This window comes from Stenotrophomonas sp. CASM114, assembly GCF_049384325.1.
GTDB lineage: Bacteria > Pseudomonadota > Gammaproteobacteria > Xanthomonadales > Xanthomonadaceae > Stenotrophomonas > Stenotrophomonas muris.
This window is the reverse complement of record NZ_JBMRGJ010000005.1, coordinates 114,601-170,797: the sequence shown is the minus strand read 5'-3', so window position 1 is coordinate 170,797 and position 56,197 is coordinate 114,601. Positions and strand designations below refer to the sequence as shown.

The window sequence follows — 56,197 nt, the reverse complement described above, 5'->3', positions numbered from 1 at the left end:
ACCTTCTGCGAGATGCCTTCGATCTTCCTCAGCAGCGCGCCATTGCGTTGCGGGCCCTGCGCCAGCGCCGGCAACAGCAGCATCACCCACTTGCCGGAGATCAGCGCCAGCGCATCGCGTGCCGAGCAATCGGCGGCATAGACATCGCCCGGATAGGCCATGGTTACCTCAAGGTGCGTAATTGCCGGGGCATACCGGCGCCGCGAGGATGGTCGCACACTCCTCGAACACCTCGCCCCATGCGCGCCCTGATCCTGCTTGCCCATCCCGAACCCCGCTCCTTCAACGCCCACCTGGCCGCGCAGGCCGCGGAGCAGCTGCGGCATGACGCGCTGGAGGTGGACGTGGTCGACCTGTATGCAGAGGGCTTCGATCCGCTGGAAGCGGCCCACCATCATTCAAGTCGCCTGCAGCCCGGCCGTTTCGATGCCCAGCGCGAACAACGCCACGGCGCCGAACAGGGTCGGCTGCCCGCCGATGTGCAGCGCCATCTGCAGCTGCTGCAGGCCGCGGATCTGGTCATCCTGCAGTTCCCGCTGTGGTGGTTCGCGCCGCCGGCAATCCTCAAGGGCTGGCTGGATCGCGTGCTGGTTTACGGGCCGATGTACAACAGCCGCCTGCGCCACGAGCACGGCGCGATGCGCGGCAAGCGTGCGTTGCTGAGCGTCACCGCAGGCTCATCGGCACGGGCCTGCGCCGTCGACGGCCGCGAGGGAGATACCCGGTTGTTGCTGTGGCCCTTGATGTACAGCCTGCGCTACGTCGGCTTCGACGTGCTGGAGCCGCATCTGGTGCATGGCGTGCGTTCCGGGCTGGCAGCGGAGCACGTGCAGGCACACGACGAGGCATTGGCTGCAGCAACCCACTACTACCGCGAACGCCTGGCGCAATGGCCGCGGTGGCCCTCCGTGCCCTTCAACGACAGCGGCGATTTCGAGGATGGCGTGGCGCTGCGCGCGGAGGCCACTGCCTACAGCCCCTTCATCCGCCATCGCAACACCGGATGAATCCACGCCTGCGCGCTGGGTCGGGACGCGCCATACTACGCGCTCTTTGCAAGCACCTTGGTGAACCCATGACCACCCTCCGTCCCTCGCGCGCCGACGACGGCGCCGCCCTCGTCGACCTCTGGCGCCGCGCCGTCGACGCCACCCACAACTTCCTCAGCGCCGACGACCGCCAGGCCATCGATGCCGAAGTCGCCGGCTTCCTGCCGCAGGCTCCGATGACCGTGGCCGTCGACGCTCAGGACCGCCCCCTTGGCTTCATGCTGATCGACGGCACGCACATGGAAGCGCTGTTCATCGATCCGGACGTACGCGGCACCGGTATCGGCCGGCAGTTGCTGCAGCACGCGCTGGCCCTGCATCCGCAGCTGAGTACCGACGTCAACGAACAGAACGCGCAGGCCGTTGGCTTCTACCTGCGCATGGGCTTCGTCGAAAGCGGCCGCTCACCGCTCGATTCGCAAGGCCGTCCGTATCCCCTGATCCATCTCCGGTACAACGGCTGACATTCGACGGATGTTCGAGGCCCGCCCCGATCATCAGGCCGTGGCCTCGAATGCCGGCGAGTACTGCACCTCTCCCTGCGCCATCGGTGGCCGCAGGCACAGCGCCTGGAAGTACTCTGGCGGCACACCCGGCAGCACCAGGCCCGGCTCGGCGCGGAACCCGAATCGTCCGTAATAGGCGGGCTCCCCCAGCAATACACAGCCCTGCGCGTTCTGCTCACGCAACGCGTCGAGCGCCGCGTGCATCAGCGCCGCACCGATGCCCTGCCCCTGCCAGTCCGGCAGCACCGAGATTGGCCCGAGGCCGAACCAGCCGGTGCTGCCATCGCTGATCGTCACCGGCGACAGCGCGATGTGCCCGACGACCTGTCCGTCCTTCTCGGCGACCAGCGAAAGACTCAGCTCTCCACGCGAACGCAGCGCATCCACAATGAACTGCTCGGTGTGGCTGCTGTGCGGGGCTTCGCGGAAGGCCGCCTCGGTGAGTGCATGGATGACCGCGTGGTCTTCGCGGGTTTCAGGGCGGATCGTGCAGTTCAAGGACAACACCTTTGATGAAGTGATGGACATGTGAATGATCGATTCCGGTCACGGATTCAGCTGCGAACCTGCGTCCGGCAGCAACGCCAACGCCACGATCGAATGCCCTGTGCGGCAAGCGATCCGCTTGGGCAGTGCGCCCCGGGGGCGTCAAAAATCCGTCTCCAAGGGTGGCACAGGGCTCCCGACACGCTCCATAATCGAGAAACCTGCCACCCAGGAAGGATAGATGGACATGGACGCACGATGCAGGATCCCGCCATGGGTGTAGCTCGCCCCCAACCCACGGGACGGCCGCTGCTGGCAGTGCTCGCCCTCGTCCTGCTGGCGGCATGCTCGCCCTACGCCGATGCCGAGCGTGACGTCGCCGCGGGTGGACGCGGCCTGGCCAAGCTCAACCCGGCGCCGAAGCAGGCCTATGAACTGGTGCTGACAGTGAAGGATGCACCGGGCCCGTTCGCGGTTGTTGAGGGCGTGGCCCAGTACGACGCCAGCAACTACGCAGACTGTGGACGGATCGTGCCTGCAACAGGCACTGCAGGCCGAATCACCAGCCAGGAGCCCGTCACCCTGCACAAGGTCGGCGAGAACGAGTACCGCGGTACGTTTTATCTGGACCGCATGCTGGATGAGGACTACTACGGGCGTGGCGTCTGCCATTGGACGCTGACGGGTGTCGGTGCGATGTTGCGCGCCACGACCAGCAAGGCGGATACGCGATTCCTGACGTTCGTCGACAAGAAGCGCATGGAGAACGACTCGCCTCTGACGCTTCATTACCCGAACCTTATCTATCCGCGCGCCGCCACTGTCGCCAACTTTGGTGCCAGTGGCGAGGAAGCTCCGTCGGGGTACAGCGAAGATCTGCGCGACGCGCTGTTCTCGACCACAACCACTGTGCGGACGCTCGCGCCATGAGCTGCCAGTGCCACATTTCCCCCTACACACCAGGAGGCCGACATTGCGCCACAAGATGATTCCGTGCCTTGCTCTGCTTCTGTTGACCGCCTGCCATCCGGAGACCGCCATGAACCAGGAACGTGCCGCTGCTGAAGCCGATGTCGCCCAGGGTGGGCGCGGCCTCGCCAAGCTCAACCCCAGCCCGCGCAAGGCCTATGAACTGGTGCTGCGCCTGAAGGACGCCCCGGGCGATTTCGCGGTGGTCGAAGGTGTCGCGCAGTACGACGTCACCAACGAAGACCAGTGTGGCTATATCGAGCCGGCCACCGGCACGGCTGCACGGATTACCAGCCAGGAACCGGTGGAACTGCGCAAGGTCGCTGATGGCGAGTACCGGGGCACTGTATACATCGACCGCATGCTGGATGAGGATTACTACGGTCGCGGTGTCTGCAAGTGGGAGTTCACCGGTGCAGGCGCGATGCTGAAGGCGACGGGGGCCGAGGGCGAGACGCGTTTCCTTTCATTTATTGAAGCAGCGCCATTCGTGAAAGGCGAGACCGAGACTCGCCACTATCCTCGTTCGGACTATCCGCGCGTGAACGAGATTCCTGACTACGGCGCAAGCGGCCAAGAAGACCCCACCAAGTTCCGCCCTGAGCTGCAGAATTCGCTGTTCTCGGCTTCACTTGAAGCCAATGAGGTCCGCCAATGAGCCTCAGCAGCCAAGACTATGCGGGTATTTCCGACGACGTGTACAAGGACCGTGCGGTCGGTCGACGCGCTCCCGGCAAGGAAGAGCTCGTAGCGATCAACGGGCATGAGTACAAGATCCTCGAGCACGTTGATAATCGATTGAACGGTTATCAGGGAACGATCTACCAGCGAGTCGACACCAATGAAATTGTCGTCGCACATCGCGGCACCGAACAGATCGCCCGCGATGCGATCCTGACCGATGGTGGCATGGTTGTCGCCCGCACCAACGTCCAGGCACCGGACGCCATCGCGCTGACCCAACGCGCCCTGGCCTACGCCAAGAAGGAGGGGCAGGATCTCGGACAGCGCCCACCCGAAGTCACCGTCACCGGCCACTCTCTCGGTGGCGCGCTGGCCCAGATCACCTCGCACCATTTCAACGTCAAGGGCGAGACCTTCAACGCCTATGGCGCGGTCAGCCTCAGCTACCGCATCCCGGAAGGCGGCAACACCATGATCAACCATGTCATGGCCTCCGATCCGGTCAGCGCGGCGTCGCCGCACTTCGGCCAGGTGCGCATCTACGCCCGGCCAAATGAAATCAGCACGCTTGCCGCGAACGGCTTCAGCAATCACTCGTTGCGCGCCCTGATCCCCGACCGGCCGATCATCGCCGCAGGCAGCTCGTTCGGTGCGCACAAGCTGGGCAACTTCCTCGGTGACGGCTCGGTGCTGCAACACCCGGAAACGCAGAAGCTGGCAAAAGACAACGCCAGGATGATCGAGGAGTACCGCGACGACGTTGAATCACTGCGCCGTGGTGTCACCCGCGCGGCGCGGGGCATTCCGGGCGGCGCCGTCGATCTGTACGACCACATCCGCGGCCCGCTGCAGCCCGGTGAGCCGGCACGCCGCGAAGCGGAGAAGAACGGCCATCACACCAGCATGCTGCGCATGGACGACGCCAACCATGTGGGCAACCCACTGTTCAACGACGCGATCCGTGGCGTGCACGCGCAGGACGTGCGCGTCGGCCGGGTACCGGACGTAATGAGCACGCAACTGGCAGGCAGCCTGGCCGCCGAAATGCACGCAGCGGGCGGCAAGCGCATCGACGAAGTGGTCATGAATGCCGATGCCTCGCGCAGCTTCGCCGTGCAGGGCCAGGGCGGCGATCCCGCCCACCTTCGCGTGTCGGTGGATACGGCAGTGGCGATGAACACCCCACTGGAACAGAGCAGCCAGCGCATCGACCAGCAGGCCGCAGGTCAGCGCCTTGCACTGGAGCGCGACCAGCAGCTGGAACAGCAGCAGAACCAGACCCGCAGCCTGCAGGCCTGATGGACAGCACGGGAGCCGGTAATTCCGGCTCCCGTTGTACATCGGCACTCTGGTTCAGGGGCTGGAGGCCGCCACCGGCAGCGATGCTCCGGCCGTCACGAACAGATCCGGCCCGGAATCCGGGAATCCACCGCAGGCGCGATCGCCGGGCGCCACCGGATCACAGGGCCACTGCGCCCGCGCGACTTTGTCGCGCAGCTCGAAGCGATCGCCGGTCCAGACCACGAACGCGATGTGCTCGCGGTTCCAGTCACCGTAGGCGCGCGGACCACCCTTCTGCGCCGACTCCGGATACTGCACGAACCAGCGCATGGCCGGGCCATACTGCAACTTGCTGTGGTCCAGGCTGATCCGTCCCTCACGCGAGAGCTGGCGCGCACGATCAGCTTCCGTCACCGGGGGCATGGCCGGCATGGCATCGGCGGTCACATCCCTCGGCGCCGCGTCCCCGCGGACCTGGTACACACGCTGGGCCACATAGGCCTCGCGGCAGTCGCCCGCTGGGACGCGCACGGGCTCCGCGCCGTACTCACCGCGGTTGGCGACCTGGTCGCTGCAGGTGAACGGCGCCGACACCAGGTAGAACGTGCTGTCGGCGTCGCGCCCTTCCAACGAGCGCACCCAGATGTCGCCCATCCGGACGATGAAGTCCGGGCGCTGGCCGTAGCCCGGCACCGCCTTGAACCAGGCCTTCTGCCGCACCTCACGCTCGCGCCAGCTGCGCGGCAGGTGGATGTCCTGCTCGGGCAGCGCGACCAGCATCGCAGCCAGATGCGCCGGCATGGTGCCCTGGCAGGCGCCGATCAACAGGTCGCCCTGGGTCGCCAGCCGCCCGGCCAGATCCACCGGGCAGCGGGCACCGAGCGCACGCTCGGTCGCCTGCTCGGGCGGCAACGGCACGATCGCCAATGCGGGCGGTGCCGGCGCTACGGCCGGGACCCCTGGCTCGACGACTGTAGGCGGTGCAGCCACAGGCGCCGCCGCTGCGGGCGGAACGGGCGCCGGCGCCGGGTCCGCAGCCGGCGCCGGCTGCGTGTCCACCACCGGTGTCGCAGGGGGTGTCACGGCAGCCGGTACTTCGGGAGCCGGCGCCGCGACAACGGCGTCGGCCGCCGCGGGCGCTGCAACGGGCGCCGCCCCTGCAGGCGCCTCAACGGTAGCCTCGGCAGCGGGGCGCGTCTCCACGACGGGCGCCGCTGCCTCCTGAGCCTGTGCCGACGCTGCGGCAAGTCCAAGTGACAGCAGCCAGAGCGGCGGCAGGCGGCGCACGGGTGCATTGCAGCGGGCAGCGGCGTGGCGGGCATTCGGGGGAACGATTCGCATGTGGTGTCCTTACGGGTGGGTTTCCATGTCGGCGCCACAGGGCGCCACGCGTCGTACGTAAAGCGCCAGCGGGCACCCTGCCCGCCGGCATCGGTGTTACAGGGATCGAGAACGCTGCTCCTGCTCGCGGGCGAGCGCAGCCGCCGGGTCCTGCTGGGCGACATTGGCAGCCAATTGCTGGCTGCTCTGCGCCAGCGGCTGCTGCGCCGCCTGTTCGCGATCGACCGATGCGCGCAGCATGGCCGGATCGCCTAGCGCGCCCTGTACAGCAAACAGCGTGCGACCGTCATTACCCGCCAGGAGATGATCGATGCGCGACATCCCCGCCTTCTGCGCGCTCAGCGCCAGTGCGCCGGCGGCATTGTCCAGTTCCTGCACGCTGCGCAGACCGCTTTGCGGCCCCATCTGCTGCAGGTGCTGGCGCGCTCCCGAGAACAGCGTGTATCCCGGCTCGCCCGGTTGCGACATGTCGCGTCCCGTTGTGGGCTGGGCAGGCGCCCCCACTTCGCCACGCTCCAGGCGCGCCATCACATCGGGGGTCAGCTTCTGTTGCCACACGTCAAAACGCTGCTGGCGGGCTTCGATGCCGTTGAGCGCGCCATTCAGGGCACGCGTCGCTTCGCGCACGTCCTCGCGCGCCGCTTCCGGCACCCGCGTCTGCCACTGCCACACGGCAATACGGCCTGCGTGCTCGGGTTGCGCGGCCAGCTCCGGCTGATTCACCAGGTCCAGGTCCAGCGCCTTGCCGGCACGCTCGTAATTCTCCTTGCCGACCAGCGGCAGATAGCCGCGGCCGTGATACTTCAGCGCGTCGCCAGGCGCGTCGTTGCCCATGCGCCCGCCGTACATCAGCTCAGCCAGGTTCTCCGGCCGCCCGCGCAGCGCCTCCTGGCGGGCGCTCTCAAGCGCGCCATTGCCATTGCGCCACGCTGCTTCCACCGGGATCTGCGAGATGCCCCGGGTGAAGTTGAAACTCTCATTGAGCCGGCTCAGGCCACGGGACTCGTGCCCGGCCTGCGCCATGAAGTTGGCCAGTTCCCGGGACGAGGTCATGCCGGCCTCCGTGGCCTGCCGCAACAGCTGCGACTCTCTATCCTGCGACACGGTGAAACTCCTGCTCGATCATCGTTGGATACTCCCGCCTCCTCACGGGCATGGCACTCAGGGCAAGCTGACGTCGGCGACGACGGACGGATCGAAATCCTCGAACCGCACCCGGCCAAGCTCGGCCGCGGAGAAATCGCGCGTGTGGGTCGCTTCGGTTTCGGTGTCCACCACCTTGCGCTGCACGCCATGCACCCAGCACGCCTGCTCGGCAGGTGCATACCGGAAGGTGTAGACGCTGCTCCAGCGTTCGCGGCTGCCGCCGTTGGTGATCACGCTGAACGCGCCGTCTTCAATCGTCACGTAGGCGAAGGGGTCACCGGCAATGCCACCGCGCGTTGAGCACGGCACCAGCTTGTCGTTGCGTGCCGCCAGCTGCCAGCGGCCCGTGGCATCGCCCAGCAGCAACAGCAGGACCCGGTTCGGTCCGTGCTCGCCGGGCAGCAAGCCCTCCGGAGGAGGTTGGTCGATCACCAGCAGCTGGTCCTGGAAACCATTACCGGTCAGATCGCCGCGTACGGCTTCCAGCAGGTTCGCGCCGGACGGAACGAACGCCAGGGCATTGTCCATGTGCGTGCCACTCCCCTTCTCCATCCCCTGCAACTCCTTCAATCCCGTCTTGCCAGTTCCCGAGCGGAGGCCGGAAACGGGGCGATGCCTCGCACGTGCCCTGCGGCCGCCATGGCGGATGATAGCCCCGAGCCCACGGCAACCGCGATGGTGGCAAGCGTCACCCGCACTGCGGGGGGACACAGTCCTCATGGACGGAAAAGCTCCTGCGTTCGATGGCACCAGCGCGTCGGGATTTTGACGCGCACGCAGCTTACTTCGAGGAGGCAGCGCTCGTCGAAGGGTGCTTGGGATGAAAAGCGCACTTGATCACATAAAATCGGGATTGGCGCTGATGGATCCCGATTCCGGATACACCATCCATACGATCAGCACTCCGCAATTGTTCGTGCGGGCCCGGCGAAGTGGGTCACGGCTCGGCGCACGCTACCATCGCCGCATGGGCTCCCAGCAGCCCACCCGCCGCGGGGCCCAAAGCGCGAGCCTCACCTGTCGCAACGCCACTCAATAGCGATCAAACACCGGCTGCGTGCAATCCGCATAGACTTCATCGCATGCGCCCGGTTGATCGTTCCTGCACAGTGACCGCGCCGTCTCAAGTGCAGCTTCCGGCGTGGGTCCCGATCCAATACCAGATTGCCCCCGTCCCGAACGGCCAGCAGGGATGGCCCATGAGACGCACTGGTTGAAGTACGTCATGTTGAGCGAGCAATCAGGAGCTCCGCTGATACCACACTTGGACAGCGCCTCCTTCTCAGCGGCTCGCCGGGATCTCATCCCGGTTGAAACACCGGCCTCGGACGTGGCCTTCGAGACCGCAATCGCGCCCCAGGTTTTCACCCATTCCCCAGCGGGCGCGGGTGCCGGCGCGGACGGAGTCATGGAAGTTCCACTAGATCCGGGAATTGGTGCACACCCCTGAACACCCTGGCCGCCAATGGGGTACATCCCTGGCGGACAGTTGCCTTCTGCGTGCGCGGAACTGATGCCTCCAACAAACCCGGCGGCAGCAGCAACCAACACCCCGGCCAGACCGCATTTCATCATCCCAACCTCCTGATTCAGTGATCCTTGCGCCTTCCCCGAGGATGGCGCCGCGGATGCGACTCCCGGATTAAAACAGGTCGCAGAAGGCTTGTAGCCCTGCTTCTTCAGCTGCCCGCCTTTTGATGGCGACAGCTATCGCCTGCCACTCACTGGACTCGTTTGATTTGGACATGTGAAATTTGGCAACGGCTCACCATCCACTCAACCCTTCGCCCAGCGGTTCCGGACGCACAGCTGAGAGGCGGCAACATCAATACGCCTTGAAGATCGGCTTTGTGCAATCTGTATAGAAAACCTCGCATGCCCCGGCTTGGTCATTTGTGCAGCCTTTCTGAGCTTCGCGCTCTGCCACGTCGAGTGTCGGTCCGCGTCCAATACCAGATCCACCCTGACCTGTCCGGCCGCTGGGAACTACCCATGCCGCACACTGATTGAAGTAGGCAAGCATAACCTTGCAATCGTTCGCACCCGCGGAAGCACACTTGCCAAGGGCTTCCTGCTCCGCTCCACTCTTCCTTCGCTGCCCTGTCGACACACCTGCATGCGACGTTCGCTTGGATGTGGCAATTGCACCCCAGGTGGTGATCCATTCTCCAGACGGTTGTGGCGGCGAGACGGGAGCGGTCAACCCGCCTTTGTTTGCTCCCGGGATAGGTGCACAGCCCTGTACTCCCTGCCCTCCGATCGGATACATAGCAGGGGGACAGTTGCCCTCCGCACTTGCGGACGAGAATACTAGCGAGAGCATTGCTGCTACGACCATTTGCATCGAACGACTAGTCATTTTCACTCACTCGCGTCCGATCCAATTTGCAACCATCTGCGAACACGTATGAAGTCTCCGGGGCACACTGGAAAAAGTCCAAGCCATATCAGACGCTGTCACGCATAGCGCCCTTTTCTGACGTGGCATGCGTACCTGTTGACAGATATCATGCGGAACTTGGCGATCAGCGATACGCCCTGAATTCCGACATGCTGCAGGCCGAGTAGGCCACTTCACACGCTCCCCCATCATTCACAGAGGCGCATTCCTTCAACGCGAGCGATTGAGCTTCGTCAAGTGTTTCAGCGCTGGCAACGATTGAATTTCCGGCAGCCTGTCCGCCCGAGCGGGGCGACGGATCGGCGATTGCGGCGCATTGATCGTGATAGCTCAAACGAATCTGACACTTGCTCCCTCCTCGCCGGACACATCTGTCGATCGCCGCCGCTTCCGCAGCTCACTTCGATTTCTGGGATACAAGGTCGGCACGGCGCTACCACCTATCTGCGAATATGCCATGAAGGTACCCAGGGTGCCCTGGAAGAACATCGCAGCCATTGGGGGCGCAGTCAGTGCGCACGATGATTCGTTCCTGCAGCTCCCTTGCGCGGCCCCCGTAGCCTCTGCGTCAGACTGGATCCATGCCAGACAGGAAGTACGTGCTTCCCCCGCTCAGGGTGATCCACAAAGCGTACCAATTGAAGAAAGTCATGCCGCCGCTGTGATCACGCGCCCAAAAGCGGCGCATTCTTACACAGCTTCCCGTTCTGGGCCCTTCTTTTAGCGGCATCTCATGGAAACGCTGGCATTCGAGGTACTGACAAGAGCGCAACCCCACTCACGCTAATCTGACGATCAATTCCCAATTTTTCTGCTGACCTATCTGAGGCCTTATCAATACTTCCGGAAGACGGGCAAGGAGCATTCGGAATAGACGACGGCGCACTTTCCGCCTCCGGTATCCCGACAATGACCAATCGCATTTCTAGCGACGGTCTCTGCGTCCACCGCCGTATCCAGGGAGCCCTGCCCCTTTCCTGAGGACGGCACAGCGAATGCAACGCATTGGTTGTAATAGGTAACCGAAGACTTGCAGTCCTTTGCACCCTCTGCGGCACACTTCTTGATCGCCGCAGCCACCGCGCGCCGCTCGCTGGACTCATTGGCTGCGGTACCGACGAGATTTGACGTAGGCGACTCAGCCACGGCTCCCCATCTCGTCAACCACTCCCCCAACGGCTGAGCAGGAGCGGGAGCAGAGGCTGAAGCCGTTCCACCAACTGCACCAGGAATTGGCGCACAACCCTGGACACCCTGCCCACCGATCGGATACGACCCCGGGGGGCAGCCACCCTCTCCTGATGCGGAGTGTACGCATAACAACAATACAACGAGAACTGTGTAGGTCAAAGTCGTTCGCATCATGGCCTCCAATTCCCGAAGAGTTACGAATTCATTGTTCCAGCATTGCCGCGCTGCCCACTCTGAATCGGAGATTCAGTGGTCGCACCTCCAAATCTAGGCGTTGCATCTTGAACCGGAACCTGACTTGAGGCCCTCGAATTGGTGGGAACCGGAGGCATATACACCCCCCCGCTCAATCCACTAGAACCCGGCGGCTGCCCATTCGGACCCGGCGAGGTCGGCACGGCGCTACCACCTATCTGCGAATATGCCATGAAGGTACCCAGGGTGCCCTGGAAGAACATCGCAGCCATTGGGGGCGCAGTCAGGATCAGCGTCGTCAGGATCAGGCCCATGCCGCCCTGCTGCAGCGCCTTGCTGCTCATGCCCTCGGTCAGGTTCGACCCCAGCAATGCACCCAGCGCAGACGCGCCCCAGAACGAAGCCGTCACGCGCGCCACCATTTCCATGTCAATGCCGGTCATCGCAGCCGGCACCGCCATTGAGAACACGGTGCCGATGCCATAGAACAACCAGCGTTGGAAGATGGACTTTGTCTGCTCAAACAGCAGGCGGAGGATGAACAGCGGACCTAAACCAATGAGCAATGACATTGCGATCTCGTACAGCAACAGCATGCGCCTGCTGTATCGGCCGGTCCACCGTTACGAAGCCGATGATCTGTCCGCGACACGCGCTGACCTCGTCTGAGTACATCTCCAACAACTTCCGCTGGCTCACCGAAGTGATTGCGAACTCAATATAGTAGAGCCTCAGCCATCAAATCATCCGCACACAAACCTGTCTTCTCCCCGAAGCACGAGATCTGACGCTTCATATGTAGAGTCCCGAGGTCCTCAGAACAGATTCAATTCTACTGTTTCAGTAAGTCCTGAATATGGGCTTTGTGCAGTCAGTGTAAAAGACCTTGCAGGCCCCAGCTTCGTCATTTGTGCAGCCCTTCTGCGCCTCCTGCTCCGCCAGCTCAAGTGTTGGCCCTCTTCCTATGCCAGATCCTCCCCGCCCCGTCTGTCCACTTGGCACCACCCACGCGGCACATTGATTGAAGTAGGCAAGCACCACTTGACAGTCCTTTGCACCCGCCGAGGAACATTTGCCAAGCGCCTCTTTTTCCGCGCCACTTTTCTTTCGCTGACCAGTGGATACACCAGCATCGGAAGTGCGCTTGGAGGTGGCAATCGCTCCCCAAGTGGTGATCCACTCACCGGAAGGTTGAGGCGGTGAAACAGGGGCGGTTGTACCACCGCCACTTGCCCCGGGAATCGGCGCACAACCCTGCACCCCTTGGCCACCTATAGGATAGAAGCCAGGCGGACAATTCCCCTCCGCCAAGGCGGAATCAATGCTCCAAGCAGTTCCAACCATCAGGACCATCAATGCAGGCAACACGGATTTCATGAGGACGGGATTCCATTGACGACAATTTTGGTCAATCAAGTGTTGCCGGAGGGAGCATTGCCCCGCAAACCTGGGCCTGAAGTAGATTGCACTTCGCCCTGACCTTGGAGCCTAGGTGTCGCACTCTGGTTGGCCAACACACCGGTACTTGAGTTCGAAGCTGGCGCCGGAGGCGTAAACATACCACCCGATCCACTAGAACCCGGCGGCTGCCCATTCGGACCCGGCGAGGTCGGCACGGCGCTACCACCTATCTGCGAATATGCCATGAAGGTACCCAGGGTGCCCTGGAAGAACATCGCAGCCATTGGGGGCGCAGTCAGGATCAGCGTCGTCAGGATCAGGCCCATGCCGCCCTGCTGCAGCGCCATGCTGCTCATGCCCTCGGTCAGGTTCGACCCCAGCAGTGCACCCAGCGCAGACGCGCCCCAGAACGAAGCCGCCACGCGCGCCACCATTTCCATGGCAATGCCGGTCATCGCAGCCAGCACCGCCATCGAGAACATGGTGCCGATGCCATAGAACAACCATCGTTGGAACAGGGACTTTGTCTGCTCAAACAGCAGGCAGAGGATGAACAGCGGACCAAAACCAATGAACAATGACATTGCGATCTGGTACAGCAATAGCATGGCGCCCGCCGTAACGGCCGGTCCGCCGGTGCCCAGCCCAATGAACCACATCGCACGGGTCTTTGCGCTATCCAGCGTTACGTCGCCGGCAACATCCAGCACACTCACCGACGTGAGCGCCAACTGCATATAACCCAGGTTCTTATCAATCAATTCCTCGGCAGTCGACTTCTTTCCGGTCACGATATAGGTGATCTGGTCCTGAACATCGCCAGTCAGGAAGTTCTGCAGCTTGGTCCCAAACATGGCCATCGACGTAGCGACCGTAACGATCAGTGCCGCCCGTGCCATGTTCGTCATCAACGCAGCCATCGAGTCACGGCTTCGCCCAGTCACGATGCGGAAGCCCTGGATGAGCACCCACAGCGTCATCAGCACCAGGGCCATCGTGCCGACCCAGGTCATCATCCGGCTCAGGATACCGTTGCCGAAATTGGTGATCTCTTCGCGCAGATATTCCAGGATCAGCCGGAAGAAGACGAAGTCGCCCACGGAGGCGAACAACGTGCCGTGCAACAGATCATTGAACACCATACCGTGCATCATTCCCTGACTCATCACATCACCCGCCCCGCGTCGGGGCCCTGCTGGAGTGCGTTGCGCACGTGATTCACTTGGTGGAGAGCGCGGCCTTCAGCGCGCCGGCCTTGATGACACTTCCAATCGGGTTGCGCTCGCCCCGCAACGCACGCTCGGCCAGATTCTTCTGCCGCCCCTGCAAGGCAGCGATCTGCTGGTCGTAGACCTTGATGGTGGTCTCCCACTTCTTGAAGGCCTTCTCAAGCTCGACCGAGGTTGCCGTATTGTTGGAGATATCCTCCTGCAGTGCGCCTTCATTCTTGAACGCGTTGCGGATCCGACGCAGCTGCTGAAGCATCTGCTCCATCGCCGGCATGGACATCTGCACGACCTCGACAGTCTCGTTGTACTTCTTGTTCTCAAGCACCTGGATGTAAGAGCAGATCGCACGCTGCTGCGCGCCGATGTCACCGCCCGGGCTCATGTTCAACACTGCCATCAGACCATTCATGCTGATCATGGAATCGCCGCCGCACTTCTCGGCCACGTTCCAGTTCTCGGGAATCTTCGTCAGCGCAGGAGTCGGCGGCATCAGGGGGGAAGCAATGATCTGGGTCCAGTTCTGGAGCTTGGACATCCAGTTGTCGATGGTCTTGGAGTACTGCTGAGCCGTTTCACTCCAACGCTGCGCAGTCTGAAGATATTCCTGACCGGCCTTCATCTCCTGCATGAAATTCATGATCCAGTTGAATGGGTCATAGACCGTCATCGCCTGCGCGGGACTGGTGCCTGTACTGATGGTCATGCCCAGGGTCAACACTGCGGCCATCATCGGCGCGAAGCGCCTGCGTCGCACCGGAGTGCGGCGGAGTTCAGTTGTCATGGGGGTTTCCTTGTTCGTCTGAGCGAGCGTCTTCATGCCGTCTCCTCCTGCTCGGCCCGCTTCCCGGACCCTTTTCGATGTTTGTAGAAGTCTTCCAGCCACTGCTCCGGCGTGAGCTCGTCCACGGTGATCCGGTTGCGGACTGCAGCGGTCTGCAACACGCGATGCATGATGTCGATGTTGTCGGTCGAGGCCGAGATCACCGACAGGATGTCGTCCATGCCACGCAGGTTGAGCTGGCAGACGCTGGACGCATGGCCCTGCTTGACCAAGAAGCAGCGCGAGCGCTCGTCGAGCGCGGTAACCACCTTGAACTCGGCCTCGGTCAGCTTCAGGCCATCCATGTAATCGCTCTTGCTGGCATTCGGGTTCGGCAGCAGGATCAGGGTGGCGGTCTGTTCGATCAGGGCGGCGGAGATATCACTCTTCAGTGCATCTTCCGGGCTCTGCGTTGCGAAGATGCCCAGACCATTCTGCTTACGGATGGTCTTCTGCTTGTTCTTCGCGAATTCCTTCAGGCCACCCTCGCCGTCCAGGATCTTCCAGAACTCGTCCATCACGTAGATCAGCGGACGACCATCGATCAACGATTCCAGGCGGTGCAGCAGGTAATTGATGACCGGCACGCGCACTTCGGGATTGTCGATGATGTCGGTGTAGTCGAAGCCGATGATATTGGCCTTGCTCAGATCAACGGTGTCGACCGGATTGTCGAATACCCAGCCCAGCGAATTGCCCGAGGTCCAGCGGCGCATGCGCGCGTAGAGCCCATCGTCGCCCATGTTGGGCAGGCTCTTCTGGAAGTTGGTCATGCTGCGCAGGTGCATCGGCGTATCAAGCATGCTTTCCACTGCGCGGTAGATGTCCTCCTCCTCGCGCGCACTGTATTCACGCTTGCCGGCCAGCACCTTGATCAGGTCGGCCAGAAACTGCACGTTGGCTTCATTGTTCTCGCATTGGAACGGGTTGAACCCGGTCGGCGCGCCGTTCTCCAGGGCCAGATAGTTACCACCGCAGGCGCGGACGAAAATCTCAGCGCCACGGTCCTTGTCGAAGAAGAAGATGGTCGGTGACGGCTCGTACTTCTGAACCTGGCTGAGCAGGAAGTTGATCAGCGCAGTCTTACCGGTACCGGACTTGCCGATCACCATGGTATTGGCGATCGCCTTCTCGCCCAGCGAATTCTCCGACGGATGGGTCGCGTGGAAATTGAAGTAGTACGGCTGGCCGTTCGTGGTCTGCAGTGTGGTGACGCAGTCGCCCCACGGGTTGTTGTGCTGCTTGCCGGTCGCGAAGTTGTGCAGCGGCGACAGGCCCAGGAAATTCAGCGAGCTGACGTTGGCGAGGCGGGTGCGGTAGCGCCAGTTGGCCGGCAATTGCGAATAGAAGGACGAGGTAACCGCCAGGTCTTCCTTGGTCGACACAAAACCGGCATTGGACAGCTCGGCGCGTGTCGTGGCCACGTTCTGCGACAGCTTGGCCTGGCTGTCGCCGTAGACCGTCATGATGAAGTGGTACTCGCCCAGCACGAAATTACCCGACGACAGCTGATCCATCGCCTGGTCCAGCTCGACGATCTGGCTGACTGCCTTGTCACCGGAGGAGATCATCATGCCCTTGGTGCGGTCGAGCACCTTGAGCGCGTCCTGACGCCCCATCGGGCTGAACGAATGGGTGATGACGTACTCGTAGTCCAGGTACTTCAGGCCGTTGAGGATGCCCGGGTAAGTTCCTTCGGCATACTCCTTGATGTTCAGGATGGCGCCGAAGTGGTTGGCACCATTAGGGGTGTTGATGACGAAGTCACCGGTTTTGGCCGAGAACATGTGCCGGCTGACCGGCAGGTAGTCCTTGATCGGTGCCGACAGCACCGGGACCGGCTCGTCGATGCGATTGATCAGGTAGCCGAACAGCTCCAGCGTTTCAGAGAACACCACGCCGTTCTTGGCCTCGTACATGCCCAGGCGATACGGTGCGTAATCGCGGATCACTGCCTCGACGTTGCCGGCCAGTTCCATCAGCTTCTCGATGGCCTGCTCCTGCTCGGCCTGCAAGCGCTCGACATTCGCCGACCTTTCCACGAAGCGTTTCCCGGCCACGACCGGGCGGTAGATCATGGTGAGGTACAGCTCGTTCTGCATGATGCGCTGGGCGGACAGCATGCCCATGTACTGGTCGGATACATCCTGATTGAAGCGCTGGCTGTAGTGGCTCTTGCCTTTCAACGTACGGCGACGGCGAATGTCGTGCACCCAGAAGGCGACATTGACGAAATCCGGTGCCCTCAGCGTCTGCAGCAGGCGGTTGAACGTATTGTGCCGGTGCTCCAGCTCCCATTCCTCGCGACCAACGAACGGCAGTCCTTCCAGGTACCACGTCAACAGGTAGTCGCCGCCCGTGGTCTTGACCACGTTCGGGGCGACATGCGTCGACAGGGGAATGAACTCACTGATGGAGGTGTCAGGGCTGAACATACGACTGCTTCCAAAGAGGTACTGCCAAGAAGTTTCAACAGACCCGACGGACGCTTGCGCCCGCGGGCCGGATCCGGACCTCAATCCATTCGGGCCGGTTTGTCGCGGTAATGGTTGGGGTTGAACACCCACATACCATCGTGTTCCTGCACGTTGCGGACTTTCAGCTTGAACAGCAGGCGCAGGCCCAACAGGCGGAAGATCATTTCGTCACGCTTAGCCATCTGCCGCATGATGAAGACCGCCACCGGAATGGTGAGCAGAAACCAGAAGTTCGTGTACATGCTGAGCAGCAGCAACCCACCTGCCACCATGAAGAATGGCAGGTAGGGAACGCCCAGGAACATTGCCGGACGTGTGCAGCCGCGGAAGACGACGTTCTTATGCACTGTAGTACTGGACAGCCTGCTGGATCAGCATGGAGGTCTTGCCCTCGCAGGTGCCATAGTCGTCACCCAGCAGCATACGTGCGATCTGGCCAGCGGCACCGATCAGTACGCCACCGATCAGGATCGGAGCCACATCACCAATGCGCTTATGCGCAAAGGCAATCTGGTAGCCAGCAAAGATGACGGCAATGGTCACCACGGCGATCGAGGCCATGTTCAGCAGACCATTGATGCTGTCGAAGAAGCCACATACCTTCTTCTCGGTGCCACCATAATTGACGCCGCCCTGATTGGCGAAGACCTCCGGAGCGAACAGCGCACCAACGAAGAGGGTGGCCATCAGGAGAGTCTTCAGCGTGCGCTGGGCCTGGACGAGGTCGAGATTGGATCGCTTCATGGATTGATTTCCTTGTTGATGGACTAACACAACTGAATCGACCAGCCGGGGGACTGGCCGCACCACGACTTCGTCAGAACACGAAGGCCGCATCCCCTGCGGGAATCTGCTGCACCGGCGCAGCCTGCACCGGTGCGTTGAATGAATTGTCGCCACCGGCGACAGGCTGGTTGCGCTCGCTCCAGGGCCGCAGCATCACTGGCCCCTCATTGCCGGCGCCAGCAGCACTTGGCAACTGCTGCGGCATGGCCATCGCCTGTGCAGCACCCTGCTGAGGCAGCTGCTGCGGCATGCCACCGGCCTGTTGCTGGGGATAGGCGGGCCCTTGGCTGGGCTGCGCCTGAGGCTGCATCATCCTGTCCACTGAACCCAGCACCACCTTGGACAGCGTCTGGTCGGCGAGATTCAGCAGGCTGCCCCGCGCCATCGCACCGGTGGACGGGTACACGACATAGGCGCGTGCGGGATCTTCCGACGGCACGTACACCGGGCCATTGGACTGCGCAACGATGCGGGCCTGCGCCGGAGAGGCCAGCTGCGGATGATGTTCGACCTTCACGCTGCGGCGCTCGCCGCGGCTGACCACGTCGATCGGTGCAACGCCATTGCTGGCAAGCATCTGCCCGCGGCGCATCGAGTCATAGACCTTCTGCACGTAGCCGTGACGGAAGCCGGTCTCGAAATTGCCCGAGTAGTAGCAGCTGAACGACTTGCCCCAATCACCACCGGAGCGCTTGTAGCACTCGGCGAGGATGCGCGAACCCGCCTGCAGGTTCGGGCACTGCTGGAAGGCCTTCTCGTAGGAATCCAGCCCGTATTTGCCCAGGTTGTAGCGATTGACCTGGGCCAGTCCGATCGAGAAGTTGTAGCCCTTCTCTTCCAGCATGCGTACCGTCGCCAGCGCTTCATCCAAGGCCTTGGGCTGGCGCACCAGTGCGCCGCCGACCACGCCGATGGCGTAGGGATTGCGCGACGATTCGACGTTGATTACATGCTGCATCACATCCATCGAGACGGCCATCTCCGGGCACGCCATCATTTCCAGTCCTGGCAGCATCCTTCAGCCCTCCTGCCCCTGGGCACGCCCAGGATTGAAGTCGATGCCGGTGATGTAGCGCGAGCCGGCATGCGCCTTGATATGCACGACGATGTCGATGGTCATCATCAACAGCCGCTTGATCACGTTGAACTCCAGGCCCGAACCCTCGGCCGAAGCCTTCACCATCAGCGCCAGCTGGTCCCAGGTCTGTTCCGGACTGCCGGCGTGGCAGCTGGTGATCGACCCCGGGTGGCCGGACGCGCAGTTACGGATGAAGTAGAACGCCTCGTCACCGCGCAGCTCGGCGAGGATGATGCGTTCGGGCTTCATGCGCAGGCAGGCTTCCATGCAGCTCTTGGCGCTGACATTGCTGGTGCTTTGTCCACCCTTGGAATACAGCAGGTGCACGACATTGGGTTGGGTCAGAAACAGTTCGCGCGCGTCCTCGATGGTGACCAGTCGCTCGTTGTCCGGGATATGATTGACCAACGCTTTCATGAAGGTGGTCTTGCCGCTACCGGTCGCACCGGATACCACGATGTTCTTGCGGTACATCACCGCACGCCGGAAGAACTCGGCGTACTCGCGCGAATGGCGCAGCTCCAGCAGCTCACGATCCTGCTCGCTGATGCTGCCATCGGTTTCCAGGATCTGATTGAAGAAGCCGTCTTCGTGATACTGGCTGAGCGACTTGGTGTGCTTGGACGGCAGACGGATGGTGATCGACACCTTGCCTGCATCACATGCCGGCGGAATCACGAACTGCGCACGCTGGCCAGTGGGGAACGTGAGCGACACGACCGGATCGGCATCGGTGATGCGCTGGCCGGTGTTGCTCTCGTTCACCACCGCCGTGCAGAACTGCCGGGCCCGCTCGAAGGTCAGGCTCGGCACGTCCACCCGCTGCCACCCCGCCCGGGTTTCCAGGTACAGCTCACCGGGACGGTTGATGCAGATTTCCGTCACTTCCGGAGACGTCATGTACTCGGCGATGCCCAGCACTTCGTACTGATAGCGCAGGAAATCGCTGGAGACGAGGGCGAGGGGTGACACTTCGGCGTCCATGATCGTTCGTTGAGTTACCGGCGGGGGTTCAGCACGTTGGTGAAGTCAACGTCCTTGGCGACGTAGACATTCACGATCGTGCCCTGGTTGATCGTGACGGTTGGCGGACGGCGCTCGCTGAGCGCCTCATTGGCAAGTCGCTCCATGGTGCGAGCGGTTGCGCTCTCGTAGGGAGAGCGCACGGCAAAGCCGTTGCTGGCGACCGTTGTCGATTCTGGACCGTGCTCGGCTGCGGCGTACTTGAAGGCGTCAGCGATGAGGCTGATCATCAGCGCCGACGCGATACGGCTACCCCAGTGCGCACTGTACTGGCCAGGATGTCCTGCCCCGCCCAGGCCGTCCGTACCAGGGCTGGACATCGCCACGTCGATGCCATTCGGCGTGGTGATGCGATCCCAGATCACTTCCACCCGCTTGCCGATCGGACCACCGCCGTAGGAGCCATAGATCTTGGAGCCCTTCGGAAGCAGCAGGCTGCGCCCATTGATCGAGTACACCGGCTCGGTCAGCAGGCACGATGTGTAGCCGGCCACGTCGGTGATGATCCGCGTTTCCAGCACGCATCTCAGGTACGTGCCACGAACCAGCAGCGCGTCAGGGCTACGGATATAGGCGGCATTGGAGACATTTTCCACGTCGGGGCCACGACGGACCTTCTGCGGCTGGGTCTGAGGATTTGCTGCCGCCTGCATGGCAGCGATCATCGCCTGGTTGTAGTCAGAGTTCTGGCTACCGGACGACGCGCCCGCGTCGCCCCCCCCTACCCCGGAACCGCCGCCCATGCGCCGGTCCATCAACGTCGGCCCGCGATCTTCTTGTGGCCTACTCGCCGACGGAAAACCGGGCATGGGCACTTCCTGCTGGGGCGCAGGCGGCAGCATCGGAATCGGATCGGCAGCAGCCACCGGCGGCGCCGGATCAGCTGCGGTACCCACGCTCGGCAGCTGTGGTGTCGTCGCACGCGCCTCTTCCCGCGGCTTGTTCTGCTCGGTCGCATCATCCTGCCCCTTGCGGAACAGCAGGAAGCCCATTGCCATCAGCAGCAGCACGATGCCACCGAGGAACAGCAGCGCCTTTCGGTTCAGCCGCTGCTCTTCGGCCGAGCGCAGCTGCGGCGCGGCCGCGTCAAGATCCGGCGCCGGCTCGGCCTGGGCCGTGCCGAAGTAGGGATTCGACGGCGCGTCCGCGGCACCCTGTGCGCCATACGGGCTCTGGCTCTCGTCGCGTCCGTTGTTCGGGTCGTTTCCGGGAGTGTTCTGCTGGCTCATTTCTTCACGTTCCTTCGCAGACCGACGACGAAGTCGCCGTGGCGGATGACCAAGTACGGGTAGGTCCCGTGCACGATCAGCGTATTGCCTTCAACCGTGGTGTTGACCACAAAGTCCTCACCGTATTCCGTTTCGCGACCAAACACCGCCGGGAAGATGCCGGTCTTGTACTCCGGCGAGTTCGGCAGTTTCAGGTAGGTGAAACGGCTATCGTCGTAGGCGTTGACCGGGATCAGCCACCCCATCTTCTTCGCCTTGCTGGTCGAATAGGAGTAGTTGAAGTTGTACTGGCGGTCCTTGGCCAGTTCAGAGCTCAACAGCGGTTTGGCCTCTTCCTCCACCGCTTCCTGGGCGACACCGAACACGGTGTCGTTGGGATAGACGAAGGCGATCTTGTACTGCACGCCTGCACGACGGGCCTGCTCCAGCTGGCGCCAGTCGGTGGCCACCACCTTCAGTTCGAAGATGTAGGAATGGGTCTCGGTGCGCACCATCATGTTGGTGTCGACGTCGACGTTCTTCGGCTTGAGGTAGAACACGTTCTCGCGACGGGTTAGTTCCCAGCCGCTGCTGAAGCCGGTGCTGTAGTCGAGGATCTTCTCGTTCGGGCTCAACTCGATCTGGGTGGTCAGGCCCAGGCCGGTGCGAACCGGGTAGATACGGTCCTTCTCGTACTCGTAGTGGTCCACCGCCTGCGCCATCGCCGCTGCTGAGAACAGCAACGACAACATCGACAGCAGCGCCAGCGCGCTTCCCCTGATATTTCGACTACTCATCGGTTGCTTGCTCCATCAGCAGTTCCGGTGGAATTGTTCTGCGCCGGCCTCATGGCCGGCTGTCCGGGCATGGCCTGCCCCGGCATTGCTTGCCCCTGCACCGGCTGACCCGGCATCAGTTGGCCCTGTACAGGCTGTCCCGGCATCGGCTGGCCCGGTACCTGACCGTTGGCTGGCACCGCGACCGGCTGGCCGGTGGCCGGGTCGATCATGGTGGCTGCGGCCGGATTGTTGGGATCGTAGACGCCCTGTGCCTGCTGCGCCGCCTGTGCGGCCTGCTGCGCCTGCGCCTGCATGGCGCCGTCATCCGGCACCGGCACGCCACGCGAATAGTCGTTGTCGACTCGGTACTCGGTGACCTGGAAGGCCAGCGGATTGAGGATGCGATCCTGTTCGGACAACGCCAGGTTCTGGTTGTACTCGAAGCGCATCGTCACCAGCTGGTTGTCAAGGTAGCTGGATGCTCCGGTCCGCTTGTCCAACAGGCTGCGCTGGATGCGCACCGACGCACCGCGGAAGCTGCCGTTCGGCTCAGCCCCCAGCGGCGTGATGCTCAGGATCTTGACCCGAATGGCCTTTTCGCGGCCGTACATTACAAACGGGTTCTGAGGGTTACTTCCTGCGTATCGCATACGCATGCTCTGAGCAACCGGGCTGCTGGACATCACGAACACCAGTTCCCAGTCACGCAGGCCCATCACCGCCGAGTCATACGATTCGCGCGCGAGTACGTACTGGGCGACGTTGCTGCGATTGATCGCTTCGTTGGTGGTGATCGTCTCGCCCTGGAAGGTGCCACTCAACCGCGCGACGGTCGCTGTGCCGGTGTAGGCATCGGCCATGACCAGGAACGGCACCTTTTCCTTCAGCGGCAGCATGTAGTAGTAGCCGCCCGCCAGTGCGAGCGACATCAGCAACGAGCCTGTGGCGACCCACCACGCACGCCGCTCGCTGCGGCGCGCCATGTCGGCCACGGTGATCTCGTAGCTGACCGCCTTGGCGACCGACTGCTCGACCTTGGGACTATTGCCGGGATCCTTCTTGCGGAACATGGATTCTTCCGTACTGCTGAAACATCAATGGGCGTGGCACCCCTGCGACAGGCGCGGGGAGCGGCACGTTCGATGATTTCGAGGTGGACTCAGGTGCCGCTGTTTGAATCAGCGCCCTGTGCCGACGCGGTCGGCGTCGAGCCAGCGCTCTGCACAACGATCTGGTTGCCAACGATGGAGACGGAGATGCCCTGCGCTGCATAGGCCGCCGTCAGATCGATCACGGCCTGCTGAGCGTTGGTGGTGTCGATGCTGGAGACCGCGCCGTACAGGGTGAAGTCCGAGCTCAGGCGGTAATCCAGCGTGCGTCCGGAATCCTTGGCCCAGCGCTCGAGCATGGCCTTGAGCGTGCCATCCATCGGCGAGGCCTGGTAGACGTAGCTGGAGTACAGCGGGATCTCGGTGGGTGCCGCAGCAAAGCGGTTGACCGGCTTCCAGCGGCCTCCGAAATCGGGAGCGGACTTGGTGGCGCAACCGGCCACCATCAACGCCGCCACTGCGGCGATGGACATTTTCGCGATAAACGCCTGATTCATACGGGCTTCACTTTGACGTACGAAAAAGCAGTCCCGAGCATTGGCCCCCTGGTCGTCCGGCGCTGCGTCGCGCACGCCGGAATCGGAGCGACGCACTGACTGGCAGCACACCTGCTCCGGCTCCCCTGCAGCCAACGGCTGCCAACCAAGTCGCGGGGCCGCCAGACACTGCCGACGACACACCCGCATACCTCACCAACGTCGAAACCATCCTTGTTTCATGGCACAAACTCCTGGCCACCCTGCTCTACAACATCTGCCATCCATCACACATTTCTGAACGACATGCACAGGGTCGCACAACCACGCGTCAATTCCATGTCAGACAAGTCTGAAAATCCATGAACAAATGCCAAATTCTTGACCGAAATCACGAATTCACATTCTTAACTACGAATGGTGATCACAAATTCAGCGACGTGAATTAGACGTTCAGCATCGGAACGTCCACCTTCGGCAGCAGCCTCGAGGTGAAGTAGCGATCCTTGTAGTACCGGATCTTGTCGCACTTCACCGGGTGAGGTATCCCCTCGTACAGGAACACCTCCATGTCCGGCCCCATCGCCTTCAGCTCCTGCGGCAGCATCAGCGCGCGCCGTTCCTCGGTGAAGTTGTGGGTCTTCTCGCGGGCATGGGTGACGTTCTTCCTGCGCACCGTGGTGTAGCCCAGCATGTCCGAGTAGTCGTTGGCATCCTGCTGTTCGCGCGGCGCGTACAGGATCTGCAGCGCGTGGTTGGTGATGATCGTGCGAGAGACTTCCCGGCCGTAGGTGGCGTCGAGCTGGGACATGCTCTGGATGATCGGCAGCAGGCGGATGTTGTAGCCGGCCATGTAGGAGACCGCCGAGGCGATGATCTCCACTTTGCCGATCGAGGTGAATTCGTCCATCAGCAGCAGGCACTGGTACTTCAGGTCCGGGTTGGACTTGGGCAGTTCCTTGGTGTTGAGGTTGATCAGCTGGCTGAAGAACAGGTTGATGATCAGCCGGCTCTCGGCCAGCTTGTTGGGCTGGATGCCGATGTAGATGGTCATCTTCTTCTTGCGGACGTCGGTCAGCAGGAAGTCGTTGCTGCTGGTGGCCTTGTCCAGCACCGGGTTGATCCAGGGATTGAGCGGCTCCTTGAAGGTGCCCAGGATCGAGGCGAAGGTCTCATCGGCCTGCGACAGCATGTTGGCGAACGCCGAACGGGCATTGGCACTGAGGAACGGTCGCTCCGACAGGGTCTTGAGGTACTTCTTCAGGTCGGTGCCGTCGCCGGAGGACAGACGGTACACCGCACCGAGCGTGGGCGTGCCGGCGCCGCCCGGGAAACCGCTGCTGCGCTCGTCGTCCCAGTTCTCGAACAGGTACAGGGTAAAGGCCATGAACGCGTTGCGTGCCTGGCTGACCCAGAACTTCTGGTCCTCGGCCCCGTCTGGGTACAGCATCGCGGCGATGCTCATCAGGTCCGACACCCGGAAGGCCGGATCGTCGGAGACGTAGCTGAGCGGGTTCCAGCGGTGCGTGCGCCGGTCCTCGGCGAAGGGGTTGAACAGGTAGATCTCCTGGCCCTGGCTGGCGCGCCAGCCGCTGGTCAGGTCGAAGTTCTCCTGCTTGATGTCCAGTACCACCAGCGATTCGCCGTACTCCAGCAGGTTCGGGATGACCACGCCCACGCCCTTGCCCGAGCGGGTGGGCGCGGCCAGGATCACGAACTGCTGGCCATCCAGGCGCACCAGCTTGCCGCCATGGCTGCCGACCACGATGCTCTGGCCGGTCTTCTTGAACATGCCGTGCTTGGCCAGGTCGGCGCCGGTGGCGAAGCGCGCGTCGCCGTGCAGCGAGCGCTTGTCCTTCTTCAGCAGCAGCACCAGGCCGGCCACCAGCAGCACCAGCAGGGGCAGGCCGAAGCCTACGTAGCCCGCCCATTTGATCTTGCCCACGAAGGGCGCGACCTGCGGTTGGCCGATGGCGTGGACGTACTGGTAGTAGGTGTTCCAGGTGAACAGCTGGGTGTCCAGCCCCAGGAACAGCAAGGTCAAATAGCCGGAGAACACGAAACCAAGCAACAGGGTCGCCAGCGTGATGATGGCGATGAGCAGATACTTCTTACTGGGCAACACCCGAATCCTCCATGATGCGCACGCGGCGCGACGGCCTAGCGGTGGCGCCAGCGCGACGCCTTCTTCCGCAGGTGGTTCTCGTTTTCCAGCCCGGGCTCCTCGCCCTCTTCACGCACCAGTTGCAGCAAGCGTTGGCGCGCTTCGGCCAGTGATATCAGGTCGGTCAGACGATCCCCATCGTCGGCGACGACCGCATGGCCGACCACATCGCCGGGAGCGTACACCGGCTCGTGGGACACCGCTACCAGCTGGTAGCGGCCACGGGTTTCCAGCACATGCCTGAATTCCTGCATCGCACTCCTCCTTGTCGGGGCAACACTGCGCCCCCTGCCCCGCCATCATGCCGGTGGCAGCGTCATGGGCGCATCCACAACCGCTGCGGCTTCTGCGCGAAACTGTGCGCGGATATCCAAGGAGACCGCAATGGACTGGGTAGCACTTGCCCGCACGCTGGCCACCGAGGCCCACGCGGGGCAGATCGACAAGGCCGGCCAGCCTTACATCGGCCATGTGGCGCGGGTGGCGGCTGCGGTGCGCGGCGACGATGACGCCGAAGTGGTGGCCTGGCTGCATGACGTGGCCGAGGACTGCCCGGCGTTTGCCGCGCGGATCGAGGTATTTCCCGCACCGCTGCGCGAGGCGGTGCAACTGCTCAACCGCGATGCAGCACCCGACGCGGACAGCTACTACGCGCGCATTGCCGCCCACCCGCTGGCACTGAAAGTGAAGCGCGCCGATCTGGATGACAACGCCGATCCGCAGCGGCTGGCGATGCTCGATGCGGCGACGGCCGCGCGCCTGCACGGAAAGTACGCTCATGCCCGGGCGGCGCTGGGCATCTGAGCCGGGCGCGACGAGGCTCGGCGGGCCGGCGTGTCACCGATCAAACGCTGATTTACCCTGAGTGCTGCTGCTCCTGCTGCAGTGCAGCAGTACAATGGGCGGCTCCCGCCCCCCATCGCGCCCCCGCATGAGCCCCAACTCTTCCCTGGCTGCGCGGCTGACGCCCCGCCAGCGCACCCTGATCATCCTCGCCCTTTCACTGGGTGGCTTCGCCATCGGCACCAGCGAGTTCGCCAGCATGGGCCTGATGCTGGAGATCAGCCGCGGCCTGTCGATTTCCGAAACCCAGGTCGGGCATCTGATCAGCGCCTATGCCATCGGCGTGGTGGTCGGCGCCCCGATCCTCGCCTTCGTCGGCGCCAGCTTCCCGCGCCGCAAGCTGCTGCTGGCACTGATGGGCTTCTACGCGGTCGGCAACCTGGCCAGCGCGCTGGCACCGAACTACGGCACGATGCTGGTGGCGCGCTTCGTCGCCGGCCTGCCGCATGGCGCCTACTTCGGCGTGGCGATGCTGGTGGCCGCCGCGATCAGTCCCGCAGGCCAGCGCGGCCAGGCGATGTCACGCGTGCTGCTGGGCCTGTCGATCGCGATCCTGGTCGGCAACCCGCTGACGACCTGGCTGGGTCAGCAGCTGAGCTGGCGCACCGCCTTTGCCCTGGTCAGCGTGCTGGCCATCGCCACCGTGGCGATGATCGCGCGCTTCCTGCTGCCGGACCCGGATGAAGTACGTACCTCGCCGATGCGCGAGCTGCGCGCCTTCAACACGTCCCAGGTGTGGCTGGCGCTGGCGATCGGCGCGGTCGGCTTCGCCGGCATGTTCTGCGTGTTCACCTACCTGGCACCGACCCTGGTGCAGGTCACCGGCGTGGCCGAATCGTGGATGCCGCTGGCGGTGGGCGTGTTCGGCATCGGCGCGATCATCGGCAACATCGCCGGTGGCTGGCTGGTGGACAAGTTCCACTTCAAGGCCGCCGCCGTGGTGCTGCTGTGGTCGATCGTGATGCTGCTGCTGTATCCGCTGGCCGCACAGTCGGTGTGGACCATCGGCCCGATGATCATCACTGTCGGCACCATGGGCGCACTGGCGGCGGTGCTGCAGACCCGCCTGATGGACGTGGCCGGTGAGGCGCAGACGCTGGCGGCGGCCTCCAACCACGCCGCTTTCAATACTGCCAACGCACTCGGCCCGTGGCTGGGCGGCATGGCAATCAGCGCCGGCTTCAGCCCGGCCAGTACCGGCTATGTCGGCGCGGCTACCGCGATCGGCGGCCTGCTGCTGTGGTGCGTGGCGGTGATGCTGGACAAGAAGCGCAGCACCGCCGTCGTCGGCAGCCACTGAACATTGCGCCGGATCGTCAGTTGCTGCCTCTGCGGCGACGGCGATCCGGTCGCAGCAACGCTGTATCGCCGGCCACCAGGGTCGGCCGCGCCAGCTCACCGCGCTTCACACGGTCCAGCACCCGCCGCGAATTGGCTGCACAGTCGATGCCGTCCGGCCGCGCCTGGATGTCCTCGATCAGGGCCAGCAGGTGCGCCCGGCTCTCTGCCAACCGCAGCTGCAACGCTTCGATGTCAGCCACCTTCTGCTGCAGCATCGCGATCAACGCCTCATGCTGCCACTGGCCCATGTCCGGTGGCAGCAGGGCGCGGATCTCTTCCAGGCTGAAGCCTGCACGCTGCGCGCCCGTGATCAATTCCAGCAACAGCACCGCCTGTTCCGGATAGTCGCGGTAGCCATTGGCCTGGCGCTGCGCCACCAGCAGCCCCGCGTCTTCATAGAAGCGAATGCGCGACGCCGCGAGGCCCGTGAGGCGGGCCAGCTCACCGATCTTCATCTGCCTGAATCCTCGCCATGGGAGCCTGTTGACCTTCAATAAAACTTGAAGGTTAGCGTAGCGCCATTCCCCTGTCCCGGAGCTGTCCGATGTCGCTGTTCTCGCCCCTGGCACTACCCTCCGGTGCCATCATCCGCAACCGCATTGCCAAGGCCGCGATGGAGGAAAACATGGCCGACGCCGACCACGCGCCGTCCGCTGCGCTGCTGCAGCTCTACCAGCGTTGGGCCGATGGCGGCGCAGGACTGATCATCACCGGCAACGTGATGGTCGATGGCCGCGCCATGACCGGCCCCGGCGGCGTGGTGCTGGAAGACGACCGCCACCTTGACCGCTTCATCGCCTGGGCCGAAACGGCACGCTCACGGGGCGCGCAGATGTGGATGCAGATCAACCATCCCGGGAGGCAGATGCCGGCCGCACTCGGCCAACCGGCACTCGCGCCGTCAGCCGTCGCCCTGGAGATGGGCGCGCTGTCCAGGCAGTTCGCACCGCCGCGGGCGATGACCGAGGCGGACATCGAAGAGGTGATCGCCCGCTTCATCCGCAGCGCCGAGCTGGCCGAGCGCGCCGGGTTCAGTGGCGTGCAGATCCATGCCGCGCACGGTTACCTGCTCAGCCAGTTCCTGTCGCCGCTGTCCAACCGCCGCGACGACCGCTGGGGCGGCAGCCTGCACAACCGTGCGCGCCTACTGCTGGAGATCGTGCAGGGGGTGCGCGCCACCGTGTCGCCCACGTTCGCGGTGGCCGTGAAGCTCAATTCCGCCGATTTCCAGCGCGGTGGCTTCTCGCCCGAGGATGCGCGCGCAGTGGTGGAAATGCTGGCGCCGCTCGGCGTGGACCTGGTCGAACTGTCCGGTGGCAGCTACGAAGCACCGGCCATGACCGGTGCCGCACGCGACCAGCGCAGCCTGGCCCGCGAGGCCTACTTCCTTGAGTTCGCGCGTGAGATCGCCACGGTGGCAACCATGCCGCTGATGGTCACCGGTGGCATCCGCCGTCGCGCCGTGGCCGATCAGGTACTTGACAGCGGTGTGGCCATGGTCGGCGTCGCAACCGCGCTGGCGATCGAGCCGGATCTGCCACACCGCTGGCAGCAGGGCCGCGACCCGGTGCCGACACTGCGCACCATCGACTGGCGCAACAAACCGTTGGCCGCCAGCGCACACATGGCCGCAGTGAAGTACCAGTTGGCGCGGCTGAGCAGGCTCCGGCCCACGGCGCCGGGTGTTTCGCCCGTCTGGGCACTGCTGCTGGCACAGGCGGCCGCAAAGTGCCGGACCCGCCGCTACCGGCGCTGGATCGGTGCACGCGCAGGAGGATACTGAGCGGGCAGGCTTCTCATCACCGAATCGATGCTTCACCATCTGCACGATCGGCGGCAGCCCGTCGCCGGTCGCAACACGCAGAAGGAACCCTCGTGGCAGCAGGACCAACCAGGAACCACGAAAAGCTGCTCGATGACCTGCTCTCACTGGGCCGCAACTGGGCGCTGGCCATTGCCATCGCGGGTGCCGGAGCTGCGGTCCATTACAGCGAGTCGGTCTACGAAGCAGGCATCTGGCGCGACCTGCTGCCCACGCTCTGCTTCCTGGTCGCCATCGTCTGGATCGTGCTCAGCATCATCCGCTTCGACCTGACCATCCAGCAGCACTTCGAGCGGAAATTGTCACGCTGGCTCAGCCGTCTGCTGTATGTCGTGCTGCTTGGCACCGGCATCACTGCCGTGTTCTTCGTCACCGAACTGGCGGAGAACAATCACATCGCGCGGATGTGCGACTCGGTGGCCAATGAACCCGGCAGCCGCATCCACAGGTCGGCCGAGTGCCAGCGCCTGTACCAGCACCGCGCGGCGTACCGGCAGCGCCTGGAATCGGCCGAGGGTGAGTTCGACTGAACGGGCTTCATCGCGGTCTTCGCGCGCGATGAACACATTTCGTGGATGTGCATTTGGGCACAGTGCAGCCGACGCCGCGCTCTCGGCCCGTACCGGACCCGCAATGCACCCCCATCGCGCACCTGCCCGCCATGATGCCATCGCCTTGCAGGCCGGCATGCTGGGCAGCGTGTTGGGCGTGGCGCTGTTCAAGGCCATCGCACTGTCTGCGTTGGCGACGGGTTCGATGATGGGTATCGGGCTATGGGTGATGGCCTGCGCGCTGCTGGCAGCGTGGGCGCTCGCAGCCTATCTGGCCTGCCTGGCACTGAGCCGACGCGTGTTCGTGCTGATGCTGGTGCTGTGCACGGTACTGGTGATCTGCATCGCCTGACGCCGGCAGGGGCCGGACTATCGCGCATCTGTTATAGGATAACAAGTGCGGTTGGTCCGATTGTGCATGCCCGGTGTCACGGATTTGAATTCCATGGCCATCCCGGCATCACCCGAGGCCCCCCCATGAACCTGCAGCCCCCGCTCCGCGTGACCCTCATTGCCATCGCCCTCGCATCGCTCAGCGCCTGCGCCACCTATGACGACAGCAACATGCATCAAGCCTGCCAGGAGTCGCCGCACCTGAAGGACCTGCCGCCCGAGGTCGCTGCCCGCGAGAGCCGCTGCAACAAGGGCATGGAAGTGTGGTCGAGCGAGCGCAAGGGCAGTGACAAGCCGCTGGACCTGAGCGGAAAGAAGAACAATCCCTGACGAAGGTGCGCGCCCGGTTGCCGCGCCTGTCTTGATCGCGCCCATGCATCCGGCTGACTGCTCCATCACAGCCGGCGCGCGACGATGAGGTCTCCCCACCCTGTCGAGACTCAGATGCCGGACACTGCCCACCCTGTCATTCGCGCGTTCGAGGCCGTGTTCGATCTATCAGGCAGCGTGCAGCGCATCACTGCGCTCACGGTCACCTGCCGGCATTGCTCGTCGACCAGCTCTGCCAGCGAAGACAACCTGGTGCAACTTCCGGGCGGGGCGTTGTTTCGTTGTGACGGGTGCGGCTGCCATCAACCGGTCAGCCACGCCCGCCTGTCGGACTGGCAACCGGCGTCGTTGCTGGGTATCTGAGGGCCGCCACGTGGAAATGACTGCGGAACAGCGGAAAATACTCCAGGCAATCGCCGCTGCAGAGCCGGTGCGCGGCGATGCCGCAACGTGGGCGGTGACCGCCGGATGGGCGGTACAGGCGGAAGACGGGGATATCGATCTGACCGAGGCTGGCCGGGATGTGCTCACCGCGCAGGCAGGTCGTAAGGGCTAGACCCGCCGATCAGGCCAGCTTCGCCTCCCTTCGCGCTGCGCCGCGATAGCGGCAACCTGCTGAACAAAGGGTGCATCCCTGCCACGTCAACGGCGAAGTGGCGAGGCCCTTCATGCCGAGGGTGTGCAGGGCATCATGACATGCGCTCGGCTATGCTGCGCCACCTCCCTGCGCCAATGGCGGCCATGCATCCTTTTCCCCTGCCAGTCTCTGCACCTGATCAGCTCGCCTACCGACTGCTGCAGGACAGTGACTGGGCCCGCTCGGCCACTGCCGCAAGCGCACCCGCCGAACTTCGCACCTTGCTGGCGATGATCCTGGATTCGCCGGAACCCCTGTGGCTTGCCTGGGGCAAGGAAGACAAGGCGTTCTTCTTCAATGATGCCTATCTGCCGATGCTGGGGGAAAAGCTGCACGGCGCGATGGGCAACCGTCTGGAGGATGTCTGGGCGGACGTATGGCCGGACGTGGTGCATGCCGTCGACGACGCCTTTGCCGGCACCAGCCGCAGCTTCAAGAACCTGCCATTGATGATGGATCGCGACGGCACGCTGCGCGAAACTTTCTGGACGTTTTCCTATTCACCGCTGCGCGTCGGCTGCGGCAGTGTCGCCGGTATCCTGTGCGTGGTCAGCGAGCAGACCGAACGGGTGATCGAGCGCGACCTGCACAGCCGCCAGGTCGCGGCGATCACCGAGCAGGCGCGGGAGGCCCATCTGGAACTGGTGCGCGCCCGCGAGCAGCTGCGCCAGTCGCAGAAGCTGGAGGCGATCGGCCAGCTCACCGGCGGTGTGGCCCACGACTTCAACAACCTGCTGCAGGTCATCACCGGTTCGGTGGACATGCTCCTGCACACGTGGCCGTCAGACGACACCCGGCGCCGCTACATCCAGGCCATTGCCACAGCCTCGGACCGCGCCACCAAGCTGACCGCGCAACTGCTTGCGTTCTCGCGTCGCCAGAGCCTGTCGCCGGAGGTCTTCGATCTCTGCGAGAGCGTGCACGCGCTTTCGGACATCATCACCACGGTACTGGGTGCACGCATCCAGGTGTCGTTGACGTTGCCCGGCACGCCGTTGCCGGTGCTGCTGGACCGGACCCAGCTGGACACTGCATTGATCAACATCGCGGTCAACGCGCGCGATGCGATCGAGGGACACGGCAGGGTGACCATCGAGGTGGAGCAGGTAACCGCGGTGCCTTCGGTGCGCTTCGCCGCGCCGATGAAGGGCGACTTCGCCGCGATCAGCGTGACCGACACCGGAGCAGGCATCGACCCCGCCGTCGTCGACCGCATCTTCGAGCCCTTCTTCACCACCAAGAGCGTCGGCGCCGGAACCGGCCTCGGCCTCAGCCAGGTGTTCGGCTTCGTCAAGCAGTCGGAAGGCGAGGTGGACGTGCAGAGCCAGGCGGGCGCCGGTACCCGCTTCACCCTGTACCTGCCGCTGGCGCAGGCGAGAGAAATGACGGAACGGCCGGCGACGCTACCGGGGCTGCAGCATGGTCACGGTGTCTGCGTGCTGGTTGTGGAAGACAACGTCGATGTGGCCGAATTTGCCGTCGGCGCCCTGCGCGAGCTCGATTACAACGTGGTACTTGCGCACAATGCGGACGAGGCCCTGGCGGAGCTCGAACGGGATGCCTCCCGCTTCGATGTAGTGTTCAGCGACGTAGTGATGCCTGGCATGAACGGCCTGGATCTGGCCCGTACCATCCGCAGCCGCCTGCCTGGGCTTCCAGTGATCCTTACCAGCGGCTACAGCGAACTGCTGGCCCGGGACCCTGGCCATGGCTTCACCCTGCTGCGCAAGCCTTACTCATTGAAGCAGCTGGCCTCGGTGATGACCGAAGCCGGGCGCTGCGCGCAGGCCGTGGTGGCGTCGCCCTAGCGGGCGGTCACCGCAGCGAACCGAACCAGCGTTCCAGCGAAGGCTCCAGCCCCGACGTGTCACCGCCAGCATCGCAGGCCCAGGCGACGATACCGTCGGGGCGGACCAGCACGGCGCCCAGTCCCAGCGTGTCGCGCGCCGTGGACATCACGCAGGTGACCGACCGCTGCCAGCGCTCAATGATCGGACCGAGCGAATCGCCGGTATCGAGCCCCAGCAGCACGCCCTGCCCTGCACGCAGCAGCTCTCCCATCCGACGGTCATCAGCCAGTTGGACGTCCGGTGCGCTTCGGCCAACCCGCGGATGGCTGCCGTCGAGCACCGGTGGCGGTGCTATACCCCACAGCCGCTCGGCGAGATAGGTGGCACCGTCGCGGGTCGCGGCCAGGTCGGCGATGACCGCCGCCAGCGCGCGCGACCCGGGGCCTGGCCGCATCAACGCCACCTGCGCACGTGACCAGTCGAGCACCTGGGCGCCGATCGGATGGCGCTCAGCCTGATAGCTGTCCAACAGCGACTCTGCCACATCACCTCGCACCACCGCGGCCAGCTTCCACCCCAGGTTCATCGCATCGCCGATGCCGAGGTTCAGCCCCTGCCCGCCCAACGGCGAATGCATGTGCGCGGCATCACCGGCCAACAGCACGCGGCCGCTGCGATAGGCCGTGGCTTGGCGCGCGGCATCGGTCCATGTGGTGGCCAGATGCAACGCCGTGATCGTTGCCTCTCGCCCGGAGACACGCCGCAGCAGCGCCTGGGCGGTGTGCCGGTCCAGCGGCGTGCGATGGCCGGCGCCACCGTCGAAATCGGCCAGCGCCAGCATGCCCGGCGGATTGAAATTGCACATGCCGTGTTCGGTGAACTGACGCCCCGGGACGAGCACCGACGGGTCTGCCAGTTCGACCTGCAGCGTGTGCCCGGTGAACTCCGGCGCCGTCCCTGCGAACACGAACCCCGATTGCTTGCGTACCGTGCTGCGGGCGCCATCGCAACCGACCAGCCAGCGGCCCCGCATCAGCCCGCGACCGGTCTGGACCACCATCTGTGCTTCGCGTGCGTGCACCGCCTGCACCGTGCAGCCACGCTCGATCTGTACACCCAGCGACACCGCACGCTCGGCCAGCACCGCCTCCAGCGACTGCAGCTCGACCGCCATCTGGGTGGGCACCGGCGTCGGCAGGCGATGGCGCCAGCGCGCACTGTCCACGTTGTCCAGCGCAAAAGGAATGCCGGCGAAGTGGCCGCCCAGTGGCCGCGGTTGCGCCAGCCAATGGGCGGTGCCGGGCGGCGGTGCGCCGTTGTCCGGCTTCAGCACCTGACTGGCGGCAACCGCATCCAGCAGGCCACGTCGATCCAGGGCCTCCAGGGTGGGCGCATTCAAGCCGCGCAAGCCAAAGGGCAGGCGTTTCAAGGGCGTCTCGGGCGACGCTGCCTGCTCCAGCAACAGGACCGAACAGCCGGCCTGGGCCAGCTCGCACGACAGGAACAGGCCGACCGGGCCGGCCCCGGCGATGACGACGTCGTACAACATGGGATTTCCCTGTGAGCGCCGGGCCGGCGCTCTGGCGACGCCAATGTTACACTCGGTGTACGTTTCCACAAGTGAACCGCCCATGATCCCGCCCCGGGGCCGCCGCGAGCAGCGCAAGACCGAGACCCGACAGACCATTTCGGACGTCGCCACCGAACTGATCATCCGCCGCGGCTTCGAAGCCGTGTCCATGTCCGAGATTGCCAATGCGGCGGGGGTCTCGCGCAAGACGGTCTTCAATTATTTCGCCAGCAAGGAAGACCTGGTGTTCGACCGCGATGAGGAGGCCCGGACCCTGCTTCGCGAAGGCATGGCGGCGCGCCGTGGCATGGCCCCGCTGGCCGCCTTCCAATCGCTGGTGCGGGAGCTGCTGGACAGCGGCCATCCGCTGTTACGGATCAACTCCGGTGCAGCGGCCTTCTGGGCAACCGTGGCCGACAGTCCGGTGCTGGTGGCGCACGCGCGACGGCTGCAGGCACAGCTGGCCGACGACCTGGCCCAGCTGATGGCCGACGCGGCCGGTCGGCCCGCGCAGGACGCGGAGGCACGCCTGGGCGCAGCCATGCTGCTGGCGTCGATGGTGGCCGCCTATGAGAGTGGACTGGCCAGCCAGCAGAGGGGCGAGGATCCGCGCCAAGCGATGCTGCAGCTGATCGTGCGCGGTGGCACCGGCGTGCTGGTGGCCTTGGCCGGCACCCCATATACCGACCCGGGCCTGCGTCCATAGCGCACTCGGGGGATAGGTCACGAAGCGTTGCAAATGCTAATCTTTCTCATTTGCAGCCCGCCCCGACCCCCTCATGCCGCTTCCAACCCCGCTCAAGCACGCCCTCTGCCTGGCGCTGCCCCTTTCCCTGGCTACGCCTGCACTGGCCACCGAGGCCTCCGCTGACACCCCGAAGGACCTGGACAAGGTCGAAGTCCGCGGCCGCGCGCAGACCCTGTACCGTGCCAACGATGCGGCCGTCGGCACCCGCACCGATACCCCGTTGGAACTGGTGCCGCAGTCGATCCAGGTCGTGCCGCGCGAGCTGATCGACGACCAGGCCGCGCGCCAGGTCACCGATCTGTACCGCAGCATCAGCGGCATCAGCTTCTTCAGCTATGCCGGCGTCACCCTGCGCGGGTTCCGCCAGGAGAACGTTCTCTACGACGGCCTGCGTGGTGATCCCTATGCGGGCTTCTCGGTGCCGCAACTGTTCAATATCGAACGCGTGGAAGTACTGAAAGGTCCGGCCGGTGCGCTGTACGGCGGTGGTGATGCGGGCGGTGTCATCAACTATGTAACGCGCAAGCCCAAGGCGCGCGCCGAACGCCGCATCGAGCTGCAGGCAGGCGACAAGGACTTCCGCGCCGGATCGATCGAAGGCACCGGCCCCTTGAATGCCAGCGGCAGCATTCGCTATCGCGCCGGCCTGTATGCCGACAGCGAGCAGGGCGTGCGCTGGAATGCCGACAGCGAAAGCGTGATCGGCGATGCCTCGCTGGCCTTCGATGTCGGCCAGACCGGCGAACTGGTGCTGCAGTTCACCGACATCACCCAGAACCTGGGCGGCAACCGCCTGCGCGGCGTGCCGGTGAACGATGCCGGCAGCTTCCTGACCGACCGCCGCTGGAACCACAACGAGGCCAGTGACTTCCTCGACATGCGCGCCAAGGTCGCACTGGCGCAGTATCGCTTCGCACCGCGCGACAACCTGGACGTGGACCTTGCTGCGCGCTGGTTCAGCAACAACGAGCACCAGATGTACCACGAGCCGATGGGGCTGATTGATCGTGACCGCGACGGCGTGGCCGAGTGGATGACGCGCCAGCTGCGCAACCAGATCCGTGACAACACTGCCTTCACCGCCAGCGGCAATGCCGTATGGCGGATCAACACCGGCCGTATCGAACACAAGGTGCTGTTCGGCGCCGACGTGTACCAGCTCGACGCCGACTTCACCGCGCAGACCGCCAACAGCGCCGACCTGGCACGCGGCGCCGGCCCGGTGCGCGGCATCGACCTGTTCAACCCGGTCTATGGCGCGAGCACCTGGCATGACTACAACCTGGCTGCCCTGCCGTGGCGCAGCACCGCCACCCGCAGCAAGCGCTACGGCGGCTACCTGCAGGATGAGCTGGCACTGGGCACGCGCTGGCATGTGCTGGCCGGGCTGCGCTGGGATGGGTTCAAGGATCAGGACCGCATGGGTGGCGGCAGCGTGGATGGCAACGATCTCAGCTGGCGCCTGGGCAGTACCTTTACCGTCCGGGACGGCGTGAACCTGTATGCCAACATCGCCAGCGGCTTCGTGCCGCAGAGTGCCACCAACCAGAACCCGGCGGCCGGCGGACCGTTCGACGCGGAGCGCAGCAGGCAATGGGAAGTCGGTCTGAAGTCCCTGCTGGCCGACCGTGTGACCCTGAACATGGCGGCCTACCGCATCGACCGCAGCAACATCGTGCAGGCCACCGGCGAGGTGATCGGCGGGGTGAACCAACTCGCTGCACTGGGCCTGGTACGCAGCACGGGCATGGAACTGGACCTGCTGGCCGACGTGACCGAGCGCTGGGTGGTGAACCTGACCTACGCCTACAACGACGCACGGGTGAAGGATGCCGGACCGAACGGCATCACCAATGCCTCCGGCGACCGCTTCGCCAATGCGCCACGCAACAAGCTCGGCCTGTGGACGCGCTACGACCTGCCGTCGATCAACTCGGCCATCGGCTTCGGCGCCGACCATGTGGGCGAGCGTGTCAGCCTGGATGGGCAGGCGGTCAAGGCATACACGGTATTCGACATGAGCTGGAAGACCACGTGGAAGCAGTGGCAGTTCCAGGCCAACGTCAAGAACCTGTTCGGCAAGGTGTACGCGGCCAGCGGCTTCATCGAGCGCAACGGGCATTTCCCGGGCGAGCCGCGGCGGGTGTATGTGCAGGCGGCTTACAGCTTCTGAGCGGAGCCACCTGCGTCGCCGGCATCTCGTGCCAGCGTGCCGCCTGCCCGGACGGTAGACCACCCCAATTCAGGTATCCTTGCGCGCAGTCAGCCACGTCTTCATGCGACCGCTGCGGTGCAGCATCGACGTTGCCGACGAACATACGATTCACCATGGATGTTTCAACGTAGTCACAGGGGAAAATGGATGAAGAAGTTCCTGTTCGCGGCGATCATCGCCGTGTCGCTGGCGGGTTGTACCACCAATCCGCCACTCAATTTCTCGGTCCCGAACGTCGGGGTCAGCAGCAAGAAGATTGATGGCGAACTGAAGTCGCTGACGGTCACGCTGGCACGTCCGGATGAAGCCAAGGGCAAGATTCCCGCGCAGGCCCAGCACGAAGTGCCGCAGATGTGGCAGAACGCGCTGACCGAAGCGCTCAATAAGATGGCGGTGTTCCGCGACGATGCACCGGTGAAGTTGAGCCTGTCGGTGAAGATTCTGGCGATCGACATTCCCAGCTTCGGTGCATCGATGACCACCAAGACGATCGCCCGCTACGAGCTGATCGATCGTGCAACCGGCAGCATCGTCTACACCCAGGATGTCAGCGCATCCGGCGAAGTTCCGTTCAACTATGCCTTCGCAGGGGTAATCCGTGCCCGCGAGTCGATCAGCCGCTCAGCACAGAACAACATCGCCCAGTTCCTGCAGGCGCTGGAAACCGTGGACATTACCAAGCCGATGTTCCCGAACAAGCAGGAAGCGCCATGAAGCGCCTGCTGGTGGCTGCATCCGTTGCTGCGATGCTGACGGCCTGCGCGCCAAATGTGCGTACGGACAGTTATTCCATCGGTTCAGTGGGACAGGTCAATCGAACTGTCGGCGGTACGGTCATCAGCGTCCGCGCGGTCAGTATTGACGGTTCACAGGGCGGTGGTGCCGTTGCCGGCGCTGCGGCTGGCGGTGTGGCCGGCTCCACCATCGGTGGCAGCGACCAGGGGGCGGCCATCGGTGCCATTGGCGGCCTCGTGGTCGGAGCTATTGCCGGTGCAGCCTCCGAACGCGCACTCTCGCAGGCCAAGGGCCTGGAATATGTTGTGCAGACGGAGAACGGCAACCTGATGACGGTTGTGCAGGGCCCCGATCCGGTGTTCACCACCGGCATGCGGGTCCTGGTGCTGTATGGATCGCCCTCGCGCATCATTGCCGATCCGCGACAAGCGAAGACAGCGCCGTAACCCCCAACAATGCCCCTTTCGAGGGGCATCGTTGTATTGGATATCGAGGGGGAGGTGGCAACCCACCTCCCCTGCCCAGGTCAGTGCGAGCAGGACACCAGCATCGAGCGGGTGGCCACCTGGGTAGAGGTGAAGCCGTTCCTGTTGCCCACCGCGATGGCATTTCCTTCATCGCCATCCTTGCTGAAGACCACATAGCCGCCTGGGCACATCTGCCCGGCCTTTTCGTAGCAGCCACTCCAGGAACTGGAACCGCTGCAGTCGATGGAAACACCACGGCGGCCATCGGGGGTGACGGTCATTCTGGCAGTGGTGCAGCCACTCAAGGCGGCAACCAGCAACAGCGGGACGAACAACTTCATGGGCACTCCAGGGGTTGGGGATCAGCGAACGGGCGCCAAGGCTGGAGTGCGCGGATTGCGCGAACCTTGCGCCGGGCGGCCCGCGCCGCAGCGGGTGTTGCGGCGTCACCGGCAGGCCCCGAAGGAACGCCATGTTCACGCAATGTTCCTGTAATACGGTGCCGGCGCTTGCCGCCCGCCTTATGCCTCCTTCCCGCCTGACGCCTGCCGATGCACATCCTGCTGATCGAAGACGAAGCCGAACTGGCTGCCACCCTGAAGTCTGCCCTGCAGCGGGAGCGCTACGTCGTGGACCTGGCCAGCACCCTGGCACTGGCCCGCCAAGCAGCACTTTCCGGATCACACGACCTGGTGCTGCTGGACCGCACCCTGCCCGATGGTGACGGGCTGGGGCTCATTCCCGTGCTGCGCGGGCGCAATCCGGGGGTGCCGATCATCGTGCTCAGCGCACTGGGACAGTTGCCGGACCGCATCGCCGGCCTGGATGAGGGCGCCGACGACTACCTGGCCAAGCCCTTCGCGCTGGAAGAACTGTTCGCGCGGATCCGCGCGGCCGGGCGCCGGCCGAGCGGCATGCAGGTGGAGCCGGTGAGCATCGGCCGGCTGCTGTTCGACCCCACCTCGGGCGAAGCCAGCGTGGGCGGACAGCGACTGGAGCTTCCGCGCCGCGAGATCCGCGTGCTGGCGGCCCTCGCCCGCCGGCTGGGCCGCACCGTGCTTCGCGAATCCATCGAGATGGCGGTGTACGGCTTCGACGACGGCATCCATTCCAACACGCTGGACTCGCATGTCTCACGCCTGCGGCGCAAGCTGGCCGACGCGGATGCGGGGGTGGAAATCCATGCCATCCGCGGTGTCGGCTATCTGATGCGGGAAACGAAGTAATGGCGCTTCGTCCCTCACTGAAGCGCCCGCTGATCGTCAAAACCCTGATCTACCAGCTGCTCGCACTGCTGGTGGCCTTCTTCGCATTGCTGATGGTGCTGGTGCGTGTCGACAGCGGCGGCTACTACACCATCCAGACCTTCGCCCCGGTGGCGGCAGAGGCCGTTCGTCGGGACAGCAAGGGCGAGCTGTATGTGCAACGCACGCCGGCGCTGGACGAGCTGCTGAAGATCGTCCCCGGCGCGTGGTTCATCGCCGAGGATGAGCAGGGCCAACATGTGACATTCGGCCACGTTCCGCCCGCCTACGCCTCGCTGGTCGGCGCCCTCGACGGCATTCCCTATGGCGACCTGCGCGGACGCGGCCGCAACGACGGCCTGGCCGTGGTGATACGCCAGCACAGCGGTCCGGCCGGCAAGCTGACCATCATGGCCCATGGCGAAACCGATTCGCTGACCTGGCAGATGGCGCTGGCCGCACACATCATCACCCTGCCGATCTTCCTGCTGCTGGGCCTGGCCACCATCATCCTGACCCCGATCATCGTGCGCCGCGCCCTGGCTGGCGTGGAGCGCATCGCGCAGGAAGCCCGCAACATCTCTGCCAGCCGTCGCGGCATCCGTCTGACAGAGACCGCCGTACCGGTAGAGATCGCCCCCCTCGTGACCGCGGTGAACGAAGCGCTGGACCGACTGGACGAAGGGCACGAACGGCAGCGCCGCTTCATCGCCGCCGCCGCCCATGAGCTGCGTACACCGATCGCCATCCTGCGGGTGAAGATCGATGCCACCGACGATTCCACCTCACGCAGCCTGGCGGTGGAAGTCGCTCGGCTGGCAACGCTTGCCGAGCAGCTCCTGGACCTGCACCGCATGGAAGCCGATGGACCGAAGGACTCCCTCAACCTGGCCCGCGTGGCCAAGCGGGTCGTCGCCGATCTGGCCCCCCTGCTGATCCAGTCCGACAAGACGGTCGCCGTGGCAGTGGAACCGAACTTCCCGGTGCTGGGCGAGTCCGGTGCCATCGAACGGGTGCTCTCCAACCTGGTATTGAATGCCGCCGAGCACGGTGGACGCCATATCATCGTGCGCGTACAGGGCAGCTGCCTTGAGGTGGAAGACGATGGACCTGGCATTCCGGTCGACCAGCGCGAACGCGTATTCGAACCCTTCCAACGCCTGCGCCCCCGGCAGACAGGCGCCGGATTGGGCTTGAACCTGGTGCGGCAGGTGATCGACCGCCACGGTGGCCACGTCACGATTCTGGATGCGCCCGGTGGCGGCGCCCTGATCCGCATCGAGTTCCCCGTGCATCCAGGCGTCACCAGCGCATTGGCGCCGGAGTACTGAGCGCATCGCTTCCACGTGGATGACTATGCGCGGATGACTACTGGCTGTCCGCGCGCCAGGACTGCGGTTGATGCGCAAGGTTGCGGCAATGTTCGCTGCCCAGCATCCAGGTGAGCGGCACAGCAGGTGCTGCGTCCGGAACTGACAGGAAGCCTGCATGTGACACAGGGAGCTCCTCCACCGCCCTCTTCCACCCCTGCCCCGCCGCCTCGGAATACGCCCAGCCTGACCGCCGCAGCATGGAACTGCCGCGCGCATGCAGGCCGCGCGCGTGGGTTGGAACACTGGCACTGGCTGCGGATGATTCCCGAACGCGAGCGGGCCGGCGTACTGATCCGCCTGTTCGCCGCACTGTTCCTGCTGCTCCCAGGCCTTGCGCTGGTGGCTTCCGCGTATCGGCACGCGCATGCAACGGCCACTGCCGTGCTGGTGTTCGTCGCCGTGCATGCCGCACTGCACATGCTGGTCGTGTGGCGAGGGGCTGCACTGCGCCCGGCTCCCCCGCTGCTGCGGGCCCTGGATACGCATGCAGCCACCGTGATGCTTGCTGCCACGTTGATGATCATCGCGATCATCGCCGCCACCGCAACGCTGCCGATTGCGGTCTGCGCCGTGCTGCTGGTCGGCGCATTGTGCCACCTTTCGACCTTGCCCACGCCGGCGCAACGCCTCCGCCACGTGCTGTTGGCGCTCGGTAGCATGATCCAGTTCATCGCGATGGCACTGCTCACGCAGGGCATTGCCCACTGACACGCCTGCACCATCGCAAGGTTCGCGCAATCCAGCGCATCGAGACTCGACCACCATCCACACCTGTCGCCCCAGGCGTGCATTCCAACAGTCTCGAGGATCCACGATGCCCTGTCTCTTCCGGATGCCGCGCCGATGAGCGCCACACCGCGCAGCCGCCGCCGTGTGCTGATCATTGCTGCCGCACTCCTCTGCACAACGTTGGCACTCTTCGCTTGGCTCCGGCCCGTACCACCACCGAAGCTGCAGGTGGCACCGGTAACCCGGGGCAACATTGAACAGGTCGTTGAAGCCACCGGAACACTGAAGCCCTCGCGGCTGGTGAGCGTGGGCGCGCAGGTATCCGGCCGCATCGAGGCCCTGCATGTGAAGCTGGGCGACAAGGTGAAGGCCGGCGATCCGATTGCCGATATCGATTCGCGCACCCAGCGCAACGCATTGCTGAGTGCGCAGGCAGCACAGCGCACCGCGCGCGCCAACCGCGATGCGCTGGCCACCGACCTGCGCCAGTTCGAGCTGACATTGCATCGACAGCAGCAGCTGGTGACCTCGCAGTTGGTGGCACGCGCCGACGTCGATGCGGCCAAGGCCAAGGTCGATGCCACCCGGGAACAGATCGCCGCGCTGGAGGGTGAGATCGTGCAGCGGCAGACCGACGTGGATATCGCACAGACCAACCTCGAGTACACCCGTATCACCGCCCCCACCGACGGCACCGTGCTGGCCGTGGTGGCGCGCCAGGGGCAGACCGTGAACGCGGTACAGAGCGCACCGACCATCGTGATGCTGGGCAACCAGGACGTGATGACGGTCTACGCGGAAATCTCCGAGGCGGATGTTGTGCACACGTCCGTTGGTCAGGAAGCGTACTTCACCATTCTTGGCGACGCGGGACGTCGCTACAGGAGCACGCTGCGCGACATCGCCCCGGCTCCGGAATCGATCACCCAGGAAGACGCCTCCGCCCTTGCTTCACCCGCGACCGGCGGTGGCAGCCGCACCGCCATGTACTACAACGGGCAGTTCGACGTCGCCAACGCCGATGGCCGCCTGCGCAGCTACATGACCGCGCAGGTGCGCATCGTGCTGGGTCGCGCCGACAACGTACTGACGCTGCCCTCCGCTGCGCTCGGTGCACGCGCGGCCGATGGCAGCTACAGCGTACAGGTGCGTGGCGCGGACGGGCACGCCCATGCGCGCCGCATCACCATCGGGCTGGACGACCAGATCCAGGTGGAGGTACGCAGCGGCCTGAAAGAGGGCGAACAGGTGGTGCTGGCGCAGGCCCGGGACGAAGCCGCTACCGCACACGCGCCGTCGAAATGAGCACATCCACCACCGCCCCTTTGCTGCGCGTACGCGGCATCCGCCGCGAGTTCGCGGCCGGCGAACAGACCCTGGTCGTGCTCGATGGCGTGGACCTGGACATCCACGCAGGCGAACTGGTGGCCATCGTGGGCCAGTCCGGCTCGGGCAAGTCCACGTTGATGAACATCCTCGGCTGCCTCGATCGCCCTTCCGCCGGTGCATACCAGATCGCCGGACGCGAAACCGCTCAGATGTCGCCCGATGAACTGGCCGAACTACGCCGCGAGCACTTCGGCTTCATCTTCCAGCGCTATCACCTGCTGACCGACCTGACCGCATTGGGCAATGTAGAAGTGCCAGCGATCTATGCCGGCATGGCGGGGGCCACTCGCCGCGCCCGCGCGGCCGAGCTGTTGGCGCGGCTGGGCCTGAGCGAACGTATGCAGCATCTGCCTGGCGAGCTGTCAGGTGGCCAGCAGCAGCGTGTTTCGATTGCGCGCGCACTGATGAACGGCGGCGCGGTGATCTTCGCCGATGAGCCGACGGGTGCACTGGACACCCACTCCGGCAGGGAGGTGATGAAGATCCTGGGCGAGCTGCATGCCGAGGGCCACACCGTGGTGCTGGTGACGCACGACATGGCCATGGCCGAACATGCTCATCGCATCATCGAGATCCGCGATGGCCGGATTGTCGATGATCGCGCCACGGGCAAGGTCTCTGCCGCGGATGGGTCAGCGGCGGCCCCGCCGCAGCGCGGCGGTGGCAGCGGCTGGCAGGCGGTGCGTGACCGCTTTACGGAGGCGTTACGCATTTCCCTGCGCGCAATGAACGCGCACCGCATGCGCACCTTCCTGACCATGCTCGGCATCATCATCGGCATTGCGTCGGTCGTCTCCGTGGTCGCGCTGGGTACCGGCGCGCGCCAGGCCATCCTGTCCAACATTTCCTCGCTGGGCACCAACACCATCGAGATCTATCCCGGGTCCGGCTTCGGCGACCTGCACTCGGCGCGGGTGGAAACGCTCACCCCCGGCGACAGCGTGGCCCTGGCCGGGCAGCCGTTCGTGGACAGCGCTACACCCGGCGTGGCCACCACCGGCACCGCGCTGCGCGGCAACCGCTCGGCCAGCGTGCAGGTGCAGGGCGTCAGCGAGCAGTACTTCCGCGTGCATGGCCTGAAGCTGGGCGAAGGTGCCTTCTTCGGCCCGGCCGCCGTGGCCGGCTACCAGCAGGTAGTGGTGATCGATGCCAATACCCGCGCCCGCTTCTTCGCTGCGGTGGACAATCCCATCGGCCAGACCCTGCTGCTGGGCAACGTGCCGGTGCGCGTGGTGGGCGTGGTGAAGAAGGACGCCGGCGCGGTCGGCGATACCTCGCTGCTGCGGGTGTGGCTGCCCTACACCACCACCATGGCGCGCATGCTCGGGCAGAGCCACGTTTCCAGCATCACCGTGCGTGTCTCCGATGCCATCAGCATGGAGGCGGCCGAGCGCGCCATCGGACGATTGCTGGCACGCCGCCATGGCAGCACCGATTTCTACATGAGCAACAACGCGCAGATCCGCCAGTCCATCGAACAGACCACCGGCATCCTGACCATGATGATCAGCTCCATCGCCGCCATCGCGCTGGTAGTGGGCGGAATCGGAGTGATGAACATCATGCTGGTGTCGGTGACCGAGCGAACACGCGAGATCGGCGTGCGCATGGCGGTGGGCGCGCGGCGCAGCGACATCCTGCAACAGTTCCTGATCGAATCGGTCCTGGTCTGCCTGCTCGGTGGCGTGCTCGGCATCGGCGTGGCCCTGGCATTGGGGGCAGGGTTGGCGCTGGCCAACGTGGGTTTCAGCCTGGTGTTCTCCGCCAATTCGATCCTGGCCGCCTTCGCCTGTTCCAGCCTGATCGGTATTGGCTTCGGCTTCCTGCCAGCACGCCGCGCCGCGCAGCTGGACCCGGTCGAAGCACTGGTTCGATAGCCAGTGACCTTACCTGCAGTGACGGCAGGTTCGCGCAATGTCTGCGGGCTCTACTGGAGCTACCAACAATGTCCGCACAGGAGCTGGACGATGTCTCTGAAACCAGGAGGAACCGCACTGCTGCTGGCAGCGGCTGCACAACTGATGCTGCTGTTGCCCTACTCCGGCGACGCCCATGCGCAACGCGGTAACCGCTACAACCCGCAGTGGGACCAGGACTACCGTGACCGCGATCGTGATGCATGGGAGCGTCGTGAACGCGAGCGTGAGCGTGAGCGTGAGCGTGACCGGGAACGTGAGCGCCGCCACGATGCCAAGACCACCGGTGTGGTGGTGGGCGTGGTGGGCGCAGCCGTCGTGGCCGGTGTGATTGCCGCAGCCGCCAAGCGCGAACGCGAGACCCGCGAACGCGCCGACTACTGCATTCGCCGCTACGGCAATTATGACCGCCGCAACGATACCTATCGCGGCGCCGACGGCTACACCTATCCCTGCCGCTGACCTGCACATCTCAAGGACATACGACCCATGAAGAAGACCGCTCTGTTGATCGCATTGTGCGCCGCTCCGCTGGCCTCCCAGGCCGCGCCGGCTGACCCGAAGCAGGCCTACATCGATTCCACGTTCACAGCGATGGACACCAACAAGGATGGGCGCGTCGACAAGGCCGAATACACCAGATTCCAGCAGGGGCGCTTCAGCAAGCAGGCCGATTCGATCGACGCCGCGTTCAGTGCCATGGACACGAACAAGGATGGCAGGATCAGCAAGGATGAAGCCACGTTGGTGCCGGAGATTGCGAAGTACTTTGCGGGCCTGGACACCGATGGTGATGGCTATCTGTCGCTGAAGGAGATGCAGCAGGCCATGGTGGCCGCGCAGACGGCAGACGCCCCGGCGAGGTAGCGCCCCGGTACTGGATGCCAATCCACATCGCCTTGGTGGGTGCCCACCTTGGTGGGCACGGCTGCGTCACCGCGCGCCAGGGCCAGAATGCCCACCAAAGTGGGCGGCTACCGCAGCGGTGAAATGGCATTCACCCAGGCGGACATCTACCCGGCTGGTACGCGTCGGTCGCCAAGCGAACTTAGCAATGCCCGCGCACCGAGTTGCAAAGACCGCGTGAGGCGAAGCTGCGACAGGCCGGGACCCTAGCCCATCCGTATCGCCGGGATGTCGCGCGCCTGCGCATCGACCTCCTGCTGGCGCTGCGCGTGTGCCTGTTCACGATCCGCACCGACTGCCTGCAGGGCCTGCAGTGACTGCTCGACCGGCGTCTGCACCGCCCGGTCCGTGGGCATGGAGGCCCGCAGATGCGCCGGATCATTCAACTCGCCCTGCACCACGAACACGTTGCGGCCGGCCGGGTGATCGGCAGTCTGCGCGCTCAGCAGCACATGGTCGGCGCGTTCGAACTGGTTGTGGCGCGCCAAGGCCATCACGCTCGCCACCAGGCGCTCGCTGTTCTCGTCGTGGGTACGCCCGGCGCCGGCATCGATCGCGGCCACGCCTTCGCGCACCTGCTGCATCAATGCGTACTCACGGTGGCCGGGTCCAATGTCGGCCAGACGGGTCGCTACCTGCGCGGGATCCGGCACGTCGTCCACGGCTGCGGTCAGCGGGCTGCGGGTGATGGTCCGGTACGGGTCGTCCGGGTGGAACTGGGTACGTTTTTCCTGCCGTTCCAGACGAACGTCCCGCGCGTCGTTGAGTTCAGCGATGCGGGCCGGATCGGTGATCTCACGCATCGACATGTGGCCACCACCCGCGCTGACACTGGCCCATTTCCTGTCCGCTTCGAAGTACATCGCGTAGTAGCTGTTGCCACCGATGACGTTCGGATCGACCGCCGAGCGTCCTTCCAATGCCTGGGTAGCTTCCAGCACGCTCAACCGGGTCAAGTACTGGCCGCCTTTCGTCCATCCCATCTGGCTGATGGCATCGACACTGGTGTTGCCTACGCGCGGGCCGCCGGCGTAGTCGTTGTTGAGCATGTTGGTCCAGATCTGTTCCAGCTTCTCGGGGCCGCTCTTCTGCTCAGCCGCCTGCAGCAACACGCGCGGCGTCCAGCAGTTGGGATCGAGTTCATGCCGTTCGAATGCCCGGTCGTGTGCCAGCATTACATCCTTGCCGGGAAGATTCAGTGCAAATTCGGGACGCCCCTGCTCCATCCAGAACAGGCGTCGCTCCAGGTCCTGGCGCAGAAGCGTCTGCCCAAACATCTCCCATTGCCGCTCGCTCAGCTGCGCATCGGGAAAGCCGGAGCCCTTGCCTTCCTGATCTCGGGCGTAATCCTGTGCGTAGCTGTTTGCAACGCGGCCTGGCAGGCTGTCGTTGCGAACAACACCCAGCGCAAGCGTGCCATAGCCATCCGCATCTGGCAGCTGCGACAGATAGTTCCAGTACAACTCACGGTTTCCGGCCTTGGCATAGCTGGCCAGAATCCTGAGATTCTCTTGCGTCAATCCGCCCATCGCCTGCTCCTGAATGCACTCACTGCCGGACGCGGGAGCGCGCGAGAAGATCCCGCACCGCATCTTCCATCCGCTTCCAGTCCGCCAGGAAGGCCCGCTTGTAGTTCAGCGAGATGGAAAGCTTGTTCTCCACATCCGAGAAATAGTGGAAGCACCCCGCAGCGGCTTGCCCTTGCTCACTGATGACCTGATCGCCCTGCAGGCGAACGCCATCCCCCCGAAACGCCGTGCTTTCGCATTTGATGAATGTGGTCAGGCTGCCGTTGGGAGCGCGCGCGATGTACCAGTCATCTTCATAGGCAGGATTACGGGTGGGCGGTTTTCCATAGCGTGCCTCGTACTCCTTCGAGAAAATCCCCATCCTCGTTTCATCAATGGCGTAAGGCGTCAGTCCCATGACGTCGGGCCGCGCAATACGCAGATCGAGTCGATCCCGAGGATCCCCTCGCTCCACCGATCCTTCCTCGGCGGATGCCTGGTTGGAGGACAATCGCTCCAATGATGTTTCGATTGGCGCACGATCGATGTAGTCGATCGCCACAGCAATTTCCTTCCGGAAATCATTCGTACGCGGATTCGCCCGGGCACCCGGCGGCGTCGGCTTCATGTCCGGCCACTCGATGACCAGCGTCACGCCCTCGCCGGGCCACGGTGCGATCTGGCTGTCCAGGTAGTTGGCCGGAATGCGGAAAGTGTTCGGCCCGAGCTTCACGTCCACGGGCGCATCGGTATAGGTGTGGCCGTTGATCGTGCGGCCGGTCTGCGTTGCGCCGGACATGGCGGGATTCCTTTCGTGTTCGGTGGACGGCGGCCGCGCACACGCGCCGGCACTCACCGCGACGGCAAGTGCAAGCGTCAGGCAACGGCCGGGGGACATCACGTGCATGGGCATTCCATTGCAGAGTTCCCAATCGATTATAGGTAAAACTGCGGAGGCGAACGAAGGGTCCGCGCCCCAAGGCTTAAAGGCCTAGGCGAAAACCACTTTAGACCCGAGCCCGTGACCGGCTCACCCGGGGGGCCGGTCAGGCCATCCGCATGGCCGGGGTGTCGCGCGCCCGCGCATCGACCTCCTGCTGCTGGCGCTGCGCGTGTGCCTGTTCACGTTCCGCACCCACTGCCTGCAGGGCCTGCAGTGACTGCTCGACCGGCGTCTGCACCGCCCGGTCCGTGGGCATGGAGGCCCGCAGATGCGCCGGATCATTCAACTCGCCCTGCACCACGAACACGTTGCGGCCGGCCGGATGATCGGCGGTCTGCGCGCTCAGCAGGACATGGTCGGCACGTTCAAGCTGGTTGTGACGCGCCAAGGCCATCACGCTCGCCACCAGGCGCTCGCTGTTCTCATCATGGGTACGTCCCGCGCTGGCATCGATCGCGGCCACGCCTTCGCGCACCTGCTGCATCAAGGCGTACTCACGGTGGCCAGGACCAATGTCGGCCAGACGGGTCGGGGCCTGCGCGGGATCCCGCACGTCGTCCACGGCTGCGGTAAGCGGACTGCGGGTGATGGTCCGGTACGGGTCGTCCGGGTGGAACTGGGTTCGCTTTTCCTGCCGTTCCAGACGAACCTCGCGCGCGTCGTTGAGTTCGGCGATACGGGCGGGGTCAGTGATCTCCCGCATCGACATATGGCCGCCACCCGCGCTGACACTGGCCCACTTCCTGTCCGCTTCGAAGTACATCGCGTAGTAGCTGTTGCCACCGATGACGTTCGGATCGACCGCCGAGCGCCCTTCCAGTGCCTGGGTGGCTTCCAGCACGCTCAACCGGGTCAGGTATTGCCCGCCCTTCGTCCATCCCATCTGGCTGATGGCATCGACACTGGTGTTGCCTACGCGCGGGCCGCCGGCGTAGTCGTTGTTGAGCATGTTGGTCCAGATCTGCTCCAGCTTCGCGGGGCCGCTCTTGTCCGAGGCGGCTTGCAGGAGCACTCGAGGAGTCCAGCAATTGGGGTCCAGTCTGTGCTGCTCGAAAGCGCGGTCATGAGCCAGCATGACGTCAGCGCCGGGCAGATTCAGCGCGAGATCCGCACGTCCGTTTCCCATCCACGCCTGTCGAAGCTCCAGATCTTCCCGCAGCAGTGTCCGCCCGAATGCTTCCCACTGGCGCTCGCTCAGCTCGGCATTTGGAAAGCGCGAACCTTCGTCATTCTGAGATCTGGCATGGCTTTGCGCGTAGGCATTGGCCACGCGCCCAGGCAAACTGTCATTACGTACCACACCTAGCGCCAGCGTACCGTAGCCGTCCGAACCCGGCAGTTGCGACAGGTAGTTCCAGTACAGCTCACGATTACCGGCATCTGCATAATCGATGAGGATTCTGATGTCCTTCTGGGTCAGGCCGCTCATTGCTTTCTCCTTGAGCCTCGTCGTTTAGCGCGTCCGTGCTGCAGCAAGAACATCGCGAACAGCATCTTCCATGCGTTTCCAGTCTTTCAAGAAAGCTCTCTTGTAATGCAGGGAGATGGATAGGCTGTCAGAGATATCGACAAAGTAGTGAACGCATCCGGCAGCCACAGGATCGTCCAGATCAATGACCTCGTCCTGCGTCAGGCGCACTCCGTCCCCCAGGAACGTTGCGCTATCGCACTTGATGAAGCTTGTCAGTCCCCCAGCACCGTCCCGTGCAACATACCAGTCGCGCTCGAATGCCGGATTGCGGACAGGCGGCTTCCCATACCGGGCCTCGTACTTCTTCGCGTACAACACCATCTTCGCTTCATCGATTGCATAGGGCGTCAGGCCCAAGGTCTCCGGCTGTGCAACGCGTTGATCGAGACGGTCCCTGGGATCCTCCCTTTCCACAGAACCCTCCTCCGTGATGGCTTCATTTGAGGAAAGCCTTGAAAGCGAAGTCTCAATTGGAATGCGATCGATGTAGTTGATACGAACAGCAATCTCCTTCCGGAAATCATTCGTACGCGGATTGGCCCGGGCACCCGGCGGCGTCGGCTTCATGTCCGGCCACTCGATGACCAGCGTCACGCCCTCGCCGGGCCACGGTGCGATCTGGCTGTCCAGGTAGTTGGCCGGAATGCGGAAAGTGTTCGGCCCGAGCTTCACGTCCACGGGCGCATCGGTATAGGTGTGGCCGTTGATCGTGCGGCCGGTCTGGGGTGCGCCGGACATGGCGGGATTCCTTTCGTGTTCGGTGGACGGCGGCCGTGCACACGCGCTGGCACTCGTTGCGACGGCGAGTGCAAGCGTCAGGCAACGGCCGGGGGACATCACGTGCATGGGCATTCCATTGCAGGGTTCCAGCGCCACTATAGGGAACCGGGCGTCAACGGAACAGGAACCGCGTCGCAGCCCTTCACGGCACCAGGCAGCGTTCCACCTGCAGCGACAGCGCCTGGCAGGCGTTGAACAGACCTTCGACCACGGCGGCGGAGGGACAGCAGGCAGGATCGTCGTTCTCCCGTGCCACATGCGCGGCATGCAGCACCGCGGTCAACGCCGTGATGCCCGAAACGCTGCGGGTCGCCAGGGCCATGTCGAAGGCGCGGCCGGGGCTCAGGCACATTTCACTCCAGGCCTCGCCATCAGCGCGCAGGTTCCTGCCGTGGCCTTTCAGGTGTGCAAAGAATGCCGATGGGGTGACGAACTCGGCTGATTCGCGGAGCGCGTCCTCCAGCGTTTCGGCCAAGGCAGCGGGAAGATCAAGTACAGCGGCACCCAGCAGCGCGTGCAGGCGGGGATGGTCGGGAAGACGTTCGGGCATGACGGCAACCTCACGATGTGGCCACCTGCAGATGCAAGGTGGCGGACGGTGCGGGTTGGCGTGCCGGATACGTAGTACGAAAGCCGACGGGCCCTAAGACCCCCACGCACCATCCGCCATGAACTGACAGAAGGTGCATTGTCGTGATCGCAACATACGTTGCAACTACGACGCCTTGTACTACGTAAGTTCGGGACGCCAATCCCGGCCACGGCGAATGCCTTGGCGCGGCCATGGTTACCGCCCTGAACCGGCGGTGGAAAGCAGGGAAATCCTGATCGATCACGTCGCTACGTTGGTTGCGTCAGTGGATTTCGAGTTGTCCATTGACTGGCGTTCTTCGCCAGCAGGCGACTCCTATCGACGCGTACTTTCCGGACGCCCTGTCCAGCCGTATACGACATGCGCGCTGCCGGTGCCAAAGACCCGCCGCTGGCTGTGGGCGTTCGCGAAACCCGCATGCGGCAAGCGCAACGCCGCTCAGCCTTCAGCTATCGCCTTGGGTGCTCTGATAGCCACGATAGGTTTCACCCCACTCGCGCATGGCCAGCAGCACCGGTACCAGCGTGCGCCCGAACTCGGACAGCTCGTATTCCACTTTCGGCGGCACTTCCGGGTACACGTGGCGGATCACCACGCCATCGGCTTCCAGTTCACGCAGCTGGCTGGTGAGCATGGACTGGGTGGCATTGGGCACCCGTCGCGTCAATTCCATGAAACGCCGCTTGCCGGTCATCAGGTGAAACAAAATGATCGGCTTCCACACGCCGCCGATCACCGACAGCGTGACTTCCACCGCGCAACCGCTCTTGCCATCCCAACGCTTGCTACGCATGCATACTCCGGAAAACCATAGTACCTACGGGAAATCGTCGTTCTTGTTGCGATAACGGTGCGAGCCTAGCATGGGGCCATCCACTGAACGTGAGCCCCCACCATGAGTTTCAAGGCACTGCTGACCCGCAAGACGAACGACGGCGTATCCACGGAACTGGTCGATTTCAATGAAGCCGACCTGGTGGACGGCGACGTCCTGGTACAGGTCGAGTACTCCACGCTCAACTACAAGGATGCGCTTGCCCTCACCGGCAAGAGTCCGGTCATCCGGACGTTCCCGCTCATTCCCGGCATCGATCTGGCAGGCGTGGTGCTGGAATCCAGCACGCCCGACTTCAAGCCAGGCGACCGCGTTGTGCTCAATGGCTGGGACCTGAGCATGGGCCACCACGGCGGCCTGGCACAGCGCGCCCGCGTACGCGGCGAATGGCTCAACCGGATTCCCGGCAACCTGAGCACCCGCGACGCCATGGCCATCGGCACCGCTGGCTATACCGCGATGCTGTGCGTGCTGGCCCTGGAGCATGCAGGGGTGACGCCTGCACAGGGCGATGTGCTGGTTACCGGTGCCAACGGCGGCGTCGGCTCGATTGCGGTGGCGATCCTTTCAAAGCTGGGTTATCGCGTGGTGGCCGCCACCGGGCGGCCGGAGCACGCCGAGTATCTGCACAACCTGGGTGCGGCCGAGATCATCGATCGTGCGCAGCTCTCGGAGCCGCGCGAGCGGCCGGTGAGTGCCGAGCGATGGGCCGGCGTGGTGGATGTGGCCGGCGGCCCAACGCTGGTCAATGCCATCGCCGAAACGAAGTACCGCGGTGCCGTGGCCGCCTGTGGCCTGGCCCAGAGCGATGCACTGCACGGCTCGGTGCTGCCCTTCATCCTGCGCAATGTGACCCTTGCGGGCGTGGATTCGGTGAATGCCCCACAAGAGGTTCGCCAGCGCGCCTGGGATCGGCTCGCGACCGACCTGGACCCGCAGAAGCTGGAAAGCACCGTGCAGCAGATCGGCCTCGCCGAGGTGCTGGATGTCTATGAGCAGATCATCCCCGGCAAGGTGCGTGGCCGCATTGTCGTGGATGTGAACGCCTGACGCCTGCCGCGCCGGCGAGGGTGCAATGCCATCGCTGGCGCGCGTGCGCGAGTGACCGGAAACCCAGCGTGCCATGCCAAGCGGCCTTATCATGGGGCGGCAAGGGCACTTTACGCCCGGTGACGTACGCAAGGCAGTATCTGGATGTCTATGGAATGGCGCCCCTCGGGCTGGGGCCAGCGTGTGACCCGCTCGCCGGACTGGCAGTTGCAGCTGGATGGCGAACAGCTCGCGCTTTTGATCGACGGCAGGCAATACCACCAGCATGTGGCGAACGAACACAGCGTGCGGGTCGTTCGCGGCGTGCTCTGGTCCCGGGTCGAACTGACGACCGAGCACGGTGAAGCACTGTCCGTGGATGGGCTGCCCAACAGCCAGGGCTCCCGGCTTGCGGCTGCCGTGCAGCATATGCTTTTCGCGCGCTCCAGGCGGGGGCGCAAAGCACTGTTTGAGCGCGCTCTGGCGGAGATCCAGGCGTGGCTGGCCGAAGCAGACGCGCTTACCGACCGAGGCACCACCGGCCGCCGCTGGATCACCCACGAACAGCAGCAGGCGTTGCTGGCCGACCGCCCCGCCCTGCCCCTGCCGCCCGCCGAGCTGGAGCAGCTGTTCCTCGACGAGGAGGTGCACGACGACCTGCACGCGCCCGGCCACCGCATGGCGCTGGACGCCCTGCACGACTGGCAGCTGGATTGGCCCGCCGTCTGGGCCGAGGCCAACGCGACCATGGCAGAGCGCGAGCGGGTGCTGGCCAAGGACTTCCTGGACCGGATCGAGAGCAAGCCCCTGACCGAGGAACAAGCCCACGCCGTCATCTGCTTCGACAACCGGGTACAGGTCGTGGCCGCGGCCGGCTCTGGGAAAACCTCCACAATGGTCGCCAAGGCCGCGTATGCCATCGACCGCGGCTTTGTCGAACCCGAACGGATCGTGATGCTCGCCTTCAACAAGGACGCCGCCCAGGAGCTGGAGGAGCGCGCGCAGCGATGCTTCGACCGGCTCGGCATGGGCGACACCGTGGTGGAAGCCCGGACTTTCCACGCCCTGGGCCTGTCCATCATCGCCAAAGCCACAGGGCGCAAGCCGGATATCCCGGAATGGGCGGTCGACGCGACGCTGGGCTTCAACAAGCTGGCCGAACTGGTGGACGACCTGAAGGACCACTCGACCCATTTCCGCACCCAGTGGGACATGTTCCGCCTGGTGTTCGGGCGCGACCTGCCGCCGTTCGGTGCCGACATGATGGCCGATGGTTACGACCGCGATGGCACGCCCTACATCCGCACCCTGAAGGGTGAGCGGGTGAAGAGCCTGGAGGAGTGCGTCATCGCCGATTGGCTGTTCTACAACGGCGTGGCGTACGACTACGAGCGGCGCTACGAATTCGATACCGCGACAGACACCCATCGCCAGTATCGCCCGGACTTCTACTATCCGGACGCCCAGCTGTATCACGAGCACTTTGCGCTGGATGCCGATGGCCAGCCGCCGAAGCACTTTGCCAACTACAGCGAAGGGATGCACTGGAAGCGCCAGCAGCATGTGGCGCGCGGCACCGCTCTGGTCGAGACGACGTCGTTTGGCCTGCGCAGTGGACAGGCCCTGCAGCATCTTGCCGAGCGGCTTGGCGCGTCTGATGTCGAGCTCGACCCGAACCCGGACCGCGAGCTGCCTGATCAAGGCGCCAAGCCGATGCCGGACGCAGACCTGATTGGCCTGATGCGCACCTTCATTGCCCATGCCAAGAGCAACTGCCTGACACTGGACGATATGGCGGCGCGCCTGCGGCAGATGCCCGAGGATCAGTTCAAGGAACGCTACCGGCGCTTCCTGGAGATCGCCGGGCCGGTTTTCCGGGCCTGGGACAACGCACTGGCTGACGAGCGCAGCATCGATTTCGAGGACATGCTCAACATGGCGGCCGGGCTGCTGGAACAGGGCCACTATGAATCGCCCTACGAACTGGTGATGGCCGACGAATTCCAGGACGCATCGCGCGCCCGCGCGCGCCTCTGCCGTGCGCTGGTCAGCCAACCGGGCCGCCATCTGTTTGCGGTGGGCGATGACTGGCAATCGATCAATCGCTTCGCTGGCGCCGACGTTGCGGTGATGACTGGATTCCGCGAATGGATGGGCCATGGCCAGGTGCTGAAACTGGAGCAGACGTTCCGCTGCCCACAGGCACTGTGTGATGTGTCCAGCCGCTTCATCAGCCGCAAC

The 56,197-nt window shown here is 64.2% G+C and carries 58 protein-coding genes and 1 pseudogene (2 of these 59 running past the window's edge); 26 read left to right on the top strand and 33 right to left on the bottom strand.

The window, feature by feature from the left end:
• A protein-coding gene (locus tag VG566_RS07935; RefSeq protein WP_032961582.1) for a winged helix-turn-helix transcriptional regulator crosses the window boundary here: on the bottom strand, positions 1-161 show its 5' end (the start). 199 nt of this gene lie to the left of the window's left edge; the window shows 161 of its 360 coding nt (coding positions 1-161); the start codon lies at positions 159-161; the stop codon falls past the left edge of the window.
• 78 nt (positions 162-239) lie between these two features.
• Here VG566_RS07935 and VG566_RS07930 point away from each other — a divergent pair, with 78 nt between their 5' ends.
• The gene (locus VG566_RS07930; RefSeq protein ID WP_164111154.1) at positions 240-1,007 is read left to right on the top strand and encodes an NAD(P)H-dependent oxidoreductase; all 768 of its coding nucleotides are present in this window, start codon (positions 240-242) and stop codon (positions 1,005-1,007) included.
• Between the two features lie 68 nt (positions 1,008-1,075).
• Positions 1,076-1,513 carry an acetyltransferase gene (locus VG566_RS07925; protein ID WP_032961578.1) on the top strand — a complete coding sequence of 146 codons (438 nt, stop codon included), beginning with the start codon at positions 1,076-1,078 and terminating at the stop codon, positions 1,511-1,513.
• Between the two features lie 33 nt (positions 1,514-1,546).
• Here VG566_RS07925 and VG566_RS07920 read toward each other — a convergent pair whose 3' ends face one another.
• The gene (locus VG566_RS07920; protein ID WP_032961586.1) at positions 1,547-2,053 is read right to left on the bottom strand and encodes a GNAT family N-acetyltransferase; all 507 of its coding nucleotides are present in this window, start codon (positions 2,051-2,053) and stop codon (positions 1,547-1,549) included.
• 246 nt (positions 2,054-2,299) lie between these two features.
• Here VG566_RS07920 and VG566_RS07915 point away from each other — a divergent pair, with 246 nt between their 5' ends.
• The 3 genes from VG566_RS07915 to VG566_RS07905 are packed head-to-tail and all read left to right on the top strand — an operon-like array spanning position 2,300 to position 4,993.
• Positions 2,300-2,971 carry a hypothetical protein gene (locus VG566_RS07915; RefSeq protein ID WP_241884530.1) on the top strand — a complete coding sequence of 224 codons (672 nt, stop codon included), beginning with the start codon at positions 2,300-2,302 and terminating at the stop codon, positions 2,969-2,971.
• 43 nt (positions 2,972-3,014) lie between these two features.
• Complete coding sequence (locus VG566_RS07910) at positions 3,015-3,668, top strand: hypothetical protein (protein WP_014647564.1); 654 nt, start codon at positions 3,015-3,017, stop codon at positions 3,666-3,668.
• Positions 3,665-4,993: an XVIPCD domain-containing protein gene (locus VG566_RS07905; protein ID WP_069118273.1), complete on the top strand. Its 1,329-nt coding sequence runs from the start codon at positions 3,665-3,667 to the stop codon at positions 4,991-4,993. Before VG566_RS07910 ends, VG566_RS07905 begins: the two co-directional genes overlap by 4 nt.
• Before the next feature lie 54 nt (positions 4,994-5,047).
• On the opposite strand, the gene VG566_RS07900 is transcribed toward VG566_RS07905, so the two are convergent.
• From VG566_RS07900 to VG566_RS07795, 22 genes and pseudogenes are all read right to left on the bottom strand, one after another.
• Positions 5,048-6,316 carry a hypothetical protein gene (locus tag VG566_RS07900; RefSeq protein WP_423172617.1) on the bottom strand — a complete coding sequence of 423 codons (1,269 nt, stop codon included), beginning with the start codon at positions 6,314-6,316 and terminating at the stop codon, positions 5,048-5,050.
• Between the two features lie 96 nt (positions 6,317-6,412).
• Complete coding sequence (locus VG566_RS07895) at positions 6,413-7,420, bottom strand: XVIPCD domain-containing protein (protein ID WP_049408128.1); 1,008 nt, start codon at positions 7,418-7,420, stop codon at positions 6,413-6,415.
• A 57-nt stretch (positions 7,421-7,477) separates the two neighbouring features.
• Positions 7,478-8,014 (bottom strand): hypothetical protein, encoded by a 537-nt coding sequence (locus tag VG566_RS07890; protein ID WP_049408130.1) that lies wholly within the window; start codon positions 8,012-8,014, stop codon positions 7,478-7,480.
• A gap of 480 nt (positions 8,015-8,494) precedes the next feature.
• Entirely contained in the window at positions 8,495-8,872 is a 378-nt protein-coding gene (locus VG566_RS07885) for a DUF4189 domain-containing protein (protein ID WP_258010630.1), read from the bottom strand.
• A 415-nt stretch (positions 8,873-9,287) separates the two neighbouring features.
• Positions 9,288-9,731, bottom strand: coding sequence for a DUF4189 domain-containing protein (locus VG566_RS07880; RefSeq protein WP_241884532.1), 444 nt, complete (start codon positions 9,729-9,731; stop codon positions 9,288-9,290).
• A gap of 256 nt (positions 9,732-9,987) precedes the next feature.
• A pseudogene (locus tag VG566_RS07875) lies at positions 9,988-10,248 on the bottom strand (DUF4189 domain-containing protein); the annotation flags it as partial.
• A 449-nt stretch (positions 10,249-10,697) separates the two neighbouring features.
• Positions 10,698-11,225 (bottom strand): DUF4189 domain-containing protein, encoded by a 528-nt coding sequence (locus VG566_RS07870; RefSeq protein WP_423172721.1) that lies wholly within the window; start codon positions 11,223-11,225, stop codon positions 10,698-10,700.
• 23 nt (positions 11,226-11,248) lie between these two features.
• Positions 11,249-11,845 (bottom strand): type IV secretion system protein, encoded by a 597-nt coding sequence (locus tag VG566_RS07865; protein ID WP_423172620.1) that lies wholly within the window; start codon positions 11,843-11,845, stop codon positions 11,249-11,251.
• A 244-nt stretch (positions 11,846-12,089) separates the two neighbouring features.
• Complete coding sequence (locus VG566_RS07860) at positions 12,090-12,593, bottom strand: DUF4189 domain-containing protein (RefSeq protein ID WP_080281910.1); 504 nt, start codon at positions 12,591-12,593, stop codon at positions 12,090-12,092.
• Between the two features lie 68 nt (positions 12,594-12,661).
• Entirely contained in the window at positions 12,662-13,792 is a 1,131-nt protein-coding gene (locus VG566_RS07855) for a type IV secretion system protein (RefSeq protein ID WP_241884533.1), read from the bottom strand.
• Between the two features lie 76 nt (positions 13,793-13,868).
• Positions 13,869-14,696: a hypothetical protein gene (locus VG566_RS07850; protein WP_236636397.1), complete on the bottom strand. Its 828-nt coding sequence runs from the start codon at positions 14,694-14,696 to the stop codon at positions 13,869-13,871.
• Positions 14,693-17,134, bottom strand: coding sequence for a VirB4 family type IV secretion/conjugal transfer ATPase (locus VG566_RS07845; RefSeq protein WP_241884534.1), 2,442 nt, complete (start codon positions 17,132-17,134; stop codon positions 14,693-14,695). The genes VG566_RS07850 and VG566_RS07845 overlap by 4 nt, the downstream gene beginning before the upstream one ends.
• A gap of 80 nt (positions 17,135-17,214) precedes the next feature.
• The gene (locus VG566_RS07840; protein ID WP_005417227.1) at positions 17,215-17,523 is read right to left on the bottom strand and encodes a type IV secretion system protein VirB3; all 309 of its coding nucleotides are present in this window, start codon (positions 17,521-17,523) and stop codon (positions 17,215-17,217) included.
• Positions 17,516-17,920, bottom strand: coding sequence for a TrbC/VirB2 family protein (locus VG566_RS07835; RefSeq protein ID WP_014647573.1), 405 nt, complete (start codon positions 17,918-17,920; stop codon positions 17,516-17,518). Before VG566_RS07835 ends, VG566_RS07840 begins: the two co-directional genes overlap by 8 nt.
• Before the next feature lie 73 nt (positions 17,921-17,993).
• Complete coding sequence (locus tag VG566_RS07830; protein WP_241884535.1) at positions 17,994-18,977, bottom strand: lytic transglycosylase domain-containing protein; 984 nt, start codon at positions 18,975-18,977, stop codon at positions 17,994-17,996.
• A gap of 3 nt (positions 18,978-18,980) precedes the next feature.
• Positions 18,981-20,024: a P-type DNA transfer ATPase VirB11 gene (virB11, locus tag VG566_RS07825; protein ID WP_032961561.1), complete on the bottom strand. Its 1,044-nt coding sequence runs from the start codon at positions 20,022-20,024 to the stop codon at positions 18,981-18,983.
• 14 nt (positions 20,025-20,038) lie between these two features.
• Entirely contained in the window at positions 20,039-21,292 is a 1,254-nt protein-coding gene (locus tag VG566_RS07820) for a TrbI/VirB10 family protein (RefSeq protein WP_169411833.1), read from the bottom strand.
• The gene (locus tag VG566_RS07815; RefSeq protein WP_021202792.1) at positions 21,289-22,068 is read right to left on the bottom strand and encodes a TrbG/VirB9 family P-type conjugative transfer protein; all 780 of its coding nucleotides are present in this window, start codon (positions 22,066-22,068) and stop codon (positions 21,289-21,291) included. Before VG566_RS07815 ends, VG566_RS07820 begins: the two co-directional genes overlap by 4 nt.
• Positions 22,065-23,120: a virB8 family protein gene (locus VG566_RS07810; RefSeq protein WP_032957011.1), complete on the bottom strand. Its 1,056-nt coding sequence runs from the start codon at positions 23,118-23,120 to the stop codon at positions 22,065-22,067. Before VG566_RS07810 ends, VG566_RS07815 begins: the two co-directional genes overlap by 4 nt.
• Before the next feature lie 89 nt (positions 23,121-23,209).
• Positions 23,210-23,656 (bottom strand): hypothetical protein, encoded by a 447-nt coding sequence (locus VG566_RS07805; RefSeq protein WP_032957008.1) that lies wholly within the window; start codon positions 23,654-23,656, stop codon positions 23,210-23,212.
• 424 nt (positions 23,657-24,080) lie between these two features.
• Positions 24,081-25,760 carry a type IV secretory system conjugative DNA transfer family protein gene (locus tag VG566_RS07800; RefSeq protein ID WP_014647580.1) on the bottom strand — a complete coding sequence of 560 codons (1,680 nt, stop codon included), beginning with the start codon at positions 25,758-25,760 and terminating at the stop codon, positions 24,081-24,083.
• Positions 25,761-25,795: 35 nt separating this feature from the next.
• Positions 25,796-26,053, bottom strand: coding sequence for a hypothetical protein (locus VG566_RS07795; RefSeq protein WP_014647581.1), 258 nt, complete (start codon positions 26,051-26,053; stop codon positions 25,796-25,798).
• A 130-nt stretch (positions 26,054-26,183) separates the two neighbouring features.
• Between VG566_RS07795 and VG566_RS07790 the strand changes: the two genes are divergently transcribed.
• A complete protein-coding gene (locus tag VG566_RS07790; RefSeq protein ID WP_032957003.1) occupies positions 26,184-26,603 on the top strand; it encodes an HD domain-containing protein in 420 nt (139 codons plus the stop codon).
• A gap of 127 nt (positions 26,604-26,730) precedes the next feature.
• Positions 26,731-27,942, top strand: coding sequence for an MFS transporter (locus VG566_RS07785; protein WP_014647583.1), 1,212 nt, complete (start codon positions 26,731-26,733; stop codon positions 27,940-27,942).
• A 16-nt stretch (positions 27,943-27,958) separates the two neighbouring features.
• Here VG566_RS07785 and VG566_RS07780 read toward each other — a convergent pair whose 3' ends face one another.
• Positions 27,959-28,438, bottom strand: coding sequence for a MerR family transcriptional regulator (locus VG566_RS07780; RefSeq protein WP_046431348.1), 480 nt, complete (start codon positions 28,436-28,438; stop codon positions 27,959-27,961).
• 89 nt (positions 28,439-28,527) lie between these two features.
• On the opposite strand from VG566_RS07780, the gene VG566_RS07775 reads away from it, so the two are divergent.
• From VG566_RS07775 to VG566_RS07750, 6 genes are all read left to right on the top strand, one after another.
• Positions 28,528-29,766 carry an NADH:flavin oxidoreductase/NADH oxidase family protein gene (locus tag VG566_RS07775; RefSeq protein WP_100450279.1) on the top strand — a complete coding sequence of 413 codons (1,239 nt, stop codon included), beginning with the start codon at positions 28,528-28,530 and terminating at the stop codon, positions 29,764-29,766.
• 92 nt (positions 29,767-29,858) lie between these two features.
• Positions 29,859-30,335, top strand: a complete 477-nt coding sequence (locus VG566_RS07770) for a hypothetical protein (RefSeq protein WP_046431353.1) — start codon at positions 29,859-29,861, stop codon at positions 30,333-30,335.
• Positions 30,336-30,438: 103 nt separating this feature from the next.
• On the top strand, positions 30,439-30,708 hold the full coding sequence (locus tag VG566_RS07765; RefSeq protein WP_032957425.1) for a hypothetical protein: 270 nt from the start codon (positions 30,439-30,441) through the stop codon (positions 30,706-30,708).
• Between the two features lie 125 nt (positions 30,709-30,833).
• Positions 30,834-31,079 carry a hypothetical protein gene (locus tag VG566_RS07760; RefSeq protein ID WP_032957423.1) on the top strand — a complete coding sequence of 82 codons (246 nt, stop codon included), beginning with the start codon at positions 30,834-30,836 and terminating at the stop codon, positions 31,077-31,079.
• Positions 31,080-31,193: 114 nt separating this feature from the next.
• Complete coding sequence (locus VG566_RS07755; protein WP_014647589.1) at positions 31,194-31,442, top strand: hypothetical protein; 249 nt, start codon at positions 31,194-31,196, stop codon at positions 31,440-31,442.
• 378 nt (positions 31,443-31,820) lie between these two features.
• Positions 31,821-33,524 carry a hybrid sensor histidine kinase/response regulator gene (locus tag VG566_RS07750; RefSeq protein ID WP_041864224.1) on the top strand — a complete coding sequence of 568 codons (1,704 nt, stop codon included), beginning with the start codon at positions 31,821-31,823 and terminating at the stop codon, positions 33,522-33,524.
• A 7-nt stretch (positions 33,525-33,531) separates the two neighbouring features.
• Here VG566_RS07750 and VG566_RS07745 read toward each other — a convergent pair whose 3' ends face one another.
• Complete coding sequence (locus tag VG566_RS07745) at positions 33,532-35,055, bottom strand: FAD-dependent monooxygenase (RefSeq protein ID WP_134966688.1); 1,524 nt, start codon at positions 35,053-35,055, stop codon at positions 33,532-33,534.
• An 82-nt stretch (positions 35,056-35,137) separates the two neighbouring features.
• Here VG566_RS07745 and VG566_RS07740 point away from each other — a divergent pair, with 82 nt between their 5' ends.
• The 4 genes from VG566_RS07740 to VG566_RS07725 all read left to right on the top strand — a co-directional run bounded on the left by VG566_RS07740 (position 35,138) and on the right by VG566_RS07725 (position 39,220).
• Complete coding sequence (locus VG566_RS07740) at positions 35,138-35,782, top strand: TetR/AcrR family transcriptional regulator (RefSeq protein WP_046431363.1); 645 nt, start codon at positions 35,138-35,140, stop codon at positions 35,780-35,782.
• Positions 35,783-35,855: 73 nt separating this feature from the next.
• The gene (locus VG566_RS07735) at positions 35,856-37,997 is read left to right on the top strand and encodes a TonB-dependent siderophore receptor (RefSeq protein ID WP_423172621.1); all 2,142 of its coding nucleotides are present in this window, start codon (positions 35,856-35,858) and stop codon (positions 37,995-37,997) included.
• A 189-nt stretch (positions 37,998-38,186) separates the two neighbouring features.
• A complete protein-coding gene (locus tag VG566_RS07730; protein WP_032957416.1) occupies positions 38,187-38,753 on the top strand; it encodes a UDP-N-acetylglucosamine acyltransferase in 567 nt (188 codons plus the stop codon).
• Positions 38,750-39,220, top strand: a complete 471-nt coding sequence (locus VG566_RS07725; RefSeq protein WP_032957414.1) for a membrane protein — start codon at positions 38,750-38,752, stop codon at positions 39,218-39,220. Before VG566_RS07730 ends, VG566_RS07725 begins: the two co-directional genes overlap by 4 nt.
• Positions 39,221-39,300: 80 nt before the next feature.
• On the opposite strand, the gene VG566_RS07720 is transcribed toward VG566_RS07725, so the two are convergent.
• The gene (locus VG566_RS07720; RefSeq protein WP_241884537.1) at positions 39,301-39,582 is read right to left on the bottom strand and encodes a hypothetical protein; all 282 of its coding nucleotides are present in this window, start codon (positions 39,580-39,582) and stop codon (positions 39,301-39,303) included.
• A 210-nt stretch (positions 39,583-39,792) separates the two neighbouring features.
• On the opposite strand from VG566_RS07720, the gene VG566_RS07715 reads away from it, so the two are divergent.
• The 7 genes from VG566_RS07715 to VG566_RS07685 all read left to right on the top strand — a co-directional run bounded on the left by VG566_RS07715 (position 39,793) and on the right by VG566_RS07685 (position 46,759).
• Positions 39,793-40,467: a response regulator transcription factor gene (locus tag VG566_RS07715; protein WP_014647595.1), complete on the top strand. Its 675-nt coding sequence runs from the start codon at positions 39,793-39,795 to the stop codon at positions 40,465-40,467.
• The gene (locus VG566_RS07710; protein ID WP_197556815.1) at positions 40,467-41,816 is read left to right on the top strand and encodes a sensor histidine kinase; all 1,350 of its coding nucleotides are present in this window, start codon (positions 40,467-40,469) and stop codon (positions 41,814-41,816) included. The genes VG566_RS07715 and VG566_RS07710 overlap by 1 nt, the downstream gene beginning before the upstream one ends.
• 300 nt (positions 41,817-42,116) lie before the next feature.
• Complete coding sequence (locus VG566_RS07705; RefSeq protein ID WP_080354615.1) at positions 42,117-42,566, top strand: hypothetical protein; 450 nt, start codon at positions 42,117-42,119, stop codon at positions 42,564-42,566.
• Between the two features lie 135 nt (positions 42,567-42,701).
• Entirely contained in the window at positions 42,702-43,892 is a 1,191-nt protein-coding gene (locus VG566_RS07700) for an efflux RND transporter periplasmic adaptor subunit (protein ID WP_046431376.1), read from the top strand.
• Positions 43,889-45,853 (top strand): MacB family efflux pump subunit, encoded by a 1,965-nt coding sequence (locus VG566_RS07695; protein ID WP_241884538.1) that lies wholly within the window; start codon positions 43,889-43,891, stop codon positions 45,851-45,853. The genes VG566_RS07700 and VG566_RS07695 overlap by 4 nt, the downstream gene beginning before the upstream one ends.
• A gap of 90 nt (positions 45,854-45,943) precedes the next feature.
• On the top strand, positions 45,944-46,354 hold the full coding sequence (locus VG566_RS07690; RefSeq protein ID WP_262217559.1) for a hypothetical protein: 411 nt from the start codon (positions 45,944-45,946) through the stop codon (positions 46,352-46,354).
• 27 nt (positions 46,355-46,381) lie between these two features.
• Complete coding sequence (locus tag VG566_RS07685; protein ID WP_014647601.1) at positions 46,382-46,759, top strand: EF-hand domain-containing protein; 378 nt, start codon at positions 46,382-46,384, stop codon at positions 46,757-46,759.
• A gap of 245 nt (positions 46,760-47,004) precedes the next feature.
• On the opposite strand, the gene VG566_RS07680 is transcribed toward VG566_RS07685, so the two are convergent.
• From VG566_RS07680 to VG566_RS07655, 6 genes are all read right to left on the bottom strand, one after another.
• Positions 47,005-48,327 carry an XVIPCD domain-containing protein gene (locus VG566_RS07680; protein WP_241884540.1) on the bottom strand — a complete coding sequence of 441 codons (1,323 nt, stop codon included), beginning with the start codon at positions 48,325-48,327 and terminating at the stop codon, positions 47,005-47,007.
• Positions 48,328-48,346: 19 nt separating this feature from the next.
• Positions 48,347-49,213, bottom strand: coding sequence for a hypothetical protein (locus VG566_RS07675; RefSeq protein ID WP_053451569.1), 867 nt, complete (start codon positions 49,211-49,213; stop codon positions 48,347-48,349).
• 139 nt (positions 49,214-49,352) lie between these two features.
• The gene (locus VG566_RS07670; RefSeq protein WP_164166942.1) at positions 49,353-50,678 is read right to left on the bottom strand and encodes an XVIPCD domain-containing protein; all 1,326 of its coding nucleotides are present in this window, start codon (positions 50,676-50,678) and stop codon (positions 49,353-49,355) included.
• A gap of 24 nt (positions 50,679-50,702) precedes the next feature.
• Positions 50,703-51,566, bottom strand: a complete 864-nt coding sequence (locus VG566_RS07665) for a hypothetical protein (protein WP_041863587.1) — start codon at positions 51,564-51,566, stop codon at positions 50,703-50,705.
• A gap of 76 nt (positions 51,567-51,642) precedes the next feature.
• Complete coding sequence (locus VG566_RS07660; RefSeq protein WP_014647606.1) at positions 51,643-52,050, bottom strand: hypothetical protein; 408 nt, start codon at positions 52,048-52,050, stop codon at positions 51,643-51,645.
• A 487-nt stretch (positions 52,051-52,537) separates the two neighbouring features.
• The gene (locus tag VG566_RS07655; protein ID WP_014037677.1) at positions 52,538-52,885 is read right to left on the bottom strand and encodes a winged helix-turn-helix transcriptional regulator; all 348 of its coding nucleotides are present in this window, start codon (positions 52,883-52,885) and stop codon (positions 52,538-52,540) included.
• Between the two features lie 102 nt (positions 52,886-52,987).
• Between VG566_RS07655 and VG566_RS07650 the strand changes: the two genes are divergently transcribed.
• Together VG566_RS07650 and VG566_RS07645 are read left to right on the top strand one after the other, a co-directional pair.
• A complete protein-coding gene (locus VG566_RS07650; RefSeq protein WP_032957399.1) occupies positions 52,988-53,977 on the top strand; it encodes an MDR family oxidoreductase in 990 nt (329 codons plus the stop codon).
• A gap of 150 nt (positions 53,978-54,127) precedes the next feature.
• Positions 54,128-56,197, top strand: partial view of a UvrD-helicase domain-containing protein gene (locus VG566_RS07645; protein ID WP_241884542.1) — the 5' portion only. The gene runs 684 nt beyond the window's last position; 2,070 of the gene's 2,754 nt are visible here — the first part of the coding sequence; it begins with the start codon at positions 54,128-54,130; the stop codon falls past the right edge of the window.

Coding starts and splice junctions, on each gene's coding strand:
- VG566_RS07790 (WP_032957003.1), top strand. CDS start 26,184: ATGGACTGGGTAGCACTTGCCCGCACGCTGGCCACCGAGGCCCACGCG.
- VG566_RS07695 (WP_241884538.1), top strand. CDS start 43,889: ATGAGCACATCCACCACCGCCCCTTTGCTGCGCGTACGCGGCATCCGC.
- VG566_RS07855 (WP_241884533.1), bottom strand. CDS start 13,792: ATGGTGTTCAATGATCTGTTGCACGGCACGTTGTTCGCCTCCGTGGGC.
- VG566_RS07710 (WP_197556815.1), top strand. CDS start 40,467: ATGGCGCTTCGTCCCTCACTGAAGCGCCCGCTGATCGTCAAAACCCTG.
- VG566_RS07665 (WP_041863587.1), bottom strand. CDS start 51,566: ATGCACGTGATGTCCCCCGGCCGTTGCCTGACGCTTGCACTCGCCGTC.
- VG566_RS07845 (WP_241884534.1), bottom strand. CDS start 17,134: ATGTTCAGCCCTGACACCTCCATCAGTGAGTTCATTCCCCTGTCGACG.
- VG566_RS07780 (WP_046431348.1), bottom strand. CDS start 28,438: ATGAAGATCGGTGAGCTGGCCCGCCTCACGGGCCTCGCGGCGTCGCGC.
- VG566_RS07690 (WP_262217559.1), top strand. CDS start 45,944: ATGTCTCTGAAACCAGGAGGAACCGCACTGCTGCTGGCAGCGGCTGCA.
- VG566_RS07820 (WP_169411833.1), bottom strand. CDS start 21,292: ATGAGCCAGCAGAACACTCCCGGAAACGACCCGAACAACGGACGCGAC.
- VG566_RS07905 (WP_069118273.1), top strand. CDS start 3,665: ATGAGCCTCAGCAGCCAAGACTATGCGGGTATTTCCGACGACGTGTAC.
- VG566_RS07925 (WP_032961578.1), top strand. CDS start 1,076: ATGACCACCCTCCGTCCCTCGCGCGCCGACGACGGCGCCGCCCTCGTC.
- VG566_RS07850 (WP_236636397.1), bottom strand. CDS start 14,696: ATGAAGACGCTCGCTCAGACGAACAAGGAAACCCCCATGACAACTGAA.
- VG566_RS07835 (WP_014647573.1), bottom strand. CDS start 17,920: ATGAAGCGATCCAATCTCGACCTCGTCCAGGCCCAGCGCACGCTGAAG.
- VG566_RS07785 (WP_014647583.1), top strand. CDS start 26,731: ATGAGCCCCAACTCTTCCCTGGCTGCGCGGCTGACGCCCCGCCAGCGC.
- VG566_RS07755 (WP_014647589.1), top strand. CDS start 31,194: ATGCCGGACACTGCCCACCCTGTCATTCGCGCGTTCGAGGCCGTGTTC.
- VG566_RS07740 (WP_046431363.1), top strand. CDS start 35,138: ATGATCCCGCCCCGGGGCCGCCGCGAGCAGCGCAAGACCGAGACCCGA.
- virB11 (WP_032961561.1), bottom strand. CDS start 20,024: ATGGACGCCGAAGTGTCACCCCTCGCCCTCGTCTCCAGCGATTTCCTG.
- VG566_RS07720 (WP_241884537.1), bottom strand. CDS start 39,582: ATGAAGTTGTTCGTCCCGCTGTTGCTGGTTGCCGCCTTGAGTGGCTGC.
- VG566_RS07810 (WP_032957011.1), bottom strand. CDS start 23,120: ATGTTCCGCAAGAAGGATCCCGGCAATAGTCCCAAGGTCGAGCAGTCG.
- VG566_RS07680 (WP_241884540.1), bottom strand. CDS start 48,327: ATGGGCGGATTGACGCAAGAGAATCTCAGGATTCTGGCCAGCTATGCC.
- VG566_RS07830 (WP_241884535.1), bottom strand. CDS start 18,977: ATGCTGCCAGGACTGGAAATGATGGCGTGCCCGGAGATGGCCGTCTCG.
- VG566_RS07815 (WP_021202792.1), bottom strand. CDS start 22,068: ATGAGTAGTCGAAATATCAGGGGAAGCGCGCTGGCGCTGCTGTCGATG.
- VG566_RS07675 (WP_053451569.1), bottom strand. CDS start 49,213: ATGCACGTGATGTCCCCCGGCCGTTGCCTGACGCTTGCACTTGCCGTC.
- VG566_RS07705 (WP_080354615.1), top strand. CDS start 42,117: ATGATTCCCGAACGCGAGCGGGCCGGCGTACTGATCCGCCTGTTCGCC.
- VG566_RS07660 (WP_014647606.1), bottom strand. CDS start 52,050: ATGCCCGAACGTCTTCCCGACCATCCCCGCCTGCACGCGCTGCTGGGT.
- VG566_RS07865 (WP_423172620.1), bottom strand. CDS start 11,845: ATGCTGTTGCTGTACGAGATCGCAATGTCATTGCTCATTGGTTTAGGT.
- VG566_RS07730 (WP_032957416.1), top strand. CDS start 38,187: ATGAAGAAGTTCCTGTTCGCGGCGATCATCGCCGTGTCGCTGGCGGGT.
- VG566_RS07795 (WP_014647581.1), bottom strand. CDS start 26,053: ATGCAGGAATTCAGGCATGTGCTGGAAACCCGTGGCCGCTACCAGCTG.
- VG566_RS07670 (WP_164166942.1), bottom strand. CDS start 50,678: ATGAGCGGCCTGACCCAGAAGGACATCAGAATCCTCATCGATTATGCA.
- VG566_RS07700 (WP_046431376.1), top strand. CDS start 42,702: ATGAGCGCCACACCGCGCAGCCGCCGCCGTGTGCTGATCATTGCTGCC.
- VG566_RS07655 (WP_014037677.1), bottom strand. CDS start 52,885: ATGCGTAGCAAGCGTTGGGATGGCAAGAGCGGTTGCGCGGTGGAAGTC.
- VG566_RS07775 (WP_100450279.1), top strand. CDS start 28,528: ATGTCGCTGTTCTCGCCCCTGGCACTACCCTCCGGTGCCATCATCCGC.
- VG566_RS07860 (WP_080281910.1), bottom strand. CDS start 12,593: ATGGTTGGAACTGCTTGGAGCATTGATTCCGCCTTGGCGGAGGGGAAT.
- VG566_RS07745 (WP_134966688.1), bottom strand. CDS start 35,055: ATGTTGTACGACGTCGTCATCGCCGGGGCCGGCCCGGTCGGCCTGTTC.
- VG566_RS07725 (WP_032957414.1), top strand. CDS start 38,750: ATGAAGCGCCTGCTGGTGGCTGCATCCGTTGCTGCGATGCTGACGGCC.
- VG566_RS07880 (WP_241884532.1), bottom strand. CDS start 9,731: ATGTATCCGATCGGAGGGCAGGGAGTACAGGGCTGTGCACCTATCCCG.
- VG566_RS07735 (WP_423172621.1), top strand. CDS start 35,856: ATGCCGCTTCCAACCCCGCTCAAGCACGCCCTCTGCCTGGCGCTGCCC.
- VG566_RS07900 (WP_423172617.1), bottom strand. CDS start 6,316: ATGCGAATCGTTCCCCCGAATGCCCGCCACGCCGCTGCCCGCTGCAAT.
- VG566_RS07685 (WP_014647601.1), top strand. CDS start 46,382: ATGAAGAAGACCGCTCTGTTGATCGCATTGTGCGCCGCTCCGCTGGCC.
- VG566_RS07915 (WP_241884530.1), top strand. CDS start 2,300: ATGCAGGATCCCGCCATGGGTGTAGCTCGCCCCCAACCCACGGGACGG.
- VG566_RS07885 (WP_258010630.1), bottom strand. CDS start 8,872: ATGACTCCGTCCGCGCCGGCACCCGCGCCCGCTGGGGAATGGGTGAAA.
- VG566_RS07760 (WP_032957423.1), top strand. CDS start 30,834: ATGAACCTGCAGCCCCCGCTCCGCGTGACCCTCATTGCCATCGCCCTC.
- VG566_RS07870 (WP_423172721.1), bottom strand. CDS start 11,225: ATGCGAACGACTTTGACCTACACAGTTCTCGTTGTATTGTTGTTATGC.
- VG566_RS07650 (WP_032957399.1), top strand. CDS start 52,988: ATGAGTTTCAAGGCACTGCTGACCCGCAAGACGAACGACGGCGTATCC.
- VG566_RS07930 (WP_164111154.1), top strand. CDS start 240: ATGCGCGCCCTGATCCTGCTTGCCCATCCCGAACCCCGCTCCTTCAAC.
- VG566_RS07805 (WP_032957008.1), bottom strand. CDS start 23,656: ATGAATCAGGCGTTTATCGCGAAAATGTCCATCGCCGCAGTGGCGGCG.
- VG566_RS07890 (WP_049408130.1), bottom strand. CDS start 8,014: ATGGAGAAGGGGAGTGGCACGCACATGGACAATGCCCTGGCGTTCGTT.
- VG566_RS07765 (WP_032957425.1), top strand. CDS start 30,439: ATGCACCCCCATCGCGCACCTGCCCGCCATGATGCCATCGCCTTGCAG.
- VG566_RS07750 (WP_041864224.1), top strand. CDS start 31,821: ATGCATCCTTTTCCCCTGCCAGTCTCTGCACCTGATCAGCTCGCCTAC.
- VG566_RS07715 (WP_014647595.1), top strand. CDS start 39,793: ATGCACATCCTGCTGATCGAAGACGAAGCCGAACTGGCTGCCACCCTG.